53 protein-coding genes and 2 pseudogenes (1 of these 55 only partly in view) are annotated in these 57,246 nt (G+C 56.4%); 43 read left to right on the top strand and 12 right to left on the bottom strand.

Annotation, left to right across the window (positions count from 1 at the left end; genetic code table 11):
• The 8 genes from ACQCLF_RS14650 to pepN all read left to right on the top strand — a co-directional run.
• A partial coding sequence (locus ACQCLF_RS14650) for a hypothetical protein (protein WP_426988579.1) occupies positions 1–292 on the top strand: 292 nt, incomplete at its 5' end.
• Between the two features lie 161 nt (positions 293–453).
• Entirely contained in the window at positions 454–1,785 is a 1,332-nt protein-coding gene (locus ACQCLF_RS14645; RefSeq protein WP_426988577.1) for a hypothetical protein, read from the top strand.
• A 53-nt stretch (positions 1,786–1,838) separates the two neighbouring features.
• Positions 1,839–2,978 carry a cyclic nucleotide-binding domain-containing protein gene (locus tag ACQCLF_RS14640; protein WP_426988575.1) on the top strand — a complete coding sequence of 380 codons (1,140 nt, stop codon included), beginning with the start codon at positions 1,839–1,841 and terminating at the stop codon, positions 2,976–2,978.
• 23 nt (positions 2,979–3,001) lie between these two features.
• Positions 3,002–3,898 carry an NAD(+) kinase gene (locus tag ACQCLF_RS14635; protein ID WP_426988573.1) on the top strand — a complete coding sequence of 299 codons (897 nt, stop codon included), beginning with the start codon at positions 3,002–3,004 and terminating at the stop codon, positions 3,896–3,898.
• A 7-nt stretch (positions 3,899–3,905) separates the two neighbouring features.
• Positions 3,906–4,868 (top strand): metallophosphoesterase, encoded by a 963-nt coding sequence (locus ACQCLF_RS14630; RefSeq protein ID WP_426988571.1) that lies wholly within the window; start codon positions 3,906–3,908, stop codon positions 4,866–4,868.
• Between the two features lie 27 nt (positions 4,869–4,895).
• Complete coding sequence (locus ACQCLF_RS14625; protein ID WP_426988569.1) at positions 4,896–5,744, top strand: rhomboid family intramembrane serine protease; 849 nt, start codon at positions 4,896–4,898, stop codon at positions 5,742–5,744.
• Positions 5,745–5,805: 61 nt separating this feature from the next.
• Positions 5,806–6,066 carry a YeaC family protein gene (locus tag ACQCLF_RS14620; protein WP_426988567.1) on the top strand — a complete coding sequence of 87 codons (261 nt, stop codon included), beginning with the start codon at positions 5,806–5,808 and terminating at the stop codon, positions 6,064–6,066.
• A gap of 8 nt (positions 6,067–6,074) precedes the next feature.
• Positions 6,075–8,768, top strand: a complete 2,694-nt coding sequence (gene pepN, locus ACQCLF_RS14615; protein WP_426988565.1) for an aminopeptidase N — start codon at positions 6,075–6,077, stop codon at positions 8,766–8,768.
• A gap of 93 nt (positions 8,769–8,861) precedes the next feature.
• Here the strand turns inward: pepN and lpxH are convergent, their stop codons facing one another.
• The gene (gene lpxH, locus ACQCLF_RS14610) at positions 8,862–9,584 is read right to left on the bottom strand and encodes a UDP-2,3-diacylglucosamine diphosphatase (RefSeq protein ID WP_426988563.1); all 723 of its coding nucleotides are present in this window, start codon (positions 9,582–9,584) and stop codon (positions 8,862–8,864) included.
• Positions 9,585–9,592: 8 nt separating this feature from the next.
• Complete coding sequence (locus ACQCLF_RS14605; RefSeq protein WP_426988561.1) at positions 9,593–10,102, bottom strand: peptidylprolyl isomerase; 510 nt, start codon at positions 10,100–10,102, stop codon at positions 9,593–9,595.
• Between the two features lie 151 nt (positions 10,103–10,253).
• Between ACQCLF_RS14605 and tmk the strand changes: the two genes are divergently transcribed.
• Positions 10,254–10,871 (top strand): dTMP kinase, encoded by a 618-nt coding sequence (tmk, locus tag ACQCLF_RS14600; protein WP_426988559.1) that lies wholly within the window; start codon positions 10,254–10,256, stop codon positions 10,869–10,871.
• Between the two features lie 48 nt (positions 10,872–10,919).
• Here tmk and traF read toward each other — a convergent pair whose 3' ends face one another.
• Complete coding sequence (gene traF, locus ACQCLF_RS14595) at positions 10,920–12,158, bottom strand: conjugal transfer protein TraF (RefSeq protein ID WP_426988557.1); 1,239 nt, start codon at positions 12,156–12,158, stop codon at positions 10,920–10,922.
• 187 nt (positions 12,159–12,345) lie between these two features.
• Positions 12,346–12,969 (bottom strand): RluA family pseudouridine synthase, encoded by a 624-nt coding sequence (locus ACQCLF_RS14590; protein ID WP_426988555.1) that lies wholly within the window; start codon positions 12,967–12,969, stop codon positions 12,346–12,348.
• 93 nt (positions 12,970–13,062) lie between these two features.
• Between ACQCLF_RS14590 and ACQCLF_RS14585 the strand changes: the two genes are divergently transcribed.
• The 10 genes from ACQCLF_RS14585 to ACQCLF_RS14540 all read left to right on the top strand — a co-directional run bounded on the left by ACQCLF_RS14585 (position 13,063) and on the right by ACQCLF_RS14540 (position 20,218).
• Positions 13,063–14,076, top strand: coding sequence for a DNA polymerase III subunit delta' (locus tag ACQCLF_RS14585; RefSeq protein ID WP_426988553.1), 1,014 nt, complete (start codon positions 13,063–13,065; stop codon positions 14,074–14,076).
• A 101-nt stretch (positions 14,077–14,177) separates the two neighbouring features.
• The gene (locus ACQCLF_RS14580; protein WP_426988551.1) at positions 14,178–14,528 is read left to right on the top strand and encodes a PilZ domain-containing protein; all 351 of its coding nucleotides are present in this window, start codon (positions 14,178–14,180) and stop codon (positions 14,526–14,528) included.
• A gap of 30 nt (positions 14,529–14,558) precedes the next feature.
• Positions 14,559–15,350 (top strand): TatD family hydrolase, encoded by a 792-nt coding sequence (locus tag ACQCLF_RS14575; RefSeq protein ID WP_426988549.1) that lies wholly within the window; start codon positions 14,559–14,561, stop codon positions 15,348–15,350.
• Between the two features lie 21 nt (positions 15,351–15,371).
• Positions 15,372–15,995 (top strand): dUTP diphosphatase, encoded by a 624-nt coding sequence (locus ACQCLF_RS14570; RefSeq protein ID WP_426988547.1) that lies wholly within the window; start codon positions 15,372–15,374, stop codon positions 15,993–15,995.
• Positions 15,996–16,094: 99 nt separating this feature from the next.
• A complete protein-coding gene (locus tag ACQCLF_RS14565) occupies positions 16,095–17,420 on the top strand; it encodes a UDP-glucose dehydrogenase family protein (RefSeq protein WP_426988545.1) in 1,326 nt (441 codons plus the stop codon).
• 21 nt (positions 17,421–17,441) lie between these two features.
• The gene (gene rfaH / locus ACQCLF_RS14560; protein ID WP_426988543.1) at positions 17,442–17,939 is read left to right on the top strand and encodes a transcription/translation regulatory transformer protein RfaH; all 498 of its coding nucleotides are present in this window, start codon (positions 17,442–17,444) and stop codon (positions 17,937–17,939) included.
• Between the two features lie 81 nt (positions 17,940–18,020).
• The gene (locus ACQCLF_RS14555; protein WP_426988541.1) at positions 18,021–18,473 is read left to right on the top strand and encodes an NfeD family protein; all 453 of its coding nucleotides are present in this window, start codon (positions 18,021–18,023) and stop codon (positions 18,471–18,473) included.
• 108 nt (positions 18,474–18,581) lie between these two features.
• Positions 18,582–19,511 (top strand): SPFH domain-containing protein, encoded by a 930-nt coding sequence (locus tag ACQCLF_RS14550; protein ID WP_426988539.1) that lies wholly within the window; start codon positions 18,582–18,584, stop codon positions 19,509–19,511.
• 264 nt (positions 19,512–19,775) lie between these two features.
• Positions 19,776–19,961 (top strand): thrombospondin type 3 repeat-containing protein, encoded by a 186-nt coding sequence (locus ACQCLF_RS14545; RefSeq protein ID WP_426988537.1) that lies wholly within the window; start codon positions 19,776–19,778, stop codon positions 19,959–19,961.
• A 14-nt stretch (positions 19,962–19,975) separates the two neighbouring features.
• On the top strand, positions 19,976–20,218 hold the full coding sequence (locus ACQCLF_RS14540; RefSeq protein WP_426988535.1) for a hypothetical protein: 243 nt from the start codon (positions 19,976–19,978) through the stop codon (positions 20,216–20,218).
• Here the strand turns inward: ACQCLF_RS14540 and cysN are convergent.
• From cysN to ACQCLF_RS14525, 3 genes and pseudogenes are all read right to left on the bottom strand, one after another.
• Positions 20,206–22,110 (bottom strand): sulfate adenylyltransferase subunit CysN, encoded by a 1,905-nt coding sequence (gene cysN, locus ACQCLF_RS14535; protein WP_426988533.1) that lies wholly within the window; start codon positions 22,108–22,110, stop codon positions 20,206–20,208. The two genes, ACQCLF_RS14540 and cysN, sit on opposite strands and share 13 nt — an antisense overlap.
• A gap of 2 nt (positions 22,111–22,112) precedes the next feature.
• Positions 22,113–23,012 carry a sulfate adenylyltransferase subunit CysD gene (cysD, locus tag ACQCLF_RS14530; protein WP_426988589.1) on the bottom strand — a complete coding sequence of 300 codons (900 nt, stop codon included), beginning with the start codon at positions 23,010–23,012 and terminating at the stop codon, positions 22,113–22,115.
• A 684-nt stretch (positions 23,013–23,696) separates the two neighbouring features.
• Positions 23,697–23,873, bottom strand: a pseudogene (locus tag ACQCLF_RS14525) (helix-turn-helix domain-containing protein); the annotation flags it as partial.
• A 232-nt stretch (positions 23,874–24,105) separates the two neighbouring features.
• Here ACQCLF_RS14525 and ACQCLF_RS14520 point away from each other — a divergent pair.
• Positions 24,106–25,422 (top strand): nitrate- and nitrite sensing domain-containing protein, encoded by a 1,317-nt coding sequence (locus ACQCLF_RS14520; RefSeq protein WP_426988531.1) that lies wholly within the window; start codon positions 24,106–24,108, stop codon positions 25,420–25,422.
• On the opposite strand, the gene ACQCLF_RS14515 is transcribed toward ACQCLF_RS14520, so the two are convergent.
• Both ACQCLF_RS14515 and ACQCLF_RS14510 read right to left on the bottom strand, forming a co-directional pair.
• The gene (locus ACQCLF_RS14515; protein ID WP_426988529.1) at positions 25,419–27,071 is read right to left on the bottom strand and encodes a protein kinase domain-containing protein; all 1,653 of its coding nucleotides are present in this window, start codon (positions 27,069–27,071) and stop codon (positions 25,419–25,421) included. The two genes, ACQCLF_RS14520 and ACQCLF_RS14515, sit on opposite strands and share 4 nt — an antisense overlap.
• Positions 27,071–28,546 carry a NarK family nitrate/nitrite MFS transporter gene (locus ACQCLF_RS14510; protein ID WP_426988527.1) on the bottom strand — a complete coding sequence of 492 codons (1,476 nt, stop codon included), beginning with the start codon at positions 28,544–28,546 and terminating at the stop codon, positions 27,071–27,073. Before ACQCLF_RS14510 ends, ACQCLF_RS14515 begins: the two co-directional genes overlap by 1 nt.
• 625 nt (positions 28,547–29,171) lie before the next feature.
• On the opposite strand from ACQCLF_RS14510, the gene nirB reads away from it, so the two are divergent.
• The 6 genes from nirB to ACQCLF_RS14480 are packed head-to-tail and all read left to right on the top strand — an operon-like array spanning position 29,172 to position 38,328.
• Positions 29,172–31,703, top strand: a complete 2,532-nt coding sequence (nirB, locus tag ACQCLF_RS14505) for a nitrite reductase large subunit NirB (protein WP_426988525.1) — start codon at positions 29,172–29,174, stop codon at positions 31,701–31,703.
• Positions 31,700–32,053, top strand: coding sequence for a nitrite reductase small subunit NirD (nirD, locus tag ACQCLF_RS14500; RefSeq protein WP_426988524.1), 354 nt, complete (start codon positions 31,700–31,702; stop codon positions 32,051–32,053). The genes nirB and nirD overlap by 4 nt, the downstream gene beginning before the upstream one ends.
• 8 nt (positions 32,054–32,061) lie before the next feature.
• The gene (locus ACQCLF_RS14495; RefSeq protein WP_426988522.1) at positions 32,062–33,288 is read left to right on the top strand and encodes an NAD(P)/FAD-dependent oxidoreductase; all 1,227 of its coding nucleotides are present in this window, start codon (positions 32,062–32,064) and stop codon (positions 33,286–33,288) included.
• The gene (locus ACQCLF_RS14490; protein ID WP_426988520.1) at positions 33,285–36,008 is read left to right on the top strand and encodes a molybdopterin-dependent oxidoreductase; all 2,724 of its coding nucleotides are present in this window, start codon (positions 33,285–33,287) and stop codon (positions 36,006–36,008) included. The genes ACQCLF_RS14495 and ACQCLF_RS14490 overlap by 4 nt, the downstream gene beginning before the upstream one ends.
• Positions 36,005–36,877, top strand: a complete 873-nt coding sequence (gene cobA, locus ACQCLF_RS14485) for a uroporphyrinogen-III C-methyltransferase (RefSeq protein WP_426988518.1) — start codon at positions 36,005–36,007, stop codon at positions 36,875–36,877. The genes ACQCLF_RS14490 and cobA overlap by 4 nt, the downstream gene beginning before the upstream one ends.
• Before the next feature lie 26 nt (positions 36,878–36,903).
• Positions 36,904–38,328 (top strand): MBL fold metallo-hydrolase RNA specificity domain-containing protein, encoded by a 1,425-nt coding sequence (locus tag ACQCLF_RS14480; RefSeq protein ID WP_426988516.1) that lies wholly within the window; start codon positions 36,904–36,906, stop codon positions 38,326–38,328.
• A 3-nt stretch (positions 38,329–38,331) separates the two neighbouring features.
• On the opposite strand, the gene ACQCLF_RS14475 is transcribed toward ACQCLF_RS14480, so the two are convergent.
• Both ACQCLF_RS14475 and ACQCLF_RS14470 read right to left on the bottom strand, forming a co-directional pair.
• Positions 38,332–38,466, bottom strand: a complete 135-nt coding sequence (locus tag ACQCLF_RS14475; RefSeq protein WP_426988514.1) for a hypothetical protein — start codon at positions 38,464–38,466, stop codon at positions 38,332–38,334.
• A gap of 59 nt (positions 38,467–38,525) precedes the next feature.
• Positions 38,526–38,798, bottom strand: coding sequence for an Rpn family recombination-promoting nuclease/putative transposase (locus tag ACQCLF_RS14470; RefSeq protein WP_426988512.1), 273 nt, complete (start codon positions 38,796–38,798; stop codon positions 38,526–38,528).
• A gap of 185 nt (positions 38,799–38,983) precedes the next feature.
• On the opposite strand from ACQCLF_RS14470, the gene ACQCLF_RS14465 reads away from it, so the two are divergent.
• The 4 genes from ACQCLF_RS14465 (at position 38,984) to ACQCLF_RS14450 (ending at position 40,155) form a co-directional block, all read left to right on the top strand.
• Positions 38,984–39,268 (top strand): CopG family transcriptional regulator, encoded by a 285-nt coding sequence (locus ACQCLF_RS14465; protein ID WP_426988510.1) that lies wholly within the window; start codon positions 38,984–38,986, stop codon positions 39,266–39,268.
• Positions 39,255–39,524: a type II toxin-antitoxin system RelE family toxin gene (locus ACQCLF_RS14460; RefSeq protein ID WP_426988508.1), complete on the top strand. Its 270-nt coding sequence runs from the start codon at positions 39,255–39,257 to the stop codon at positions 39,522–39,524. Before ACQCLF_RS14465 ends, ACQCLF_RS14460 begins: the two co-directional genes overlap by 14 nt.
• A 104-nt stretch (positions 39,525–39,628) precedes the next feature.
• Entirely contained in the window at positions 39,629–39,880 is a 252-nt protein-coding gene (locus tag ACQCLF_RS14455) for a type II toxin-antitoxin system ParD family antitoxin (protein ID WP_426988506.1), read from the top strand.
• A complete protein-coding gene (locus ACQCLF_RS14450) occupies positions 39,877–40,155 on the top strand; it encodes a type II toxin-antitoxin system RelE/ParE family toxin (protein ID WP_426988504.1) in 279 nt (92 codons plus the stop codon). The genes ACQCLF_RS14455 and ACQCLF_RS14450 overlap by 4 nt, the downstream gene beginning before the upstream one ends.
• 173 nt (positions 40,156–40,328) lie before the next feature.
• Here the strand turns inward: ACQCLF_RS14450 and ACQCLF_RS14445 are convergent, their stop codons facing one another.
• Entirely contained in the window at positions 40,329–40,541 is a 213-nt protein-coding gene (locus tag ACQCLF_RS14445) for a DUF4351 domain-containing protein (protein ID WP_426988587.1), read from the bottom strand.
• A gap of 87 nt (positions 40,542–40,628) precedes the next feature.
• Here ACQCLF_RS14445 and ACQCLF_RS14440 point away from each other — a divergent pair, with 87 nt between their 5' ends.
• From ACQCLF_RS14440 to rfbA, 13 genes and pseudogenes are all read left to right on the top strand, one after another.
• Positions 40,629–43,973 carry a hypothetical protein gene (locus tag ACQCLF_RS14440; RefSeq protein WP_426988502.1) on the top strand — a complete coding sequence of 1,115 codons (3,345 nt, stop codon included), beginning with the start codon at positions 40,629–40,631 and terminating at the stop codon, positions 43,971–43,973.
• A 103-nt stretch (positions 43,974–44,076) separates the two neighbouring features.
• Positions 44,077–44,175, top strand: a pseudogene (locus ACQCLF_RS14435) (IS5/IS1182 family transposase); the annotation flags it as partial.
• A 402-nt stretch (positions 44,176–44,577) separates the two neighbouring features.
• Entirely contained in the window at positions 44,578–47,316 is a 2,739-nt protein-coding gene (locus ACQCLF_RS14430; RefSeq protein WP_426988500.1) for a glycosyltransferase, read from the top strand.
• A 49-nt stretch (positions 47,317–47,365) separates the two neighbouring features.
• Positions 47,366–48,112 (top strand): hypothetical protein, encoded by a 747-nt coding sequence (locus ACQCLF_RS14425; protein ID WP_426988498.1) that lies wholly within the window; start codon positions 47,366–47,368, stop codon positions 48,110–48,112.
• Between the two features lie 23 nt (positions 48,113–48,135).
• The gene (locus ACQCLF_RS14420) at positions 48,136–49,227 is read left to right on the top strand and encodes a hypothetical protein (protein ID WP_426988496.1); all 1,092 of its coding nucleotides are present in this window, start codon (positions 48,136–48,138) and stop codon (positions 49,225–49,227) included.
• A gap of 2 nt (positions 49,228–49,229) precedes the next feature.
• Positions 49,230–49,787, top strand: coding sequence for a hypothetical protein (locus ACQCLF_RS14415; protein ID WP_426988494.1), 558 nt, complete (start codon positions 49,230–49,232; stop codon positions 49,785–49,787).
• Between the two features lie 22 nt (positions 49,788–49,809).
• On the top strand, positions 49,810–50,763 hold the full coding sequence (locus tag ACQCLF_RS14410; RefSeq protein WP_426988492.1) for a sulfotransferase family 2 domain-containing protein: 954 nt from the start codon (positions 49,810–49,812) through the stop codon (positions 50,761–50,763).
• Between the two features lie 12 nt (positions 50,764–50,775).
• Positions 50,776–51,726 carry a glycosyltransferase family 2 protein gene (locus tag ACQCLF_RS14405; protein ID WP_426988490.1) on the top strand — a complete coding sequence of 317 codons (951 nt, stop codon included), beginning with the start codon at positions 50,776–50,778 and terminating at the stop codon, positions 51,724–51,726.
• Between the two features lie 25 nt (positions 51,727–51,751).
• A complete protein-coding gene (locus ACQCLF_RS14400; protein ID WP_426988488.1) occupies positions 51,752–52,942 on the top strand; it encodes a glycosyltransferase family 2 protein in 1,191 nt (396 codons plus the stop codon).
• A 17-nt stretch (positions 52,943–52,959) separates the two neighbouring features.
• On the top strand, positions 52,960–55,206 hold the full coding sequence (locus ACQCLF_RS14395; RefSeq protein WP_426988486.1) for a glycosyltransferase family 2 protein: 2,247 nt from the start codon (positions 52,960–52,962) through the stop codon (positions 55,204–55,206).
• Between the two features lie 75 nt (positions 55,207–55,281).
• Positions 55,282–56,016 (top strand): ABC transporter permease, encoded by a 735-nt coding sequence (locus ACQCLF_RS14390; protein WP_426988484.1) that lies wholly within the window; start codon positions 55,282–55,284, stop codon positions 56,014–56,016.
• Entirely contained in the window at positions 56,013–56,744 is a 732-nt protein-coding gene (locus ACQCLF_RS14385) for an ABC transporter ATP-binding protein (RefSeq protein WP_426988482.1), read from the top strand. Before ACQCLF_RS14390 ends, ACQCLF_RS14385 begins: the two co-directional genes overlap by 4 nt.
• A protein-coding gene (rfbA, locus tag ACQCLF_RS14380) for a glucose-1-phosphate thymidylyltransferase RfbA (RefSeq protein WP_426988480.1) crosses the window boundary here: on the top strand, positions 56,741–57,246 show its 5' portion. It continues 418 nt past the right edge of the window; only the first 506 of its 924 coding nucleotides appear in the window; the start codon lies at positions 56,741–56,743; the stop codon falls past the right edge of the window. Before ACQCLF_RS14385 ends, rfbA begins: the two co-directional genes overlap by 4 nt.

Below are 57,246 nucleotides of genomic sequence, written 5' to 3'. Positions count from 1 at the left end.
CCACACGAAAGTGTGGGCCGTTTTTGTTTGTATTGTGGTTTGGGTGGGCGAGAAGCCGCATCCGGGTTCGACCAAACGGCAGGACAGCCGTTTGGCACAGCGCGCCAGCGCCCAATCATCAAACTGTCACACGTCACCCTTAATATCCTCCCCGATGGATCGGCGCAAGGAAAGGACTCCTCCATTAAACCCATTTGGGAGACTGATTGTGGAAGACTATATGGAAGACCTGCTGGAGTATTATCTGGACGACAGCGATGACGACGCGGCGGACGATTACTCCGAGCTGTAACACTCCGAGCTGTAACATAGAACCGATTCCCCGGCCCGGCATTCTGCCGACCGGGTCACAGGCGGGATGCCAAGTAAGCGGCATAACTCGCGACTGCCCTTGAGTCCTTGCGACTTTTAGCGTTAACTGAGGGAAAAATCCCCAACTTCCCTGAGTTACCTATGGCCACCCCTAGCCAGGCTCCCACCGAAGCGGTGTTCTTCTTTGTCGAGGATCACATTGCCCGCGAAATGCTCTACCCGGAATTCGAGGCCATCCTTGACGGCTTTGTGCCCATGCCGGAATACGCTGGCAAAACAGCGCGCGCTGCCTATCTGGTTATCGACTCGCAATTGCAGATTACCGCTTTGGTCTTTTTCCTGATTGCCTTTGACGCGCGAGGGATCGCAGACAACCGTTGGAACCTGCCGTTACAGACGCTGGTGGCCCAGGCCGCTGGCGGGCCAGACCTGGGCGCCGGTCCGATCCGGCTGGTCTGCTTTAGTCAGTGTCCGGCCGTGTGGCAGCGCTCATCCCTGTGGGACCCGGACATGCAGCCGGGACGCAATAGCTTTGTTATGTTGCGCAAAGCGGTCACGAGCAATCGGCTGGGACTCATTCGTCGCCAGCTCGAGCCGCAGGCCGATACGGCACTGGCGCATCGCGAAGCCCAGGAAATTAAAAAAGCACTCCACCAACAGTATTCCCAGGCCATGCGTGACCGGCTGGCGCGCCTGCTCAAAGAGCAGCGCCTGCGAATCACCACGATCAATAACCGACACCAACGGCAACGCGAAGAGCTGAGCCGGAATCATCAGCATCGCCTCGAACTGTACCGAGACAAAGTCCACCAGTTGCAGGCGCACAATCGCGAGTTGACTGGGCGGCTGGAATCCTTAAAAGAGGATTTCAGTGCTAAACTGCAAAAAATCGACGGCATGCGTGAATACTTCAGTCGTAAACTGAAGACTGTGCGCCAGGACGACGATGCGCAGTGGCAAGCCATGCGTGAGCATTACGAACTGGAGTTCAGTACCCGTCTGCAAAACGAGACGATGGCACTGGAAGAGCGGTTGGAAATGCGCGAAATGGAACTGCTGTACCGCCATCAACAGGAAAGCGCGTTGAAGGAGGAAATTGCGCGGTTGCGGCAGGAAAACCAGTCGCTGTTGCTGCGTGGGGAAGGGCATCTGCTGGAACGTCTGGACCAGGCCGGACTGAAGCTGGTGGCTTTTCAACCCGGTGTGGGGCCTGTCACGGTTTCGCCGGATGAGGTGGGGGATTATCTCGATAACCCCGAAGCGTTTGCCGCACGTGAAGCTGGCGTGTCGCTCCCGGTTTACCGGGACTGGTTAGCGCATTGCCGTCAACCGGAATGTGCGGCCAGCACGACAGAGGGCGAGTCGTGTGGGGAGCCGCTGGTCACGGTCGGGCATCCAGCCGATTTCCACGCGGGAGAAAGTGACCGTTGCGCCACCCACCAAATCGTTCAGCGTCAACGTCTGGCGACATAGCCACCTGGCCGTATAAATAGCCACCTGGCCGTATAAACAGAAGGACATTTACAATGCCGTCAGCGCAAGCTCACCCTCTCGCCGGGGAACCGGATGTCGATACCCTGGTGGCGCGCACACTGGTGCCCTTGAAAGACCTCAGCGCAAGCCAGCTTCAGGATCTTTTGAGCGGTGTGCAGAGCGAAGTGGTCTTTGCCGGTCAACCGCTATTTCAGGCGGGAGAATACGACGGGCAGCACGTCTACCTGTTGCACGGTGAGGTGCGTCTGATCGACGCCGATGGCAGTGAATCGCGCATTAAAGGTCGGGCGACGCTCATGCCGCTGGCACACCGCCAGCCGCGAGCGGTGACGGCGGAAGCGGTGACCGATTGCAGTGTGTTACGGCTCAACAGTGAGCGTCTCGACGAGCGCCTGACCTGGAGCCAGGTAGCTGACTACCTGCGCCTGAACATAGCTCGGCGCCGCGATCTGGATGAGGACGGGGAGTGGATCAGCACACTGTTGCAGTCCAACCTGTTCTTCAAAGTCCCGCCCCTCAATGTGGAACAAATACTGTACCGGCTGACCCCTCGCGTGGTTTACGCTGGGGAAACCGTTATTCGTCAGGGTGAAATGGGCCGCTGCTGCTACTTTATCAAGGAGGGACAGGCCGAGGTCCATCGCCATGAAGAGCAGCGCTGGACTCATCTGGCGGTCATTGGGCCGGGTCGCTGTTTCGGGGAGGACGCCCTCGTCAATGATGCGCCCCGCAACGCCCGGGTGCGGATGCTCACCGATGGGGTCTTGATGGAGCTGGACAAGCAGGATTTCTACCGATTGCTGCGCGCCCCGGAAGTGCCGACGCTGACGTTAAGCACGTTACAGGCCGTGCGGGAGCGTGGTGCGGTGTTGGTGGATACCCGCAGTGAGGAGGAATACAACCACGGTCACCTACAGGGCGCGGTCAATATCCCGCTGGGCTTGCTGGCCATCAAATCGCGCCTGTTGTCCGATTCGCAGGAGTATTTGTGCTATTGCGATACCGGGCGCCGCAGCCGCGCCACGGCGCATTTACTGCGCCAGCAGGGCTATCGGGCCCATGCGCTGGACAACGACCCCCCGTTGTTTTCCAAGCCCGTTTGGGCCGATGAACTCGAAGACACGACCCCTTATGTGTTAAAAGAGGGCAGGGCCAGCCGTGAGCGGTCCTAATCGTTTTTTCGGAGACCGCCTGAATGCCCGAGTTTACTACCATTGGCCTGATCGTACGCCGCAACAGCGATAGTGCGGTGTACTCTCTCAAGCGCCTGATCCGCTTTCTTCAGGATCAGGGAAAGGCGTTTGTGCTGGAGCAGGAAACCGCTGACCATCTGCCGGATAAAAGTTTGCAGAAAGGGGCCAGCTGCACGGCCTCACTCGAAGATCTGGGCAGCTATTGCGATCTGGTCATTGTGGTCGGTGGCGATGGCAGCATGCTCAGTGGCGCGCGCGCCCTGGTCAATAGCGGTGTCCCCCTGTTGGGTGTTAACCGTGGCCGACTCGGCTTCCTGACGGACATTACCCCTGACGACATCGAGCAAAAAGTGGCCGAAGTGCTCGCCGGTCAATACGTAGCAGAGCAGCGGTTTTTACTCGACACAGAAGTTCGGCGCCGGGGCCAGTTAATCAGTGCCGGTGATGCCCTGAACGATGTGGTACTGCACCCCGGTGAGTTGATCCGTATGCTGGAATTTGAGCTGTACGTGGACGATCACTTTGTGACCAGCCAGCGCTCCGACGGCATGATCGTTTCCACCCCGACCGGCTCCACGGCGTACGCCCTCAGCGGCGGCGGACCTATCCTGCACCCCAGGCTCGATGCCATTGGCCTGGTGCCTATGAACCCTCACACGTTGAGCAGCCGCCCGATGGTCGTGCCTGGCGACAGCCACATCAAAATCCTCGTGGGTGAGTACAATAACGCCAGCCCCCAGGTGACCTGTGACGGGCAATTACATTTTCGCATCCACCCTGGCGATGAAGTCGTCATCCGCAAAAAGCCGAAACAGCTGACGCTCATTCACCCGCTCAATCACAATTTCTATGAGCGCTGCCGCTCGAAGCTGGGCTGGGGTGGACATCTGCTGGACTGAGGTAGGGATGAGCGAGGTAGCATCTTCGGAAGTAAAGGGCTACGACGTGATCGGCGACGTTCACGGCTGTGCGCTCACGCTCGAGCGGCTGTTGAAAACCATGGGCTATGAGTGGACCGGTCACACCTACCGTCACCCGCAACGGCAGGCGGTTTTTCTCGGTGACATTATTGATCGCGGTCCCCACATTCGTTCGGCGCTGAGATTGGTGCGCAACATGGTCGAAGCCGGGGCCGCTCATATGGTGCTCGGTAATCATGAATTCAATGCGCTCGCCTATGCCACACCCCGCCGGGACGGACCGGGATACGTTCGACCCCACAACCCCCGCACGACCCGGCAGCTGGCCGAAACCCTTGAGCAGTTCAGCGATTATCAGGACGAGTGGCAGGACCACCTGGCCTGGTTGCGCACCTTGCCCCTCTTTCTGGAGTGGCCGGACTTTCGGGCGGTGCACGCCTGCTGGGATGCCGCACTGATTGACCGCCACATGGCGCAATTCGGCAGCGGCCACTTCGATGACGAGTTCCTCCAGCAAACCGGCCAGCCGGGTTCGCGGGCTGCGCTGACCAAGCAGCGTTTGACTGGCGGCGTAGATCTGCCCCTGCCGGCCGGTATGAGCATGATCGCCGGCGACGGCATAGAGCGCACCTCCTTCCGCACCAAATTCTGGGCGCCGCATGCCCACACCTATGGCGAACTGTTGTTCCAGCCCGACCCGCTGCCCCCGGCCGTGGCTGAACAACCCATTCTTCCCGAGCACCGCCGGCAAATGGTGGTGTATCATCAGCACGAAAAACCGGTCTTTGTCGGACACTACTGGTTGAAGGGCCGCCCTGAGCCGGTCGCTGCGAATATTGCCTGCCTGGACTACAGCGCCGTCAAATTCGGTCGCCTGGTCGCCTATCGCTTTGATGGCGAAGCGCAACTCGACCGGGAAAAGTTTGTCTGGACCTATGTAGATCCTTAACCCCTATAATCGATCAAGAGCCCGCCTGTGACCTGGATACCTGTCAAAACGTTACCCCAGCAACGTGATCTCACCGAACTGAGCCGCTTTCTGCGCGGGCGTGGTCTGGTGCATCGCATCACCGAAGAAGGGGGGCATCAACAAATCTGGGTACAGGACCCGGCGTTGGTCGAACCGCTGGCCGAGCTGACAGACCGCTGGTTAAACGGTGATGTGGAGCTTCCCGACGGCGAGGCACCCCAGAGGGCGGCGATCCAAACACCGAGTCCGCGCCAGTTCCCGATTACCTTGGTTCTTTTGCTGCTCAGTGGGTTGGGAGCACTCATCGGAATGGATATCGCAGGCGGTCAATGGATTTCCTGGCTGACCTTCCAGCCCCTGGCGATGACCTACAACGGCATTCAGTTTGGTCCCTGGGGTGAAGCCATGGCTCGCGGCGAATTCTGGCGGTTGCTGACCCCGGCCTTTCTGCATTTCAGCTTCTTCCACATCCTGTTCAATGGCCTATGGATATGGGAGCTGGGGCGGCGCCTGGAAGCCGTACTCGGTCCGATCCACTACCTCCTGTTTGCGCTGGGTACGGCCATTGCCGCCAACGTCACCCAGTTTCTGGGCGGACCGTCGGTCTTCGGGGGCATGTCCGGGGTGGTGTATGCCCTGATTGGTTTCATTTGGATGCGTCAGAAATTCAGCCCACATCCTTATCTGGCGGTCCCCTCGGGAATCATCGGCTTCATGCTGCTGTGGCTGGTGATCTGCATGACCGGAATTGTCGACCGTTTCATTGGCGGGTCCGTGGCCAATGGCGCTCATGTGGGCGGACTGGTGGCGGGTATGGCCTGGGGCCTGTTGAGCAGCCGCTCGGCAAAAGCGTGAGCGGCGTGGCCAAAAACACTGTCTGATATAATTTCCTTTTGACTGACTTCCGGGTAAAAGCATGAACTACCGCGATGTACTGGATAGCCTGACCCCCGAGGTCTACCAGAGCCTCAAGCGCGCCGTGGAGCTGGGCAAATGGCCCGATGGTCGCACACTCACACAGGAACAGCGCCACCAATGCATGGAAGCGGTGATCGCCTACGAGCATAAACACCTGCCCGCCGAACAGCGCACCGGCTACATTCCCCCCAAACCGCATACCCATTGCGGTGGCGAGGGCGAAGTGGCCGACGCCGAACAGCCTTTGAAGTGGAAATAGGAGAACGTATGTCCGCACGCGATGCACAGCCCAAAGCCATCCAGCTCAAAGACTACCGTCCCCCCGAATATCGAATTGAGCGGACCGAGCTGCATTTTGACCTGCGCGGCGACAAGACTCGCGTTACCAGCAAGCTGACGTTGCACCGCAATCCCGACGCCGAAACGCACGCTCAGTCACTGACCCTGAACGGACAGGATATGACTCTGGTTTCCGTGGCCATTGACGGGCGCAAGCTGGACTCAGACGAGTATCGCCTGGACGACGAAAGCCTGACGCTGCTGAGCGTGCCCGACACCTTTGAGTTGACCACCGTTGGCGACATTGATCCCGAGCACAATACGTCGCTGGAAGGACTCTACAAATCCCGCACGATGTATTGCACCCAGTGCGAGGCGGAAGGGTTTCGAAAAATTACCTGGTATCTGGATCGGCCTGATGTGATGAGTGAGTTTTTCACCACCATCGAAGCGGACAAGGCTCAGTTCCCGGTCCTGCTCTCCAACGGTAATCTGATAGAAGAGGGCGACGTTGGGAATGATCGGCACTCAGATCGACATTTTGCCACCTGGCACGATCCGCATAAAAAACCCGCCTATCTGTTTGCGCTCGTGGCGGGTAATCTGGAGCATATTGAAGATCACTTTACGACCCAGTCCGGTCGCCAGGTGACGCTGCGCATTTTTGTCGAGGAAAAAGACCTGGATAAATGCGATCACGCCATGACCTCCCTCAAACACGCCATGCGTTGGGATGAGGAAACCTATGGCCGGGAGTACGACCTGGATATCTTTATGATCGTGGCCGTGGACGATTTCAACATGGGCGCCATGGAAAACAAAGGGCTGAACATTTTCAATACCGCGTGCGTTCTGGCCAAACCAGAAACGACCACAGACGCTGGCTTTCAACGTGTCGAGGGGGTGGTTGCCCACGAATATTTTCACAACTGGTCCGGTAACCGGGTGACCTGTCGCGACTGGTTTCAGCTCAGTTTAAAAGAAGGGTTTACCGTTTATCGCGACGCAACCTTCTCGGCGGACATGGGGTCGCCCACCGTCAAGCGCGTGGAAGATGTCTCTCTGTTGCGCACCTTGCAGTTTGCGGAAGACGCCGGGCCGATGGCGCACCCGGTGCGTCCCGACTCCTACATCGAAATTTCCAACTTCTATACCCTGACGGTCTATGAAAAGGGCAACGAAGTGGTGCGTATGTTGGCCAATCTACTGGGGCCGGAAGAGTTTCGCAAAGGCACAGACCTGTATTTCGAACGCCACGACGGCCAGGCGGTGACGACCGAGGATTTTGTCGCCGCCATGGAAGCGGTATCCGGGCGCGACCTGACGCAGTTCAAACGCTGGTATTCCCAGGCGGGCACCCCCGTGCTGACAGTGACGGATCACTGGGATGAAGACGCGGGCGAATACCACCTCACGATTGCACAAAGTTGTCCGCCGACGCCGGAAAGTCAGAGTAAGCAACCGTTTCATATTCCGGTGGCGATGGGTTTGCTCGGCAGTGCCGGTGCCTTGCCACTGCACCGAAAAGGGCAAGCCCCTGATCCGGAAACCGGGGACAACACTCACACCGTTCTGGAACTGACGGAGCCGGAGCAGACGTTTGTGTTTGAGCGGTTACCGGAGAAACCAGTGCCTTCTCTGCTGCGCAATTTCTCCGCACCGGTCAAACTGCGTTACGACTACTCGCGCGATGACCTCGTTCGCCTGATGAGCGGTGATGACGATGGGTTCTGCCGCTGGGATGCCAGCCAGCAATTGGCCATTCAAGTAATCCAGGACGTCATGCAAGCGTATGAACAAGGCGACGACATCGCCACGGCCTCCGTGGATGAGCGCCTGGTTGACGCCTATCGCAGCCTGTTGCAGGACACCTCGCTGGATAAAGCGATGGTCGCGCTGATGCTCACCCTTCCGTCTGAGGCCTATTTGGCCGAACAGAGCGACACGATTCAAGTGGAAGCCATTCATCACAGTCGAGCCGCCGTAAAACGGGTCGTGGCGCAGGCCTTGAAGGATGACTTACGGGCGATTTACGAAGCCTATGATCACCGCAAACCCTATCGACCCACGGCGGAGGACATTGCCGAACGGAGCCTGAAAAACGTGGCGCTGAGCTATCTCATGACGCTCAGCGAGCCCGAATTGCTGGAGGCCTGCGAGCAACAGTATCGCTACGCCAATAACATGACCGACACCATGGCGGCGTTGTCAGAACTGGTTAATAGCGAAGCGAAAGGTGCCGATTCTGTACGGGAAAAAGCGCTGTCCGAGTTTTACGATTACTGGAAAGCCGAACCGCTGGTCGTGGATCAATGGCTGAGGGTGCAGGCCACAAGTCACCACCCGAAAGCGCTGGAAACGGTGTTGGAGTTACAGAAACACCCAGCGTTTGAAGCCAACAACCCGAACAAGATTCGGGCACTGGTCGGCGCTTTCTCCAATGCAAACCCGGTGAATTTTCATCGTGCGGACGGGGAAGGGTATCGATTTCTGGCCGACCAGATATTGCGCCTGAACAAAGTCAATCCGCAAATAGCGGCACGACTGTTGACGCCGTTCACGCGCTGGCGTCGTTACCCGGAAAGCCTTCAGGCGTTAATGAAGCAGGCGCTGGAGCGAATCAAGGCTGAACCGGCACTGTCGAAAGATGTGTACGAGGTGGTGAGTAAGACACTGGTATAACATTACGTCGTCAACAAGACCGGGGCAGGGCACACAGCGGATTTACAGCGCACTCTGCCCCGGTGTTGTGTTGGTTTTTACCAAGAAGGGTTTTTATAAATCCCACGACTCCAGTCGCAACCCTTCAGGCTCCGCGACCAGACACCATCCCAGGCGGTGCCAGTCCCCCAGCACAATGCGTTCTGCATCCTGTCCGTCGAGGGTAAAAGGGTGTCTGGCCGGGCGATGAGTGTGGCCGTGAATCAACAACCCGACGTTCTCCTGAGTCATCGTCTTGACCACTTCCTCCGGGGTCACATCCATAATGTCTTCCGCCTTGTTGCTGTTCATGCTTTCGCTCTGTGAACGCAACTGCGCCGCCAGTTCGCGGCGTTTAGTCAGCGGGAGTGACAAGACTTCGGCCTGCCATTGCGGAGAGCGTACCTGCCGTCGAAACTCCATGTAGGCCTGATCCCGTGTGCACAAACTGTCGCCGTGCATCAGCAGGGTGGGGTGACCGTACAGATTGATCACGCTCGGGTCTGGCAACAGCTCGGCACCACACGCCCGGGCGTATTCATCACCCATCAGGAAGTCGCGGTTGCCGTGCATGAGGTACACACGCGTGCCGCTCTGCGCCACGTTACTCACCTCACGGGCGACTGCACGGGTCAATTCACTGTCGTCATCGTCGCCAATCCAGGCGTCAAAAAAATCACCGAGAATGTACAGCGCTTCCGTGCGCTGCGCCCGGTCCTTCAGGAACCGGAAAAATCCTTCAGTGATGTGCGGCAGCTGTTCGCTCAGATGCAGGTCGGAAACAAACAAACGCGTCATGGTAAAACTTATTCGCCGACGCTGGCTTTCTCAATAAGAACCGGATCGACCGGTACATCCTGGTGGCCGGCCTTGCTGCCGGTATCCACCGCCTTGATCTTGTTGACCACGTCCATGCCCTCGGTCACTTTACCGAACACACAGTAGCCCCAGCCTTGCAGGCTTTTATCGCGGTGGTTCAGGAAGCTGTTGTCCTGAACATTGATGAAAAACTGCGCCGAGGCACTGTGCGGGTCGCTGGTGCGTGCCATCGCAACGCTGCCAATGACATTGCCCAGGCCGTTGTCCGCCTCGTTTTCGATGGGCGCGCGGGTGGATTTCTGTTGCATATCCTCGGTCATGCCACCGCCCTGAATCATAAAATTACTGATCACACGGTGAAATACGGTGTTGTCGTAAAAGCCTTCTTCCGCGTACTGCGCGAAGTTCGCGGCGGTGTTGGGGGCTTTCTCGTGATTCAGTTCAATGGTGATCTCACCGAATGTGGTGTGCAGGGTCACCGTGGACGCTTTGCTCATAAAAACCTCGCGGGTAGCTGGATGCGGATAGTGAAAGGGCGCCATATTACCACAAAGGTGTGTTGTCGACGGAGGCCAGTCGATCACTGGCCCAAACCTGATACACTGAAGCCTTTCACTCCATGTCTTTGATTCAGCAGGTAAAGAACGCGTGACACAGGGCCGGTTTATCACCGTGGAAGGCACCGAGGGTGTCGGCAAGAGCACCAATCTGGCCTTTATTCGCCAGTGGCTGGAAACGCACGGCCATTCCGTGCTGGTCACCCGGGAGCCGGGCGGTACCCCGCTGGCCGAGGAAATCCGGGCGCTGTTGTTATCACCGCGTGACGAGACGGTCACGCCGGCGGCTGAGTTACTGCTGGTGTTCGCCGCCCGGGCGCAGCATCTGGAAACGGTCATCAAGCCGGCGCTGGCTGCAGGCACCTGGGTTCTGTGTGATCGTTTTACCGATTCCACCTACGCCTATCAGGGGGGCGGGCGAGGGTTTGATACCGACGTTATCGTCGATCTGGAACAGCGCGTGCAGGGCGATTTGCACCCCGATCTCACGGTGATTCTGGATATCGCGGTCGATAAAGGGCTGGCGCGGGCCAGCCAGCGCAGCGAGCCCGACCGGTTTGAACAGGAAGCGCTGTCATTTTTTGAGCGGGTGCGGGACGCGTATCAGCAGCGTGCCGCCGAAGCGCCGGAGCGCTATGCCGTGGTGGATGCGAGTCAGCCCCTGGTCGATGTGCAGCGGGATATCGCCCGGGCGTTAGAGCAGTTGTAAGCGGGCGCGTCATGAAAGACGCGCCGTTATATACGCTATGTAAAACCGTTAGAAGCGCAGCCCCAGTTGAACGGAGGCGCCGCCTGTGGTGGCATCTTCGTATTCGCCGAGAGAACCAAAATCCTCGCCAAACACGGCGATATCCAGATTGACCACACCGAAGGGAGAAAAGCCCAGGCCGACAGAAACCTGATCGGGTTCATTGTCTTCCAGGTCCTGGCGCATGCCCGCCCGCAGCTGCACCCAGTTGGCCAGGTCCAGTTCCAAACCGGCGCGAACGAAGCGTGTATCTTGGCCGGTGGTGAAATTCTTGCTGGTCGTCAGGTCAGAGGCCACCTCGGCGGTCAGCCAGTCATTCCGGTAGCCCAGCGCAGCCGTCGCGCGCGGCTCGATCTCGATGGTCTCACCGGGAACGATAGTGTCGTATTCGTTGCTGATGAGGTTCGAGACCGTCAGCGCGTAACGCATGTTCCCGCTCAGGTAAGTGGCACCCAGGTCCAGGTTGAAATCGTCACTTTCCACGGTGTAATCGTCACCGTCGAAATCGTCTTCATCAAACTCCTCGACTGTGGCGGTATAAACAAAGGTCATTACGTGCATCCACTTGGGCGTGGCTCCCACCAGCAGTTGGGAATCTTCGCCCGTGGCCAGGCTTTTGGACAGTGCCAGACCCACCTCGGATACCGCCGCACCGCGACCAATGGCACGGGATTGCAGGCCGGATGCATCGAAGTTTTCTTCACCGACCGCACCGCGAATGTACGCAAAGTCGCCGTCATCCACGAGGGTGGTTACCGCCGCGTCAATGCGGGTCTTGCCCACCAGCGATACGGACATCCAGTCATTGGGTATAGCGACCACAAAGCTTGCACCCGCGTTGATATTGGCGTTGCGATTGTCAATATTCCGCAAGCGGGCCTCTACCTCATCGGCTTCTTCCGCAAGCAGTTCCCGTGCAGAGCCCTCCGGGTTATTGGGATCAATCATGCCACCCCACTGAGAGGCGGTGCGGTTTTCCAGCAGGTCCAGGTAGTCTGCCAGGTCTTCCAGGCCGTCGAGCAGCTTGTCTTCATCCTGCCCCAGCGCGCCGACGTTGATGACCAGCGCAAAATCGTCTTTTTCGCCGTGGGCGGAACCCAGGCTGGGGTTCAAGAGCACGCCATCGGCGTAGTTACCCGTGGCGTAGCCAGCACCGCCCATGCCTCCGAGTCGACCATTATCAAAACCGTTGGCCATTGCGGTGCCGGTGGTGGCCATCAGGGCCAGACTGAGAAGTGTTTTTTTCATGAACGTTTTTTCCATGAGAGGGCTGAGCCTTAACGACGAATGTAAAAGAGTGTAATTCAGGGGGAAGTGTGGCGGATTGTCAAAGCTGGCGCAATACTCTTCATAACCTAAAGTGGATATTTTTATTAAAAAATTCTTTTTTTATAACAAAAATGAATGTCTATCCTTGATCTGCTCAAAAGCGAATCTAAAAAGACGGCGGAAGGTCCAGGGTGATGGCCTGCTCGGTGCGCGGATGGGTGAAGCTCAGTCGCGTGGCGTGTAACAGCAGTCGGTCTGTGCAGTCACGCAACGCTGGCGGCGCGTACAACGTATCGCCTAGGATCGGGTGACCCAGGGAAAGCATATGCACTCGCAGTTGATGGGAGCGTCCGGTTACCGGCTCAAGCTCCAGCCGAGTATGCTGCTCCAGACGCGCCAGCACCCGATAACGGGTCAGCGCGGATTTGCCGTGCTCGTGATCCACCTTCTGGCGGGGTCGGTTTGGCCAGTCGCATATCAACGGCAGGTCGACTTCGCCCTGCGTCTCCCGAACGTCGCCGCCCACAACCGCAACGTACCGTTTGTGAATCAGGCGCTGTTCAAACTGGCGCGCCAGATGCTTTTGCGGTTCGTAGCCCAGCGGAATAATCACCAGGCCGGAAGTGGCCTGGTCCAGACGGTGAACGATGCGGGCATTGGGGTAGTGCGGCAACAGACGATTGATCAGGCAATCCTGTTTGTCCGGCCCGCGTCCGGGAACCGTCAGTAGCCCGGCGGGTTTGTCGACCACCAGCAGGTCGTCGTCGCAATACACAATTGATGGCAGCAAGGCAGGCCCCGGAGAAAAAGCGCAGTGTACCACCGCCCCTCAAAAGCCTTACAATCGCGATTTCATTTTGTGCGAATCAATGGCTGTTATCCTATGTCCGAACACTTTCCGGCACTGCCGTATCCCTGGCAACACACCGAGTGGCAGCGGCTGAATCGGCAGTATGCGGAAAACCAGCTGCCTCACGCCCTGATGTTCGCCGGACCGCCGGGCATTGGAAAGGTACACCTGGCGACTGCGCTGGCCCAGCGGTTGCTCTGTCAGTCGCCGGTCCAGGGCAGTCCCTGCGGCCAATGTCACGCCTGCGACCTGCTGCGCGCCGGCACTCATCCCGACTGGATCAGAATTCAACCGGAGGAGCCGGGCAAGGCCATTCGTATCGATGTTGTGCGCGAGCTGACCCAGAGCCTGAGTACAACCGCGCAACAGGGCGGCTACAAAGTGGTGCTGCTCGAGCCGGCGGAATCCATGAACGCCAACTCGGCCAACGCGCTGCTGAAAACCCTCGAGGAGCCTTCCGACAGGACGTTGTTGATTCTGGTCAGCCATACCCCGAGTGCTGTCCTGCCGACTATTCGCAGCCGCTGCCAGATCGTCGGCTTTTCGCTGCCACCGGGCTCTCAGGTACTGCCCTGGCTGGAGGCGCTGGTGGCCGGTGGCGGCGTGGAGGCCCGTCGCTTGTTGGCGCTGACCCGGGGCGCGCCGCTTTCGGCGCTGGCGCTGCTGGAAGGCGATGCGTTGGAGCAGCGCCAGCAGCGCGAGCAACGTTTTATCCAGTTGTGCGAGGGACAGTTAACCGCCGTGCAGCTGGCGGACCAATGGCAAAAAGCGGATGTGGGAGCGGTGCTGGAGTGGTTGCTGGTGTGGCTGTACGATTTGGCGCGCTGGCAGGCCGGAGCGGAGGTGGAAGGGCTGGATGCGCTACCGGACAATGTCCGGGCTTTACTCAATAAAATTCCACCCGCATTGCTGCACCGTTACCTGGAAAAGCTCATGGCGGTAAAAAGCCAGTGGCTGAGTGGCGCCAACCCCAACAAGCAGCTGCTGCTTGAAGAGCTGTTGCTGGACTGGGGCGTCGTGATACGGCAGGCGAAAAGGGCGGCTTGAGATCGGCTGCCCTCCATCTTAGACCACAACCTCAGACCTCAGCTGTAGACAGACCGGAGTGAATCCTTTACTGTTCTGGCAAAGCAACCAAGGAGCTGATCATGCACGCACTCGGCGGCGCCCGCAATGGCATTCTCTCCCTCACGATTAAAGACAAAGCCGTACTGTACGCCGCTTATATGCCCTTCGTGCAAAACGGCGGACTGTTCATTCCCACCACCAAAAGCTACAAGCTCGGTGATGAGGTGTTCATGCTGCTGAACCTGATGGACGAGGCGGAAAAAATCCCAGTGGCCGGAAAGGTGGTATGGGTGACCCCCAAGGGCGCGCAGGGCAACCGGGCGGCGGGTATCGGCGTACAGTTCAGCGACCAGGACAACACCGCCGTGACCAAGATAGAAACCTATCTGGCCGGCTCACTGGAATCCGAACGCCCCACCCACACGATGTAAACCCGCCTCTATTCATTCGTAAGACTCGCTATGTTAACTGACTCCCACTGCCACCTCGACAGGCTGGACCTGGCCCCCTATAACGGTGAACTGGAAGGCGCCCTGGCGGCCGCCCGTGCACGGGGTGTGAGCCGCTTCTTGTGTATCGGCGTCAGCCTGGAAAACCGCGAAGCGGTCACCCGGATTGCCCGTGCCCACCCGGATGTTTACGCGTCTGTGGGCGTCCATCCCTGCGATGTGGAATCTGGCACTGCGACCGTCGAACAGCTGATCAACTGGGGGGAAGCGCCCGAGGTGATCGGGTTGGGTGAAACCGGGCTGGATTATCACTACGCCGAACAAACCAGTGAATTGCAGCAGGAAAGTTTTGCTCTGCACCTGGAGGCCGGAGCGAAAGCGGGTTTGCCGATCATTGTCCACACCCGGGAAGCCCGTGACGACACGCTGGCACTCATTCGCGCCCACGGAAGCCCCGACTCGGCGGGCGTGCTGCACTGCTTTACCGAAAGCTGGGAAATGGCGCAGGCAGCCCTTGACCTTGGCTATTACATTTCCCTGTCGGGCATCGTGACGTTTCGTAACGCCGAAGCGCTGCGGGATGTCGCCAGGAAGGTGCCAGCTGATCGGTTGCTGGTGGAGACCGACTCACCGTACCTGGCACCCGTGCCGTATCGAGGCAAACCCAACGAGCCACAATACGTGCGAGAAGTCGCCGAATTCGTGGCTGAACTGCGGGGGCTGTCCCTCGAGGCGCTGGCTGAGCAAACCACCGAGAACTTCCACCGCCTGTTTCCCAAATCGCTCGCCCGGCGGCCCCAGTAATTATTTGATTGGAGAATCTGAATGTCCCGCACCCAGCAGCTGTTGACCATGCTCGAACTCCAGGAGGGGATGAACACGAAAGTCCATCCGGAGTGGCGCTCTCAGGATTTCGAGTTCTACCGTGCGATCTGGATTGAATGCGCCGAGCTGCTGGAACACTACGGCTGGAAGTGGTGGAAGAAACAGAGCCCCGACACTGAGCAGGTGATGCTGGAGCTGATTGATATCTGGCATTTTGGACTCAGCATTCGCCTGCAAAACAGCGACGATCACGAAGCGCTGGCGCACGCCATTGATCGGGAGTTGCAGGTAAAAACCGACGAGTCCGACTTTCGTCTGGATCTGGAAGCCTTCGCGGGTGCCACGCTCGCCGACCAGCGTTTCCACGTGGATCGTTTTGGCCGCATGATGGCCGGTATTGGTTTGAGTTTTGAGGATCTGTACCGGGGCTACGTCGGCAAGAACGTACTGAACTTCTTCCGGCAGGATAACGGCTACAAGGACGGGAGCTACCGCAAGCACTGGCACGATGGCCGCGAGGACAATGAGCACCTGGTGGAAGTGGTCAGTGAGCTGGACGCCACCAGCCCGGCGTTTAAAGATGAATTGTACAACGCCCTCAGCGCCCGTTATCAGCAGCGGTAAAGGCTTGTTCATTCGTTGAACAACCGATAGAAATCGCGGTCTATCCCCGTTATCATAGCGGCCAGCTATTCATCTCAGAGGCTTGAGGGAAACGAACGCATGAAAGTGACTGTATTCGGCACAGGTTACGTAGGCCTGGTGCAGGGCGCCATTTTGGCGGAAGTAGGGCATGAGGTTATCTGTGTTGATGTAGACGCCACTAAAGTGGAGCGTCTCAAGCAGGGTCAGATCCCCATCTACGAGCCGGGCCTCGAACCGCTGGTCACTGAAAACTACGCGGCAGGGCGCCTGAAGTTCACAACCGAGGCGGAAGAGGCGATCAAACACGGCGATTTGCAGTTTATTGCCGTCGGTACGCCTCCCGATGAAGATGGCTCCGCTGATCTGAAATACGTGCTGGCCGTGGCCGAAACCATCGCCACGCATATGGACAAGCGGCAAGTCATTATCGACAAATCCACCGTGCCGGTCGGCACGGCGGACAAAGTAAATGCCAAAATCGCCGAGACTCTGGAAAAGCGTGGTCGCACGGATCTGCTTTTCGATGTCGTCTCCAACCCCGAGTTTCTCAAAGAGGGCTCAGCGGTCGCCGACTGCATGAAACCCGATCGCATTATCATTGGCACCAATAGTGATTACGCAGAAGAACTGATGCGCGAGCTGTACGCGCCGTTTAACCGCAATCACGACAAAGTCATGATTATGGATGTCCGCAGTGCCGAGCTGACCAAGTACGCCGCGAACTGCATGCTCGCTACCAAAATCAGTTTTATTAACGAGATTGCCAACCTCTCGGAGCTGCTCGGCGCCGACATTGAAGCCGTGCGAAAAGGCATTGGCAGTGACCCGCGCATCGGTTACCAGTTTATCTACCCCGGTGTCGGTTACGGCGGCTCCTGTTTCCCGAAAGATGTGCAGGCGTTAATTCGCACGGCGGATCAGATTAACTTCGACGCCAAAGTACTGAAATCGGTGGAGGCCCGGAACAACGAGCAAAAAACCACCCTGTTCCGCAAGGTTCACCATCACTACAAGGGCAACCTTCAAGGGAAAACCTTCGCCGTGTGGGGGCTTTCCTTCAAGCCCAATACCGATGATATGCGCGAGGCGCCCGCCCGGGTCTTGATGGAAGCGCTGTGGGAAGCGGGTGCCAATGTGCAGGCGTTTGATCCGGAAGCCATGGAAGAGACCCAGAGAATTTATGGCAACCGCGATGACCTCAACCTGTGCGGAACCAAGGAGAGCGCACTCAAGGGCGCGGATGCCCTGATTATCGTGACCGAGTGGCAGGCGTTCCGTGCGCCTGATTTTGACTTGCTCAAAGCACAGCTGGCCGAGCCGCTGATTTTCGACGGGCGCAACCTGTACGAGCCTAAACGAATGATGAAAAAAGGGTTTACCTATTACTCGGTGGGGCGACAGTAACCGGCAACCGATACGGCGCTTATGACTCAAACTCAATGGTACCTGGTCAAATGCAAACCCCGGCACTGTTTTCGTGCCCGGGAGCACCTCTTGAATCAGGCGTTTGAGTGCTTTCTTCCCACCCATAAGGTAAACCGCAAACACCGGCACACCCTGCGCGAAGTGGTGGAACCGCTGTTTCCGCACTACCTGTTTATCCGCCTGGGCAGCGATAGCAACTGGAACGTCATTCGCTCGACGCGCGGCGTGGCCGAAGTGGTCACGTTTAACGGCCAGCCCAAACCTGTGCCGGATGACATCGTGGCCGGGCTGGCTGAGCGCTGCCACTTGCTCAATGACGCCGCACCGGAGCCGCTGTTCCGCCCCGGACAGCAGGTTGTGATCAGCGAGGGCGTATTTCGTGAACTGGAGGCCATCGTCCACGCGATCAAAGGCGAAGATCGCGTCGTGTTGCTGCTGAACCTGCTCAATCAACCCCAGCATCTGGAACTACCGGCACACAGCCTGCGGTTGTCCTGACATGTCCGCCATAAGATGACGTAGTACAGAGTGTGCTATGATTCGGGTCGTTTTTGACCAACCAATAGACGGGCGGCTGCTATGATCCTGATCACCACTTACGCATTCTGGTTGCTGTTCGGTGTGGCGTTACTGCTCAGTGAGCTGTTTATTCCCGGATTGATCGCCGGATTCTTTGGTATTGGTGCGCTGGTCGTAGGCACGCTGACGCTGATCGGTGTCGTTGAGTCGCTGCCCGTACAGCTGCTGGTGTTTGTTGTTGTCAGTCTGGCCTCTTTATTTATTCTGCGCAAACAATGCCATCGCTGGCTGCGGGGCGCAGAAGTGGACCGCTCTGCAGCGGATCTGGAGAATGCCGGGTTTATCGGTGCTCGCGTGGAGGTGCTGACAGACTTCGTTCAGGGCGTTGGTAAAGTGGAACTCAATGGCGCCCAATGGGAAGCGGAGTGCGACGCGCCACTTAAAGTCGGTGACATCGCCTGGGTCGTTGAGCACAAGAGCATTACCCTTATTCTTAGCCCGACAAAACCATAAAGTCCGAACACAGCGGACGTATGGCTTCATCACTTGGCGCACCGAACGCGCCTTGCCCCCCAACCGTGTCGATAAGACGCCTTTTTAAACCCATCCGGAGAACCTGCCATGGATCTTGATATCCCGACGATTATTTTGTTGGCTGTTGTGGTGTTTGTCATTGTCACCCTGATTAAAACCGTGCGCGTAGTGCCACAGCGATCCGCTTTCATTGTGGAGCGGCTGGGGAAATATGCCAAAACCCTGGAGGCCGGCTTTCACATCCTGATTCCATTTATCGATAAAGTCTCCTACCAGCACACACTGAAAGAAGAAGCCATTGATGTGCCGAGCCAGGCCTGCGTGACCAAAGACAATATTCAAGTCGTCGTGAATGGCGTCATTTACCTGCAAGTCATTGATCCGAAACTGGCGAGCTACGGGATCAGTGATTATCGCTACGCTGGCATCCAGTTGGCGCAAACCACCTTGCGTTCCGTCGTGGGTAAAATCGATCTGGACAAAACCTTTGAAGAGCGCGACGCGATTAATGTGCAAGTGGTTGAAGCGTTGGATGAGGCGGCGCAACCTTGGGGCGTGAAAGTCATGCGTTATGAGATCGCCGATATTGAACTGCCCGGCACAATTTTGGATGCGCTGGAAAAACAAATGCGCGCCGAGCGGGAGCGCCGTGCGGTCGTGGCAGAATCCGAAGGGGAGCGTCAGGCGAAAATCAACGTTTCAGAAGGCCAGAAACAGGAAACCATCAACCTGTCTGAAGCAGAAAAAATGCGTCAGATTAATGAGGCCGAAGGTAAGGCGCGGGAAATTGAGCTGATCGCTGGCGCCACTGCAGAAGGTATTCGTCGAGTGGCTGAAGCCATCAATCATGAAGGTGGAAAAGACGCGGTTAACCTGCGGGTGGCCGAGCAGTACGTGCGTGAGTTCGGTAAGTTGGCCAAGGAAAATAACACCATGATTCTGCCCGCCGAGTTTGCCGATATCGGTGGTGCGGTGGCGGCTATTACCCGAACCCTGGATGCTTCCAAAAAGTCGTAGTAGTAAACAAGGCGGGTGAGCTGATGGCAGCTACCCGCCTAAACCTCCCTCTCGAAAATGAAAAAATTACGCCATTTCCTGTATCCCTTGACGGTCAACAGCATTTTTTAGATAGCTAAAAAATTTTAGCCAAGCTGTTTTTTATAAATAAATAATATTATCAATCCCCAAGCCTTGGACTACTTTCACTATTAAGACACAACAAAAGCGGAATAAAAAATTCCTGCTTTAAAATGGTAGGAGAACTGTTAACGACGGATCTCAGTGCACGTTATAACTTTCCTAACCTATAGGGACACCGATCAACTGGATACCGACGGAGACGACGTGGGAGATGTCTGTGACGACGACCTCGACGGTGATGGTGTACAGAACGATCTCGATAATTGCCCGATGCAGCCCAATGCCAGTCAGGTCGATCTGGAAGGCGAGCGGTACACGCCAGGGTAACGCAGGATGCCACTGTGACCTATACAGGTAACAATCGTGTTGGGATTACTGTGTATGAGCCGGGTGACCTGTTGACGTTGAGCCTATTGAGCAATATCCAGGTAACGACCTACAACAATGGTGTTCAGCAAGAGTCCACAAATTCGGGTTCACTGCTGGGGTTAACCCTGCTGGATGTATTTGATGAGAGTGATTGGAGCATGATAATTGTAGAAAGCACCCTGCATTTTTTGCGCGAATACGGCTACGATAAATAACCTTTTTCCGTCATAAACGCCACAATACGATCCGCTGCTTCCTCGGCGGTTATGTCCACGGTGTTCAGTGTACATTCAGGCTGCAAAGGCGCTTCATAAGGTGAATCAATTCCGGTAAAGTTCTTCAGTTCGCCACGCCGCGCTTTGCGATACAGTCCTTTTACATCGCGCTGTTCCGCCACCTCCAGTGGAGTATTGACGAACACTTCCATGAATTCGCCCGGTTGCAGCAGTCCACGCGCCATATCCCGCTCCGAACGGAATGGCGAAATAAACGCCGTGATCACAATCAACCCCGCGTCCACCATCAGCTTGGCCACTTCTGCAATTCGACGAATGTTCTCCACCCGGTCCGCATCCGTAAAACCCAGATCCTTGTTCAAACCGTGGCGTACATTGTCCCCATCCAGCAGGTAGGTATGGTGCCCCTGGGCGAAAAGTTTTTTCTCTACCAGATTGGCAATGGTGGACTTACCGGCACCGGACAGTCCTGTCAGCCATAGGACGCACGGCTTCTGCTTCTTGATGGATTGGCGCGCCTGCTTATTGACGTCCACATGCTGCACAGTAATGTTCTGGCTGCGGCGCAAGGAGAAATGAATCATCCCGCAGCCCATGGTGTTATAGCTCAGCCGATCCACCAGAATAAAGCCACCGGTATCGTGGTTATCCTGATACGGGTCAAAGGCCACGTCTTGATCGAGGTTGATCGTACACACCCCAATCGCATTGAGCTCCAGCTTTTTGGCGGCCATGTGCTCCAGGGAATTAACGTTCACCTGATACTTGATATCGGTAATGGTCGCGGAAACCGTCTTGGTGCCCATCTTCATTAAATACGTGCGACCGGTCAGCATCGGGTCATCGTTCATCCAGACGATGGTGACCTCGAACTGATTCGCCACTGACGCGGGACTTTCAGCGGCGCACATCAGATCGCCTCGTGACGTATCGATTTCATCGTCGAGGGTCAAGGTGACCGACTGGCCTGCCACCGCCTGGGGCAAGTCACCATTGTGCGTGTAGATCCGCGCAACCGTGCTTTCACGTCCGGAGGGCAGGGTGCGAATGCGGTCACCGGGACGAATCACGCCGCTGGCGATCTGGCCGGAAAAACCGCGAAAATCCAGGTTGGGGCGGTTGACCCACTGCACCGCCATGCGAAAGGGCGACGCCTGCATCAGTTCATCGTCCACTTCCACGGTTTCCAGATAACCCATTAACGTCGCGCCCCGATACCAGGGCATACGCTCACTGGGTGTAAGAATGTTGTCGCCTTTAAGCGCCGAGAGCGGAATGAACGTAATGTTATCCAGGCCGATCTGGCGGGCGAACGTCTTGTATTCCTCGACGATGCGCTGAAATGTTTTCTCCGAGTAATCCACCAGATCCATTTTGTTGATCGCCACCACCACATGACGAATGCCGATCAATGACGCCAGGTAACTGTGCCGTCGGGTCTGAGTGAGAATGCCCCGGCGTGCATCCACCATCAAAATGGCGGCATCGGCGGTCGAGGCTCCGGTGACCATGTTTCGGGTGTACTGCTCGTGCCCCGGTGTGTCGGCCACAATGAATTTGCGCCGGTCTGTGGAGAAAAACCGGTAGGCGACATCAATGGTAATACCTTGTTCACGCTCGGCGGCCAGTCCGTCCACCAGCAACGCAAAATCCATCTCGTCGCCCTGCGTGCCCCAGCGCTGGGAGTCGGCTTCCACGGCGGCCAACTGGTCTTCAAACAGCATTTTGGATTCATACAGCAGGCGACCGATCAGCGTACTTTTCCCGTCGTCCACACTGCCGCAAGTAATAAAACGCAACAGACTCTTGTGTTCGTGCTGCTTCAGGTACGCGTTGATATCGTCTGCAATCAGTTCGGATTGATGGCTCATAATTAAAAGTACCCTTCCTGTTTTTTCTTTTCCATGGATGCCGACGAATCGTGATCGATCATGCGGCCCTGGCGCTCGGAGGTGCGCGTTAACAACATCTCCTGAATAATCTCCGGCAACGTCTCAGCCTGGGATTCCACAGCACCGGTCAATGGATAACACCCCAGCGTGCGGAAACGGACTTTGCGCATCATCGGCACTTCGCCCGGGTTCAATGGCATGCGCTCGTCATCCACCATAATTAACGTACCGTCGCGCTCGACCACCGGTCGCTCGGCGGCGTAGTACAGCGGCACAATGGGGATGTTTTCCAGGTGGATGTATTGCCAGATGTCCAGCTCGGTCCAGTTGGAAAGCGGGAATACCCGAATGGATTCCCGGGGGTGTTTCCGTGCGTTATACAGCTTCCAGATTTCCGGGCGCTGATTCTTTGGGTCCCAGCGGTGGTTCGCGGTGCGAAACGAAAAAATACGCTCCTTCGCCCGCGACTTTTCTTCATCGCGGCGCGCACCGCCAAAGGCGGCATCAAAGCCGTACTTGTCCAGTGCCTGTTTCAGAGCCTCGGTTTTCATAATGTCCGTGTGAATGGCCGAACCGTGGGTGAACGGGTTAATGCCCTGGGCGCGGCCTTCCTCATTCACGTGTACCAGGAGCTTCATGCCGGTTTCTTCGGCCATGCGGGTGCGGAACTTGTACATCTCCTGAAACTTCCAGGTCGTGTCGACGTGGAGCAGGGGGAAGGGTGGTACCGAGGGCGAGAACGCTTTCATTGCCAGGTGGAGCATCACGGCGCTGTCTTTGCCGATGGAGTACAGCATCACCGGGTTTTCCGTTTCCGCGACGACTTCGCGCATGATTTGAATACTTTCGGCTTCCAGTCGCTGAAGGTGTGTCAGTGCCATGGGGTTCCTCGACGTAGGGTTCCTGGAAAGAGTAGGGGTGACATTCGGGGTGGTAGTGAAATCGTCAACAGTGCGGCCCGACGATGAGGGGCTCGGTGCCGTTGCCCAGCAAGGCACAGTGAGCACCTGAATGGGTCGCTCCCCCGAGAGCCAAGGGGCGAGTTCAGCGTGTGCCCGCAAATCCACGGACTGCAGAACCAGCAGCGCCTCCGCAGCTACAGCCTGAGCAACCTGCGCCAGGAACGCTGTGATATCCGCCGCGACGGGCGGGGCAGCGTGTAGCGACCACATAAGCTGGCCCCGTCCGTCCCGGACGTACAGTTGATACAGGGGCGAGTCGGGGTTGTCCCCGACTCGCACGGGCCGAATACCTCCGGACAATACCTTACGGGCACCGGGATCGACGCCACGGGTGGCCAGCAGCTGGTCAAGAGCGGGGCGCGTCGGGGCGGATTGCGGGGGTGGCGTGAGATCGAGGCGAGCCAGATACCGGGCCACACTGCGTCCGCTCACATCGGCACCGTGCGTCTGCAGCCAGCGTTCAGCCCGCTCCAACGACCATAGGTCTTCGCCCTCGGCCGCAGGGCGGACCAATGCCGAGAGCGCCGCCGTCGCCGACTTTTGAGTGGCTAACGGATTTTCATTCGCTGTTGCCGGATGCTTTCGGGGGGCGCCGCGAGGCCGGTTTTCCACGGCCGCCCAGCCTCCGGCAAGAAACTTCTTGTAGGCACCCGATATGGTGGGACGGGTGAGCCCTGTTAAGTCACTGATTTCCTTGAGCGTTTTTTTCTCCAGGCGCAGGCGCACCGCCTCCTTGCGAAGCTCGTTGATCCGCTCTGCCGTCAGCCGCTTATTGCTCATTCGTGTCCGGTATTGGTCAAGAAAAGAACAGGTTACCGAGCTATTGCATCAATGTAAAACATTTATTGTCATGATTTTATGCCGATCAGATTGCGCCATTGTGGTGCGCCGTTGCAGACCGCTGCCCGTTTCAATGCGTTCAAAAGGTTCATTCTCTGGGCAGGGTGCGGATAGAGGCTGGCTTGAACCTTGCAGTACGAGGGTATCAGCCAACACAGTGTGGAGTCTTCCCTTGAGCAGTCTGCCCTTGGCTGGCACTCGTCCCGCCGGTGCCAGTGATTTCCTGATTGCGTCGAAACAGAGCGAAATCCTGAGCCTGGAAGCCTTTCTGGGCATGAGTTGCCTGGTGGTCGCGGTCAGCAATCTGGTCCACGCGCTTCAGCGGGAGCGGGGAGCGTCCAATCTGTTTCTCGGCGCCGCCGAACGCCACCACGCTACGGATCGTCATGAGCAGCGCCTGGCGCATTTAAGTGCCGATACCGACCAGCAACACGCCCAATTTGAGGGTGCCTTGGAATCATTGCCGCACTCGGAAGGCATGATCGGAGCCAGCCGCTTGTTCAGTCGTCTTGCCTACAGCGTTCACACGCTGCGGGAACTGCCGGACTTGCGCGTTCGGGTGCAGGCGCAGCAGCTTTCCTCGGAAGAAGCCGTTCGCTGCTACAGCGAACTGGTGCAGGGATTATTGACAGTGGTTTTTGAAGCGGCCGAGAACGCCGCGGATCCGGTGATTTCGCGCACGCTGGTTGCGCTGTTTAACTTTATGCAGGGAAAGGAACTGGCGGGGCAGGAACGCGCTGCCGGGTGCGCGGGTTTCGCTCGGGGTCAACTGGACAGCGAGCTGGCTGAGCGGCTACTGCATTTACTCGATGCCCAGGAGCGCTGCTTTCAGGTGTTCGACAGCTTTGCGGATGAAGAAGCGCTCGCGCTGTGGAACCGTCTACAAGATCAGCCCTTTGTGGCGGAGCTGGAGCGCTTGCGGCGGCTGGGATGCACGGCGGCGTTACGGGATCAGGCCGTCGTGGACGAAGGGCTGGGAGATCGCTGGTTTGAACGGGCCAGCGAACGAATCGACGCCATGAAAGAGATTGAGAGCCACCTGCAAATCCGTTTGCGCGAGCAGTGTAGTGAACGTTTGCAGGAAGCGCGGGACGGCCTGGTCCGGCACCAGTCAGAAATTGAATCGCTGCTGGCCCAGGAAGCACAACCAGAGGATTCCTACATTGTGTTCTGCGGCACGCAAGGCGCACAGGTGCAGCCCGATCGCTATCACACTCAGGGCGTCAGCCCGCGTCTCGGACGCTCTATTATCGAACTGGTGCAATCCCAGTCGCAGCGCCTGCAATCCATGCAGGATGAACTGAACGCGGCACGGGACGCGCTGGAAGAACGAAAACTGCTGGAACGCGCCAAGGTGCTCTTGATGAATCACCGTAAACTGACGGAAGAGCAGGCCTATCGGCTGTTGCGCAAAATGGCCATGAATCAGGGACGCCGGTTGGTCGAGGTGGCGCGCGCCGTGGTCAGCATGCAGGACATGTGGGATTAAAATCGATCCAGGTGCAGCGCCACGCTGGCCATCAATAACATCAGCAACACAGCCGTGCAGGTTTGCCACACTCGCACCCAATGGTGTTGCGTTGTCGGCGGGGCAGCGGTGGGCATTGCCGGGTGACGTAACGCTTCCCGGAACTCAGCCGCATCGCCATAAGGTTTATCCATGGGCAGTAGTGCCCGCTGCAATACGCTGTTTAGCCACAGCGGAATGAACGCATTGTGCTGTTGCAGTTGCAGTGTTGTTTGGCCCGGCGTCGGCCGTGTGCCGGTCAGCATTTCGTGAATAATCACCGCCACAGAATACAGGTCGCTTTGTTCGTTTGGCGCGGCACCGGCACTCACTTCTGGCGACGTATAGTGGTGCGTGCCCAACGGGAATACCGGCAATGCCTGATCCAGGCCGCGGCAATGGCAACTGCCAAAATCAATCAGCTTCACCACGCCATGGCGGTCCACCATAATGTTGTCGGGTTTTAAATCCCCGTGAATCACATCCGCTCGATGTAAGGCGCGTACCCCGTTAAGCAACTGATCCGCCAGGTAGAGTTTTTCTTCCACCGCCGCGTCGGGGTGATCGCGCAACCACTGGTGCAGCGTGACCCCGTCAATGTATTCGAGCCGTTGATAAAGACAGCGTGGGTCCGTCAGCGGTGGTAGTACCTGCATTAAATGCGGGCTGCGCAGTCGGGCCGCGATCCAGCCTTCCAATGCAAAACGACGCAGTGCTTCAACGTCATCTTCAAGATTGACCGACGGCACCTTTAATACACTGACATTCCCCTCGGCATCGCGCACCCGGTACAAATGACTGCGGGCGCTCGCGTGTAATTCCTTGTCGACGGTAAGACCATCGAGCCGCACGCCTGGCGTCATCGGCGGCGGCAATGGCCGTTCATGCAGACAACCCAGCACATCATCGACGCCCGCGTCCGGCAGCGCCTCCACATCCACCAACTGGCAACTGACATTGTCATCGCTGCCGCGCTCAAGTGCGAGGTGGACCAGCCGTTCAGTGATGACCTGCGCGGAATCCGGCGCGAGCAACGCCTGCGTTAATACCTTAACCGGCAGCACCGTGTGGACACCGTCGCTGGTCAGCAGAAACCGGTCTCCCGGTTTTATCTCGCAGCGGTAATAGTCCACATCCAGCCGGGTTTCGCCGCCCATGGCACGGGTTAATAAGCGCTGCCCGCCCGCCTGGCGGCTATGATCCTCGGTAAGACATTCCAGGTTCCCGTCGCGCCACCGCCAGATGCGCGAATCGCCCACCTGGAACACATGCGCCAGGCGCGAACGTAAAATCAACACCGATAACGTGCAAAGATGATCTTCGCCAATTTGTGTGCGTCGACACAACCAGCGGTTGAGCGATTCCAGCACCCGTTGCGCCGCTCGCGCCACACTCCACAAGGCTGGCGTCGTGTAATAATCGTTGATAAAACCGAGCACGCACGCTTCGGCGGCTTCGCGCCCCGCACCGGCGGAACTCAGCCCGTCGGCCAGCGCGGCCACCACGCCCTTGGTGCGCAACGCGCTGCCTTTCGGCAGGCGTAACGCCACCGCGTCCTGATTGTCCGGTTTTGTTCCCGCGTCGCTGCATTGTCCGACCGACACGCGCAACGTACCGGGCAAGCGATTCATCAGTTCACCTCGATCAATTGCACGTCACCGTTTTCATCCACCTCCGCAATGTGCCCTTGAGGTTCGTTGAGCCATTGCACGGCGGCCAGCGTGACGGCGGCGCTGCCCGCAATAACCAGAAAGAACACCGAAGGATCGACAAAAGTGAGCACTGTCAGAAAACACACCGCGCCTGCATTGCCGTAAGCACCGACCATGCCCGCAATTTGCCCGGTCAGACGACGCTTGATCAACGGCACCGTGGCAAACACCGCACCTTCACCCGCCTGCACGAAAAACGAACACAGCATGGTGGACATCACCGCCAATGCGAGAGGCCAGGCGCCGTTAATCTGACCCATCAGGGAATAGCCGATCATTAAACCGCAGAGCAAAATCGCCAGGGAACGTTTGCGGCCAAACCGATCCGACAGCCAGCCGCCGCCGGGCCGCGCCACCAGATTCATAAACGCAAAACCGGAAGCAAGCACTCCCGCCGTCACCGCGTTCAAACTAAAGGTATCGATAAAAAACAGCGGCAACATCGAGACCACCGCCAGCTCTGAACCAAAGGTCACCATGTAGGCGAGATTCAGAATCGCGACTTGCCGAAAATGATAGCGGTCATGCTCAGGGACTCCCTGGCGCAACCGGGCATAATTGACTCGCCAGATTTGCCTAAGCTGCACAATCGCCAGACTGACAATAATGGCGATTAACGCCAGCTGCGCATTCAAACCATAGAGCCCAAGCTGGCACGGCCCAAGGCGCCACACAATCACTAACAACGCGGCGTACAGTGGTACGCACATGATCATGTAAAAGCACAGGTCGCGGTAACTGCTGACTTCCAGTGCCGAGGATTTTTTCGGTCGAAAGTAAGAAGCACCGGCGGGCGTATTGCGCGCGCGCCACAGAAAAAACAGGCCGTAGGCGGCCGACAGCACACCAGTACAGGCCACCGCCCAGCGCCAGCCATTCTCACCACCAAACAACAGCGCCAGCGTGGGCAAACTCATGGCTGCCGCCGCCGAACCGAAGTTACCCCAGCCGCCGTACACGCCTTCGGCCAGCCCCACTTCCCGTGCAGGGAACCATTCGCTGATCAGTCGAATGCCCACCACAAAACCGGAACCGACAAAGCCGAGCAACAAGCGCGTGACCGCCAGTTGCTGATAGGTGGCTGACAGCGCAAAGGCCCAGCAGGGCAGGGCGGCCAGAATCAACAGCCCGCCGAACACCCGGCGCGGCCCGAAGCGGTCGACCAGAGAGCCGATTACCACCCGGGCCGGAATGGTCAGGGCCACATTGAGAATCAGCAACGCCTTGATCTGATCCGAAGTCAGATCGAACGCTTCGCGAATATCGCCCATCAACGGGGCATGGGAGAACCAGAGAACGAAACTGATAAAGAACGCCAGCCAGCTTAAATGCAACAACCGGATACGGGGTTCGGACAGTTTCAATACATTAAGACGCGCGTGCTGTGACTCCATAAGGTCTCCGTGCTCGAGCATTTCGGGGACCGGCACCACCCATCCGGGACGCGCTACAGAAAGGAACGGCGACCACAGACCTTCCCGGCCATAAGCCGAGTGGGTGGACGCCGTTGCCCAGATGAAAGAAGAAGCGGGACTGCATTGCCCCGCCTTGTCAGTAAAGCGTTTATGCACGATGCATACCACACACCGTGGCTTGAAGATTTCTCGCTAATACACACAAATAAGCAGCCGTTGGAGCATGTCATTGCGCGCGCTTCTGGTGCGCCGTGCCCAAAAGTGAGGCAAAGGTTTGGCCGTTTGGCGTGTGTATCGTGAGCCAGAACGTGTCTGTGTGACACCGCCCAAACGGCGAATATGCAGAGCGCACAACGGTATGCGCAGAGCCTGCGTGTTCCGTTATCGATGAGTGGCATAAGTCTTGCTCAAGCCAAGAACAGAGACGTTGTGTGTCGTGTCAGGTTCAACGGCGAGCCTCCAGGCACACACGAAATTGAGTATTGAATGAACGAGCAAAGGCGCTCACGGCCCGGTGAATAACCGGGCGGTGTGCGTCTTTTTTGTGCCTGTCGATTGAGCGGTCTGTAGGTCGAGACCGACATAAGTAAGGAGTGTTGCACTCATGAACAAACGTGAACTGGTGGTCATCGGCAACGGCATGGTCGGGCATAGTCTGCTTGAAGCACTGGTGGCCTGCGACCATGATTATCACATCACTGTATTTTGCGAAGAGCCACGGCCCGCGTACGACCGGGTTCAGCTCAGCAGTTGGTTCAGTGGTGCCACGACCGAGGATCTGGCGCTGACCGATCTGGAATTTTTCGCCCGGCACGGCGTGACCTTGCGACTGGGCGAACGCGCTGAACGAATAGACCGGGATCGCAAAACTGTCATCAGTACCAACGGTGACACAGTGCCTTACGACCGCCTGGTGCTGGCCACCGGTTCCTATCCGTTTGTTCCGCCGATTCCCGGAAATGACCAGCCTCACTGTCTGGTATACCGCACCATTGAGGATCTCGAAGCTATTCGCGCCAGTGCCGCCGAATCCACCGCCGGCGTGGTAATCGGCGGCGGATTGCTCGGGCTGGAAGCGGCGCGTGCGCTCACTGGATTGGGGCTGGAAACGCACGTGGTGGAATTTGCACCTCAGTTAATGGCGGTGCAACTCGACGCAAACGGTGGCCGCTTGCTGCGCGACAAAATTGAAGCGCTCGGCGTTCGTGTACACACCGGCAAAGCCACCTCCGCCATTGTGCCCGGTGAGCACCGTCGTTACCGTCTGGAGTTTGCCGATGGTGAATCACTGGAAACGGATCTCGTGTTGTTCTCTGCCGGGATTCGCCCAGCGGATGCATTGGCACGGGAGGCGGGACTCACGCTGGGTGAACGCGGGGGTGTGGTCATTAACGATGCCTGCCAAACCTCGGACCCGGATATTTTCGCCATCGGTGAAGTCGCGCTGTGGCAGAGCCGCATCTTCGGGCTGGTCGCTCCCGGTTACGACATGGCGCGAGTTTGTGCGGCGCGGTTAATCGGTGACGAGACGCGGCAATTCGCCGGGGCAGACATGAGTACCAAGCTGAAACTGCTGGGCGTCGAAGTGGGTTCCATCGGCGATGCCCATGGGCGCACACCGGGCAGTGTCAGCTGTGTGTTCGAAGACGGCGTCGCGGGCGTCTACAAAAAACTGGTGATGGATGCCGAAGGCAAACGCCTGCTCGGTGCGGTTCTGGTGGGCGATACCTCGGACTACGGCATGCTGTTGCAGTTCTGCCTCAACGACATGCCGCTGCCGTCACAACCCGCCTCGCTGATTCTGCCGGACAGCGGCGATAAACCTGCGCTGGGCGTGGGCGCATTGCCGGACACCGCACAGATTTGTTCCTGCAATAACGTCACCAAGGGCGACCTGTGCACGGCGATCAACGCGGGCTGTACCACCGTGGGCGCCTTGAAAGCCGACACCAAGGCCTCCGCCACCTGCGGGGGGTGTGCGGCGCTGGTTAAACAAGTACTCGATGCCGAACTCCTCAGCAAGGGCATCGAAGTCAATAATCATATTTGCGAACACTTCGCCTACAGTCGCCAGGAACTGTATCACCTGGTGCGCGTACACGATGTGCGCCGTTTCGACGCGCTGTTGTCGCGTTTTGGGCAGGGCAGGGGGTGTGACATTTGCAAACCCGCCGTCGGGTCCATCCTCGCTTCCTGCTGGAACGATTATGTACTCAAGCCTGAGCATACCGGTTTGCAGGACACCAACGACGCCTTTCTCGCGAACCTGCAAAAAGACGGCACCTACTCCGTTGTGCCCCGTATTCCCGGCGGCGAAATTACCCCCGACAAATTGCTGGTGATTGGTCAGGTGGCGAAAAAGTACGAGCTTTACACCAAGATTACCGGTGGCCAACGCATTGACCTGTTTGGCGCGCGCGTTGAACAGCTGCCGCTCATTTGGGATGAACTGGTGTCCGCCGGGTTTGAATCCGGCCACGCCTACGGCAAATCCTTGCGCACCGTAAAATCCTGCGTCGGCAGCAGCTGGTGTCGCTACGGCGTGCAGGATTCGGTGAGCATGGCCATTTATATTGAAGAACGCTATCGCGGTTTGCGCTCGCCGCATAAACTAAAAATGGCTGTGTCCGGTTGCACACGGGAGTGCGCCGAGGCGCAGAGCAAAGACGTTGGCGTGATTGCTACGGAAAAAGGCTGGAACCTCTACGTGTGTGGCAATGGTGGTATGCGGCCCCGTCATGCTGAGTTGTTCGCCAGTGATCTCGATGACGCCACCTTGGTACGCTACATCGATCGCTTCCTGATGTTTTATATCCGCACCGCCGACCGCCTGCAGCGCACCTCGGTATGGCGTGACAACCTGGAAGGTGGTCTTGAGTATTTGCAGGACGTCGTGATCCACGATGCGCTAGGTATCGGTGAGGAGCTCGAAACGCAAATGCAATCGGTGATCGATACTTATGCCTGCGAGTGGAAGCGTACGCTGGAAGACGAGCAGGCACTCAAGCGTTTCAAACCGTTTATTAACGACGACGCGCAGGACGAACAGATCGTACACATACTGGAGCGCGGCCAGAAGCGACCCGCCACGGCGTCAGAACGACAACAACTCGTTATTCAGGGAGAACCGGCATGAACTCGAAAGTAGCCTCCGTAAGCTGGCAAGAGGTGTGCTCGGTGAATGACGTCGTGCCGGGCACCGGTGTAGCCGCCCGCATCCACGATCAACAGGTCGCGCTGTTTCACACCGACGACGGATTTTTCGCCATCGGCAACCACGATCCGTTCAGTCAGGCGAATGTACTGGCACGCGGCATTGTCGGCGATCTTCAAGGCACACTGGTCGTGGCGTCGCCCGTGTACAAACAACATTTTTGTTTGCGCACTGGTGCCTGCCTGGAAGACACCACCGTCACGTTGCCGACCTGGCCGGTGCGGGTGCGCGATGATCGCGTGTTGATCGCGCATTCAGTCAAGGAAGTGTGAGGCAGCGCATGCAACCATCGCGTGAACACGAAAAACCCCACCTGGTTGTTGTCGGCAATGGCATGGCGGGCACGCGCCTACTGGAAGAACTGTTGACGCTGGAACCGTCGCGTTATCGCATCACAGTGTTCAGCGCGGAACAGGCGCCGGGGTATAACCGCGTGTTGTTGTCGCCAGTACTCGGTGGTGAACGGGACGAACCGAGCATCATTACCCACGACGCCGAGTGGTACGCCGCTCGTGGCATTCAACTGGTGCTCGGTGATCCGGTGGTGTCCATTGAACGGCGCCAAAAATATGTGGTGAGTCGCAGTGGTAAACGAGTGCCGTACCATCGTTTGGTGTTGGCCACTGGCGCACAGCCGCGTCGGTTGAGTTGCGCCGGTGCGGACGCGTCGGGTATCGCCACGTTTCGGGATTTGCGCGATACCCGCGATCTGATTCGTGCCAGCGAATGCAGTCGGAACGCGGTGGTCATCGGTGGCGGTTTTCTGGGTATTGAAGCCGCCGAAGGACTGCATCGGCGAGGTGTGAATGTGACCTTGATCCACAGCGGAAAATGGTTATTGAACCGTCAGCTGAATGCCGAAGCCGGTGCCTTACTGCGTGACGATCTTCTGCGTCGCGGTCTGCACGTGCGCCTGTCGGCACGCACCGCGTCGTTCGACTCGGATCATCGCGGGCGGGTGCGCGCGGTGCGCCTGAAGGACGGCACTCGCCTTCCTGCGGATCTGGTCGTACAAGCCATTGGTATTGAGCCGGACACCACACTGGCCCGCGCGGCGGGCCTGCACTGTGAACAGGGAATTCTCACTGACGATACCCTGCAAACCTTCGACCCCGCCATTTATGCCGTGGGCGAATGCGTGCAGCACCGGCGTCGAACCTTCGGGCTGGTCGCGCCGTTGTACGAACAGGCCAAGGTATGTGCGGCGCATCTGGCCGAGCAGGGGCATAGGCGTTATCACTATCAGGACAGTGCTACGCGCTTGAAAGTCAGTGGCGTCGCCATGTTCTCCGCCGGCAATATTCAAGGCGCAAGCGATTTGTACTGGCACGATCCGCAGGCCGGTTTTTACCGGCGGTTGTGGCTCGACGGTACGCGTTTGAGTGGCGTGGTGCTGTATGGCGATACCTCGGGGGCGAGCTGGTACGAGCAACAACTCGGACGGGATATCAGCGCCTGGCGTGATACTCTGTTATTCGCAGACCGACTGCCGGAGCAGGCCGCATGACCGCCATTCCCGCCATCAATCTGGAGTGCAACACCACCTGTCCTTATTGCGGTGTCGGGTGCGGCGTAACGATGAAGCTCGACGATACCAATCGCGAATGGCGTGCTAAAGGGCTGGCCGATCACCCGGCCAACTTCGGACGGCTGTGTGTCAAAGGCAGTGCCCTGGGTGAAACCCTCACCGACCGTGAACGCCTGCTGTACCCGGAAATTGACGGCGTTCGAACAGACTGGGCACACGCGCTGGAAACCGTGGCGAGCCGCTTGAACGAAACGATTGCGCGCTATGGTTCGGACTCGGTAGCGTTCTACGTATCGGGACAACTGCTCACCGAAGACTACTACGTCGCCAATAAACTGATGAAAGGCTTTATCGGCTCGGCCAACATCGATACCAACTCCCGCCTGTGCATGTCCAGTGCCGTGGCCGCGCACAAAAAAGTGCTGGGTGCCGATGCCGTGCCCGGCTGTTACCGCGATCTGGAACAGGCGGACCTGGTGATTCTCACCGGCTCCAATATGGCCTGGACGCACCCGGTGGTGTACCAGCGGCTCGTGGCGGCGAAACAGGCAAGACCGGACATGAAAGTGGTGGTGATCGATCCGCGTGTCACCGCCACCTGCGATCTCGCGGATCTGCATTTGCCCATCGCCGCTGGCTCGGATGGTTTTCTGTTTACCGGGCTGCTCGCCTGGTGCGCCCGGCAGGGCGTGCTGGACGAAACGTTCATCAAGGCGCATACCCACGGCTTCGCCGATTGCCTTGCCGCGGCCGAAGCCACCTGTCCGGATGTGACGAGCACCGCACGTCACTGCGAGGTCCCGGAGGCGACCTTACAGCGTTTCTTCGAATTGTTTGCTGCAACGCCGCGAACGGTGACGGTGTTCTCCCAGGGCATTAACCAATCGGATACCGGCGTGGACAAAGCCAGTGCCATTCTGCACTGCCATCTTGCCACCGGTCGCATCGGCAAACCCGGCGCGACCCCGTTTTCCATCACCGGCCAGCCCAACGCCATGGGCGGACGTGAAGTGGGCGGTTTGGCGAACCAACTGGCGGCGCACATGGGCTTTGACGACGCCGAGACCGTGGCCAGGTTCTGGAGCGCCCCGCAGACGGCGACCGCGCCCGGATTAAAAGCCGTCGATCTGTTTCGTGCCGTGGAAAGCGGGCGCATCAAAGCGATCTGGATCATGGCGACCAACCCGGTGGTGTCGATGCCCGAAGCGGATCGGGTACGCCAGGCGCTGGCGCAATGTCCCACCGTCATCGTGTCCGATTGCGTGGCGGACACCGACACCTTGCGACTGGCACACGTTCGACTACCGGCAGCGGGGTGGGGTGAAAAAGACGGCACGGTCACCAACTCCGAGCGCCGTATTTCCCGACAGCGGGCGTTTTTACCTTTGCCCGGTGACGCCAAACCGGACTGGTGGATCATCAGTGCCGTGGCCCGAAAAATGGGTTTTGAGCGCGCGTTTTCGTATACACAACCCTCGCAGATTTTTCGCGAACACGCGGCGCTGTCCGGTTATCGAAACGAAGGGCGGCGCGCCTTCGATATCAGTGCGCTGGCCTGTCTGACGGAGCAACAGTACGACGAACTGCAACCGGTGCAATGGCCGCTGCGAGACGACAATCGCGGAAATGGTGAAACCTCAGTCGCGCCCGACGCCTCCGGCACCGAACGACTGTTCACAGATGGCCAGTTTTATTTCGCCGACCGTCGCGCCCGTTTCGTGCCGATCACGCCTCGTCGGCCTCAGGCCACCATCAGCGACGCCTGGCCGTGGCTGCTCAACACCGGGCGCATCCGCGACCAATGGCACACCATGACGCGCACGGGGCGGGCCGCCCGATTGTTAACGCACATCAGCGAGCCCTTCGTGGCCGTGCATCCAGAGGATATGACCCAGTCCGGTCTGGAAGACGGCGAACTGGTGTGTGTACAAAGCGCATTGGGCGAGTGCGTGGTAACGGCGAGGGCGACCGACGCCCAAACGCCTGGACAGGTGTTTATGCCCATTCACTGGAATGACTGCTTCGCCAGCGCGGCGCGGGTCGATTCATTAGTAGACGGCGTTGTCGATCACGAATCCGGGCAACCCGCGTTCAAACAAACGCCGGTACGGCTGAGCCGCTTCGGGGCGCAGTGGCAGGCTCTGGTAATTACGGCCGAACCGGTGAACGCACCGGACTCGAAATACCATTACTGGTGCCGCATTCCGGACCAAAATCTGGTGCGTTGGCGGTTAGCCGGCGTACAGCCCGTCAGCGCCGACTGGCTCAAAGACCGCTGCCCGAACGTCACGTATTGGGCGGAAATGATCGACGCCGGGCGCGGTCATTTTCGGTTGCTTGGTTATAAAGAGGGTCGAGTGGTCTGCTTCGCAGCGCTGGCTCCAGAGCTCACGGCTCTGGATGAAGAATGGCTCGCGGAGCAATTGCGCCGCCCCGAGGCCGACACCGAGACCCAGGCCGACAGCCAGCAATTGATCGCCGGTTGTCCGGGCGGTCAGCGTGATACCAGCCCGGTGCTGTGCAGTTGCCACCAAGTGCGTGAAGCCGCGCTGGAAACCGCTGTACAAAACGGCTGTACGGAACTGAATGCACTATGCCAGCACACCCGCGCTGGCACCGGCTGTGGTTCCTGTCTGCCGGAACTGAAAAGTCTGATCGCCCACGTCAGGGCGCTGCAACCCGAGGAAGCTCACTCATGATCAGCTTGTTCGCACCCTGGTTTCGCGGGGCTTTATCCGATACCCCGGTGAGCTGGAACCGCTGGCGCACCCGAACCAAAGCACGTGCTGGCAGTGGCCGCGTCTGGTTGGTAGGCGCGGGGCCGGGCGACCCGGAACTGATTACCGTGCGGGCGCTGCGGCTGTTACAGTCAGCGGATGTCGTGGTTTACGACCGGTTGGTGGCCCCCGTGCTGCTGAATCATTGCCGCCGTGGTGCCCGTCGCGTGTATGTGGGTAAACGAAGCGGTGCCCACAGCATGCCTCAGGCCGACATTAATGCATTGCTGGTGCGCGAGGCTCAGGCGGGAAAGCGAGTGGTGCGCCTTAAAGGTGGCGATCCATTTGTGTTCGGACGCGGGGGCGAGGAAATGCTGGCACTGCGGGCGGCTGATGTGCCGGTCACCGTTGTGCCGGGTATCAGCGCCGCCCACGGCTGCGCGGCAGCCATCGGCATTCCATTGACCCATCGCGACATCGCCGATGGCGTCACCTTTATTACCGCGCACCGCCGCGACGGAGCTGAAGAAACCGATTGGGCCGCACTGGCGCAGTCGGGCCGCACGCTGGCCTGCTACATGGGCTTGCGCGAACTGGACCGAATCCGCGCGCGGTTGCTTGACCACGGCGTGCCCGCGACAACCCCGGCGGCACTCATTAGCCATGGCACCACCGTCGCACAACACGCGGTGCGCTGCTCACTGGATACACTGGCCGACACGGCGCAGCAAGCCCGCATGGCCTCGCCCTGTCTGGTCATCATCGGTGAAGTCGTCACGCTGGGCGATCCGGCGCTGCTAGCGCAAACTGGAGAGACATGTGCAACCCAGGCCCTTAACGGGATAGAATAGGGCAAACCCATGAAACGGACTTCGTTATGACTGACTATCCCACGATTATTCATCACGGTGGCGCGAATGGCGTCACCGGTAGCTGCCACCGCTATATCGCCGCGCCCGGCCAGTCCTTCCTGGTCGACTGCGGACTCTTTCAGGGGCAGGACGCCGAACATCTGGACAGCCTCGAACAACACCGGATCAACTTTGGCCTTGATGACGTTCTGGCGTTAATCGTCACCCACGTCCACATCGACCATATCGGTCGTCTGCCATATTTGATCGCCGCCGGGTTCAAAGGCCCCATCTACTGCTCCGAACCCTCCGCCAAACTCCTGCCGCTGGTGATTGAAGACGCGTTGAAAATTGGCTTCACCCGGGACCAACGTCTGATCGAGCAATTCCTCGACACCGTCCATCAGCAGCTCAAGCCATTGCCTTATAAACAATGGCACACCCTGCTCGACGATCCGGACCGCACCGTGCGCATCAGGCTCCAGCGTGCCGGACACATCCTCGGCTCCGCCTACATTGAAGTGGATCAAATCGACAAAGCGAGCGGGCCAGCTCGCTCTGAACAGCGCCACCGCACCGTATTCTCGGGTGACCTGGGCGCACCCTATGCGCCGCTGCTGCCTGCACCCAAAGCACCGCACAAAGCCGACACCCTGGTGATCGAAAGCACCTACGGTAACCGCACCCACGAAAGCCGCAAGAATCGGCGCCTCAAACTCAAAGCCGCCATCGAACACGCGCTGGAAAATGACGGCACCGTCATTATTCCCGCCTTCAGCATAGGCCGAACCCAGGAATTGTTGTACGAACTGGAAGACCTTATCCATCGCGGAGGTGAGCGGTGGCAGGCGCTGGAAATCATTGTCGATTCACCCTTGGCCGCCAAATTCACCCAGGTCTATCGCGACCTGAAACCTTTCTGGGATGCCGAAGCCCAGAAACGCCTCAAATCCGGACGCCACCCGCTCAGCTTTGACAACCTCTACACCGTCAACAGCCACGAAGAGCACTTGCAAACCGTCGAGTATCTGGCCAAAAGCGGTCGCCCGGCCATCGTGCTGGCCGCCAGCGGCATGGCCGCCGGGGGCAGGGTAGTGAATTACCTGAAAGCCATGGTGGAAGATCAGCGGCACCAAGTGCTGTTCGTGGGGTATCAAGCCAGCGGTACACCGGGCCGCGCGATCCAGCAATACGGCCCGAACCACGGCTGGGTCGAACTCGACGGAGCGCGCTACACCATTCGCGCCGGTGTCACCAGCATTGGCGGCTATTCCGCCCACGCGGATCAGACAGACTTACTGAATTTTGTCAGGCGAATGAAACAGTGGCCGACCACCATTCGTCTGGTGCATGGGGACCGGGAGGCGAGGGAGACCCTCAAGGACAAATACGAGGCACTGGGGCGTACACGAGGCCACCGCTTTAGCCTCATTCTCCCCGGTAATACTTAAGGTTTAAATACCTCGGCGAGGGTACTGGCATCCAACACTCGGTCGCTCCAGACCTAGTTTCAAGCCCTCTTTACGGCCTGCTTCCACACCTTCTTTTTTCCACTGCTCTGTCCAGTCATCCAGCTTTTCAGACAACATAGCATCCACCTCATTCAAGTTTTGAAGCTCCGGTAAGGCTTCGTCTCTAAATCTTACTCTCAACAAACGGTATTGGACGACTGGAATTCGATAAGCAGATACAAATACAACCAGTCCGGCCCCATTTTTACCCGCCAGATACTGTCGTCATGCCGCTCGCGTAAATCGTCGGTGGTAAAGCTGGCTTTAAAAGGCTCCAGTGTTTGAAAATCAATATCATCGATCCACTCCGGCCTCACAAAGCCTTCAAGCAGATCCTGTACGATCCGGGGGTTGCTGAACAGCAACTTGTAGCCGACATCGTAGGGCGTTGAATCCTTAGGGATGGACATGGTGCCTCCTGCATAGCTGTATAAATAAACAGTATTTCAGGGGCGACAGTTTGTCAAGTAACTACAGCCGGGAAACTTTGGCTCAGTCCTCAGCACCTGTTGAGTGCGTTCCATTGAACTGATATTCCTGCGTTGACAGAGGCAGGACGAATATTTAGGTATTTTGATTCGTGAGGATTGACGTTGTGACGTTACAGCGCTATGATGCCGATTCATCACAAGACTGGGAAAATACCATGAGTGAGACATCGAAACGTTCCACGGTATATTTTGACCCTCAGCTACACGCGGCATTGCGGCTGAAGGCCGCGCATACCCACCGCTCGCTGTCGGATATCGTCAATGATGCGGTTCGTGCGGCATTGGCCGAGGATCAGGAAGACCTGGCGGCATTCGAGGAGCGGGTTTCCGAGCCAACGATGAGCTATGAGGCCCTACTGAACGACCTTAAAGCTCATGGCAAACTATAGGCTTACTTTTAGAAAGTCGGTTGCCAAAGACCTTCGGCCCATTCCAAACATTGATGTGGCCCGTATCCTTCAGCGGATAGAGGAACTGCGGGACAATCCGCGCCCCGCTGGCAGTGAAAAGCTGTCAGGACAAGAGCGTTACCGGATTCGACAGGGTGTGTACCGGATCATCTATGAAGTGGAAGATGAGTTACTCGTCATAACGGTAGTGAAGGTGGGTCATCGAAAGCACGTCTACAAGCGTCTCAACGTTTAATACCCGGTCACTCCAGCCCTCTCTCAAGGCCTTTGTTGTCTCAGGATGAGTTGTGTTGACAAAGTTTGCCATAAGGCGGATTATGGACGTAGGAGGTATCCACTATGGCGACAATGAACATTTCCCTGCCCGACCCCATGAAATTGTGGGCGGAACAGCAAGCCAAGACAGGCAAATACAGTAACACTAGTGATTACGTTCGAGACCTGATTCGAAAAGATCAGGAAAAGGCTGAAAAAATCGCCCATTTACAAGGGTTGGTAGATCAGGGCTTTAATAGCGGTTCCGGTTCGGCCGATATGAAAACACTCAAAGACATCGCTAGAAAAGCATTGTTGGGAGGTCATGGCGAGTGAGCTACCAATTAAGCAGGGAGGCGGAACAAGACATTCTGAACATCTTTCTGCACACAGCTGAAGAATTTGGAATGGATCAAGCTGAGCGCTACCATGACAAATTAGCCGTGTGCTTTGAATTTTTGGCGGAGAATCCATCTGCAGCACCGCTCCGCCCTGAAATCAGTCCGCCCGTTCGAATTCATCCCATCGGTGCTCACATCGTTGTTTATACCTTAGATGACGTAGGCTGCCTCTTTATCATCCGCGTTCGCCATCAACATGAAGACTGGTAGCAACTGCATATTGTACCAGCTCCATATAGGGGACATAGAGTTCTCGCCAGTGCGAGTCAGGGCTGATCCTCTAAAGGCACTAACTTCGCCCGCCGCTCCCCACGGTATGAAATAATGACTTCCTCGCAAGTTTCGAATAAACCGCCGTGGCATTTCGTCACGACATGCGTACTCTACGGTTCAAATACCTCCACGAGCGTCTCAGCATCCAACACCTGGTCACTCCAGGCCTCGATTTGCTCCACAGACGCACTACTCACCCGTTCATGGGTTCCTTCGTCAAGTGGTCCGAAACGTTTGGTGAGAAATCGGGTCAACATATTAATGGCTTCCTGGCGGCGGCCTTCTTCCCGCCCGTCGCCAAGAGGTGATTCCTGAGCGAAAATCGCGTACTATCCAACCCAAGATAATAAAGCAGCCGCCCCAGGAGCTTCAGGACGGCAGGAATCAGATAGCGCAACAGGAGTTCCACCATGGACGCCGTCAGAACGATACTCATCTTCACAGTCCTGACCATTGCCCTGACAGCCTGTGGTGGAGGTGGAGGCAGTGGCGGAAGCGGCGGCGGTGAAGGACCAGAGAACCCAGAGAACCCCGGGAACCCTGAGCCAATCAAAACAGGCAACCTCTCTGATGCGCTTTACGATATACCGGAAATCCAGTCCTACCAACCGGTCTACCTTCACCCTAGCTATGACGGCAGCATCGAACAGGCCTCACTGACACGGCAGAACAGCTTCTATTTTGTTGAAGCGGTTTACGTGCTTCTGGACCCTATATTTGAAGCGGGTACCACACAATTTTATGTCGCTAAACCAGAGATACTGGATTACCCCTATAGCGGCCCCTCGGATCTCAACTGCATCAACGGCAGCCTGGAGCATGCCCAGCACGAACTCGCCGACCGGGTTGTCCAGGTGGTTACGCTCGACCACTGCCAGAGCCGAGGCCAGGGAGAGGCCCACGGTCAGATTATCTCGGAAGTGTTCATCGGCGCTGATGGTCGTCCGACCCATAGCATCTCCACCTATCGGGATCTCACGCTGGAGGTGGATGGAAAGCGCCTAAATTACTACGGCCAAATAACCACCACGGACAAGCGCCACATGATTGTGGATTACCTGACGATCCGCAATTCCTCGCTGGATGCCATCTACCACACACAGGGCCTTGAGAGCACACTGGGCGTGCTGTCCGGCCCCATCTACCACAGCCGCTGGGGTTATGTGGAATTAAAGGCAAATCAACGCCGATCCTTGAGCACACAACTGGAAGGCGCCGAGGGTGGTGGACTCGATATGACACTTTATCGGGATAACACAGAGCGAGCCCTTGAGCTATCACTTTCATCACCCGAAATAGAGTCGCAATTCGCAGCACCAGCGATTACAACCGTTGTGCCACTCACCGAACTATTTCTTTGGCCTTATCGTGAAAATCAGGCGCCCCAAGGGCAAGTGGATGCGCCGGAAGTGATCGCACCAGGCCAAACCATGACCCTGGACGCCACCGATTTTTTTGACCCCGACTACGACTTCGTCACCCACACGTGGCGCTACCTCAGCAAGCCAGACGGCTGTTCAGGGACGTTGCCAAAAAATGATCCAGTGGTTGAGCTTCCCGACGCTTGCAGAGGCACATACGAGCTGGAGCTTCTGGTCAGTGATGGGTTCAACGATGTCTCCCTGCCTGTCGAAGTTGTCGTCGGTGGTCCGCTGCCTCAGGTGGAGGAGAAGGTAACGCTGGAGCTAGAAAGCGCCTCTGAGGCACTGTCACTGCAAGTTGAAGTGAGCAACGCCGCCGAGACCGGCCCGCTCAACTATGCCATCGCCTATGCGCCGCCGGGTATTGAAGTCAGCCCATCCGGCCTTGTGACCGGAATCCCTGAACGCCTATTTCAGACCAAAGGAGGCAGTGTCCACATTGGTGTTGAAGTGAGCAACGAGCGATCCGTGGTGCAGGAGTTCACCGTTAACTACACCAACCGGGAGCTGGAGATTGCCGCTACCAACCGCGGCGGTGCCCCGGATGACCTCTCACGCGGGTGGCAAGACATCAACAAGGATGGCGATCCAGAACAACTTGTGGATTACAGCAGCACCTTCGCCATCATAGAAGTACACGACGGGGCCACACGATATCGCCATCTGGAAACCCGAGCGTTTTCGACCGACAGCCTGCGCGATAAAACCGTCACGGATTACGACGCTGACGGCCAGCTGGACATAGTGCTATTGTACCCAGACACCTACATCGTACTGTCCGGCCTCGATTTCAGCGTGATAGACGAAGTGCCCCGCAGCTCCAGTATTGCGCAGCAGCGGGTTGCTGAGTTATTCCCCGGAGGCCCTGTCCCCATGGGCGATATCGATGGCGATAGCGTGGATGATATACTCCAGCTCACATCAAACATCGCCGTCGATGAATTCACCATCGAACACTACAGCAACGATTCAGAAACGTTGCTCGAGACCTACACCGTAAACGTCCCGGAGCTGGATGGCGAGTACTGGTTCAACGCCCGGTTTGTCAACCTGGACGATGAGCCGGGGGACGAGCTGGTACTGGCCGTATACCAGTCCGACCAACTGTACCTTCTAAAGCGCACCGACACGGTGTTCGAACTGAGCCAGAAAGTCACCTACCCGGAGCGGGGCGACCACACCGCCTTGAGCCGGCTCGACAGCCTCAGCCAGTTCACTGACCACTCGGCGGCCATGCAAGGCGGTGCCGACGATGGACAGCTCTTTCGCTTCAGCTTGATCGAAGCCCCGGTTCACTACGCCTCCGGATTTCAGCACTACTCTCTGGAACCTGACAGCGTGAATGGCCTGCACAGAGTCCGCACCGGCCCGAGCAGCATTGATGTTCTGGGTGTTCGACAGTGGCTGAACGAGCAGGGAGAACGGCAAACCGAGTTGACCGCGAGCACGCTCAACGCTGATCTGGCTTGGACCGAGCATCAACGGTTTCCTGGTCTGCCCACCCCTTACTACCTAAATGAAGTGGCCAATATCAGTTCAGCGAACGGTCCGCATAACGTCTGGCTTTATGCCCATTGGCCGCCCGGGTACAGCGTGATAGACCCGACGCTGGGGACATCGATTTTCAGCGCGGAAGTTGTCGCGATCAAAAAGGCGGTGGGCGACCTGGACGGCGATGGTCGAGTGGAAGCTTATGCAATCAACAACACCGAGTTGTACCGGCTGAACAGTGACACCTATGAGTTTGAACTGATAGACAATGCTCTGGCCGAGCGCCCTGCGGGTCGAGAGAACCCCTTCGTAGCAAAATTCGATGGTAACCAACCCGCCCTATTTATACCCTGGGAGTTCTGGAATGGCGGAATCACCCCCCGCCTGGATGTCTATCAGTACCACGACAGCGCCATACAGCGAACAGGCACCATTACATTCGATACTGATCCACAGTTTATGGGGCATGCAGAGCAGGATGTCACGGGCGATGGAGTGCCTGAACTCATCGTTTGGAATACTGACGAACAGACCGAGTTCTGGATCATCGACAGCAGTTTGAGTGTAGTGGCCCAGTTCACCACGGAAACAATAGTGGATGGCGTGTTTGAGCTCCCCGACCTGCAATCCGATAGCCTCGTAGCCTACCAGCAAGGGCAAGGCAGGGGTAACTGGAGGGATACCCATATTATCCAGATCGACCCGAACTCGGGCAACATTTTTACCCGATCACCCATCTTACCGGGCTGGCCGGATAAGAACGGCCTGACCTGTTTGGGAGACAGCCTGGCCGATTGCACCAAACTGGTCGTCACGAGCCTTGGGGTGTTTTCGTTGAAGTAACCAGACCCCCTTGCTTACTGGACGTTCATTATCAGTCAGGTTGGTATAAATGTCGACAAAGTCCACGCACGTAGCGCTGTCGGGCAGCCTCTGGGCCTGATAAAAGGGGCTCGACACGAAAATACAGGTTGACGTGGATGCGCATGGCATGCCGATCCGACTCCTTACTACAACAGCTACCCGAGCGGATTGCTCAGAGGCTTTAAACCCTAGGTGCTACTGACTTGAATCAGCTCCTTCATTCGATACTGTCCCGAATTCCCACTAATGAGGCACGCCACGACCTCTTCTGCAGGCTGAGGAGGCATTGGGCCGGCTGGCGTGGCGCCCAAATAAACGTTCGATTAAGCATTGAAGTACGTCACGAGTTTAATTACCATGATTTCCTTTTTTTTCAGATACTGGACACTTGGCTGTTGGGGCTAGTTAGGCTGTTCACTTTTTCAGGAGGCGTTTTGGCTGATTAAGCTGAAACTTCGCCGAGAGTCCCTGGGGAAAGAGACAAAAGTACGGAAAGCGCGATAAATTGTTGAGTTTAGGCGCTGTTCGTCATAGTTGTGGTGGACAATATAAATATGATTTTCTTGGATATAGTGGAGGAACAATGAGGCAATCAGGAACACGGCCACTGCAGGGGGCAGTCGACAAATACGACGCCGGTTTTGTATCCGGTTGGGTGTGGAACCCCAATGATCGCGGAACTAAACTGGAAGTGGATGTGCTGATTGACGACCAAGTTGTAGGTTCAGGTGTTGCTGATCTTTATCGGAACGATCTGGCAAAGGCCAACATCGGCAATGGACGCTTTGCATTTCGCGTGAAAATCACTCCTCCAAGAGGGGTTGAAACGGTCAACATCGTCGTTGTCGAAAAAGAAGCTCGGCAGCCTATCAGCGATACGCCTCTGAGTGTCGAACTGGCCACCAGCACGCAAATCGTCATTAACCAAATGCAATGGGGCTTGCTCAGCGGCCAGGTTAAGGGTCCAGGGCTCACCGAGGAGCAGCTTACCCTGACCATATGCTCAGACGAATGTGAAAACCCTCAAGTTGGCACCGCTGCAAAAGTTGCCGAGTGCGTCTATAGCTTTAGAATCCCCATCCCGACCCGCTGTTGCGACGGCAACATACATTTGCTCACTGTTGCTTTAGAAGGTTATCCCGGCGTCGAAACCAACTATGTTGACGTCATTCCGTCATCAATCACGCCTTGGGACCATCTCTCCGCAAGTGCCAAAGAGCTGAGCTTCCCCCCACTGGCTAGGACCGCTGGCTACCGGTATGACTCCCTGCAGCGCCAGCTTCACGAGCAACCGAAAGGGGTGTTGGACAACATCCTCCAGGCCCACGATGTCGTTGTGGATGGCTGGGAAAATCGCAAAAAATTTCCAGAACTGAGGCTGCCGTACACCGAAACCCCCGACGTTTCCATCATCATCCCGGTACATAACAAGTTTGCCCTGACTTACCACTGCCTTGCCTCCTTGATTCTGGCATGGAACCGGGCCAGCTATGAAGTCATCCTGGTGGATGACTGTTCCACCGACGAGACCGTGGACCTGCTGAATTACGTCGATAACGTCAACCTTATCGTTAACGAAGACAACCTCGGCTTTCTGCGCAACTGCAACAAGGCTGCCAAAGAGGCGAAGGGCCGCTACCTGGTCATGCTCAACAACGACACCGAAGTCACCTCTGGCTGGCTGGATGAAATGCTGGCCACGTTTGAGCGCTTCGAAGGTGTGGGAATGGCGGGCTCCAAGCTCATTTACCCCGACGGCAAACTGCAAGAGGCCGGCGGCATCGTCTGGGGCAACGGCCAGCCCTGGAACCTGGGTAACGGCGGCAACCCCGAAGCCCCTGAGTGGAACTACGCCCGCCAGGCGGACTACCTCTCCGGCGCCTCGTTCATGGTGCCCAAAACCCTGTGGGATGAGCTTGAAGGATTTAGCGACGAATTCGCCCCCGCCTACTATGAAGACACCGACTTCGCCTTCAAAGTGCGAAGTGCGGGCTACAAGACCCTATTCGTGCCGCACTCGGTGGTTGTCCACTTCGAGGGTATGAGTAACGGTCGGGACGTGACCAAAGGCATCAAGAAAAACCAGGCTCTCAATGCCCCCAAATTCCGCGCCAAGTGGATCGACAGCTACATGTACAACGGCATTGCCTCTCTGGATAAAGTTCGGTTCAACAAAGACCGCAACGTCGCCTACCGGGTGCTGATGCTCGACTACGCCGTACCGCGCCCCGACCATGACGCTGGCTCCTACGCGGCTGTGCAGGAAATGCGCATGCTCCAGGCCAACGGCTGCAAAGTCAGCTTTTTGGCCGAAAATCTTTCCTACATGGGCAAATATACAAAGAACCTGAACCGCATGGGCGTGGAAACCTTCTACGCCCCGTTCCAAACCTCCGTTGAGCAGGTTCTACAAGAGCGTGGGGATGAGTTCGACGTGGTTTACATCACCCGCTACGACGTCGCCGAACGCCACCTCGAAAACGTCCGTCGGCTGACCAACGCTAAAATCGTATTCAACAACGCCGACCTCCACTTCCTGCGCGAGCTGCGCGCCGCCCTGGCCGCCAACAAGCAGGACCTTTCCGGCCCGCTCGCCACGCGGGATCGTGAATTAGCACTCATGCGCAACGTGGATGCTATCCTGTCCTATAACCCCACCGAGCACGCGGTTATCGCCAGCCACAACCTGCGTGAAGACAACCTCTTTCTTTGCCCGTGGGTACTGGACGGGCGTGGCCACAACACCGGCTATGCCGAGCGCAGCGGCATCGGTTTCCTGGGGGGCTTCAAACACACGCCCAATGTCGAAGCGGTGGAGTTCTTCGCGGAACAGGTCATGCCTCTGCTGCGCAAGCGGCTGCCTGGCGTTAAATTCCACATATACGGCAGTAGTATGCCCGACAGCTTTAAAAAATACGAAGCGGACGACGTGGTATTGGAAGGTTTTGTTGAAAACCTGGATGAGGTATTCGAAAACCGCCGCCTCATCGTAGCCCCGCTGCTCTCCGGCGCGGGCATCAAAGGCAAGGTGCTGGAAGCCATGTCCGCCGGGGTGCCCCAGGTGCTGACCCCCGTGGCCGCCGAAGCCACGGGCTTGACCCACGGTGTGAGCGCCATGATCGTTGAGGAACCGGGCGCCTGGGCCGAGGTCCTAACGGATGTCTACGAAAATGAGGCCCAGTGGGCCCGTTTGTCGGAGAACTCCCTGGCCCTCGCGCAAAGCAACTTCAGCTTTGAAAATGGGGTCAAGGGCATGAAACGGGTGCTGGAAGGCGTGGGGGTCTACCCGCCCAACCGCATTCGCTCCCTGAGCTCTGTCTAGAGCACTGTGATTAACGCCCGACTCCTGGGCCTTATCGGAATGAAGTTCTATGCGTAAAGTCATACTCCATTACCATCTGTTCAAAAATGCGGGTACCTCGCTGGACGCGGCGTTTAAAGAAAACTTCAAGGACGATGAGTGGGTGACTAAAGAATTCCCGGCCAACCCCGCCAAAAACCGTGAGGAGGTGGCCCAGTGGATTTTGGATAACCCGCAGGCGACAGTGTTTTCCTCCCACACAGCGCAACTGCCACCGCCGGAATTTGATGACATTAAAGTACTGCCGGTCATCTTTTTTCGCCACCCCATCGACCGCATTGCCTCCGCTTATGCATTTGAAACCAAGCAGGGCGGCGATAGCTTCGGTGCGGTATTGGCGAGAAACACTGACCTGTCTGGTTACATTGAAACCCGATTGGCTCTCCCGAACGACCGCCAGTGTCGGAACTTTCACATACAGCGGTTTGCCATGATGTACCCCGAGTCGGAGGGGAGCGAATTCGAGCGTGCCAAGAGGGCGATTGAAGAGTTGCCGTTCGTGGGGATTGTTGAGCGCTTTTCGGACTCTATGGCGGAGTTGGAAGAGTGGCTGCGCAGTGAGGGCTTTGAAGATCTCCATATGAAGCCAAGCGAAAAAAATGTTAGCAGAGGGCCAGGGCTTTCAATGGATGAAAAGTTGCGAGAATTAGAGGCTCGAATGTCTGAAAGGGCTTTTCAAAAGCTGGGAGATGAAAATAATGATGACCTCATAATATATAAAAGTGTCCGCAGAAAGTCCATTTTAAGTGATAGCTAGTAACACGGGAGCGATATAGCGTAATGAAAATAGGAGTGGTGGGGCGTCATCCAGATCTAGAGAAAGGTTTTAACGGTGTGATGTCGATGCTGTGGGCCAAGGGTTTTTCTGAGGCTGGCTATTCGATAACGTTATATTTGCCGATTTCAGAAGCTCATGATCCATATGTTTTGTTGCAGAAGGCAGGGCTGTCGTCGTTTGACGAGCTTGAATCGTGGGGTGTGGAAATCAAGGTCTTGGATAGTCTTGATAGCATTGAGCCGGGAACGGACGTAATTATTTGGCAATCATATCGGCCTCAAGAGGAGCACATAAGAGAAAGTCTCAAACGAAAAGGGTACTTTTTGGTTAAAAACCCCCCAAGACTGTTTAGTGGTGTCAAAGCGAAGGATGAAAGAAAGGCGCTTGGTCTTTCGAAGCAATACGATCTCATAGCAGCTGCCCTGTGCAGCGATGTCGGGGAGGGGCATGAATTTCCGGCTTTGTCCGATAAGATTGCATATGTTCCTCGCGGATTTGACTTAGATAAGTTGGTTCCAGATAAGGGAAGCGTTCCGACGATTGGAATGGATAAAGCAGTGAAAGGGCATGAGTTTGGCGGTCGCTCGGTAGAGCACATTGTCTCTGTTGGTATGAGGCTTAAAGCGAATGCAGAAAATGTTGAGTTCCTAAGTTTGCGAGATAACATCGAATGTCTAGGGAGTAAGAGAGTTCCTCTTTTAGGGTATCCTGACTTCTATCGTGAGTTTATTAACAAACTTTGGATATATATGCCTGTCGACTTTGATTACAGTGTTCACTCCAAAGGAAAAAGCGTGCTGTTCGACGGATCTCATAGATATGTTGGGTTATATGAAAATCAAGTTGTAGAAACTCAGCTTGCAGGTGGGTTGGTGATCAGTAGAAGGGGTGATATACCGGAAGAACTAATAATGCTTCCGGAAGAGTCTTTCGTAGAGGATTACACAGATATTTCTGCAGTGGAGCACAAGATCGTCGAGCATATAAGGAACTTTGATCAAAGGTCTATGGAGACTAGAAAGCTGGCCGGGAGTGTGCATAATTACCAGAGAGCTGTGGAGATGTTGGCGTTAGAGATTGAGGCTAGATTATAAGAATGTTTGAGATGCAAGCCAAAGAAATTTTCCCGACGCTCTTGAAAGATGACTTTCTTCTGCAGGACTTGTTTAGGTGGAGGGCGCGTCTTCGTCTCGAAGGATTTTCTGATGAAGATGCGTTTGTTCGGTGCTTTTCAAGTCGTCAAGAGTTTCGGAGTATGATCAAGTATCGAGTGGCCAGGTATGGTGATAAAGCCTTAACCCAATCATTCTCCCGACAGTTTGATGCCCATAAAAACGCTTTTATTACTAATTTCTACTTATCTTGCAAAGACGTGGGGCCTGGGCTCTACGTTGAGCACGGTTTCTCGACAATACTCTATGCACAAAGTGTCGGACAAAACTTGCATTTGAATCAATGTGTTACGGTTGGCTCAGGTCGAGGGGGTATCCCGGTTTTGGGGGACAACGTTTGCCTGTACGCTGGAAGCATTGTTTGTGGTGGTGTAACAATCGGTGACAATGTGGATGTGGCGGCAGGAGCAGTTGTCGTTGACTCTGTACCGAGTGGGAGCGTGGTGGCTAGCCCAAAGGCAGTAGTAATTAAACAAAAGTAGTTCTTTCTATGAGTTGGTGTTAATGAGCGTTCTGTACTTTGTTCATATACCTAAGACAGCTGGTACAAGCTTTCGAACGTCAGCGAGCAGATGTCTAGGCAGTGCTCACGTTTTTTACGATTATGGTGTTGACTCTTCTGAAACATCGGGTGAGGTCAAGAGGTCAGTATACGAAAGAGACGATATCTGGCTGTTGCACCACCTTGCGAACAGTAAGAAAATCCGGTTTTTCTCCGGGCATAAGCCGGTAGTCAAGTATGTCCCTCTTTTTGGTGTGGATGGAACTGCGACGTTTGTGCGCGATCCAGTCCAGCGGCTTGTGTCAGATCATGCTCATTTTGTTCGCCATCATGGTTACTCTGGAACCTTTGAGGCGTTTTATAACCGCTCCACCATGACCAATCGACAGCACAAGCTGCTTAATGGCGTGCCTTTGGAAGCGTACGGTTTTATCGGCATTACCGAGCGCTATCGCGAATCGATTGAACTGTTCAATCATTTGTACGGGGTGAAGTTCGAGTACCTAGAGGCGAACACGGCCGGTAAAAAGCCCTTGGCCACTCGCGAGTTGGACCCCAAGGATGTGGCCGAGATTGAGCGGCTCAATGCCAAGGATATGGCCCTGTATGACAAGGCGTGCTGGCTGTTCGAGCAGCGCCTGTCCGCTTGGCGTGAGGGTTGGCGTTATGCCCATACAGAACTCACGGATGTCAAACAGGATAAAGTCAGCGGCTGGGCCTGGTATGAGGGCGGCAGTGATGAACCGGTCACGGTAAGCGTGCGGATTAATGGTACAATCGTCGCCCAATGCCAGGCGGTGAATTTTCGCCTGGCCTCTTGCCGCTACAAAGCGCCCCGTGGTGGCTTTGTCGGCTTCTCGGCGCCGGTCACGCTCTCGGAGGGGGACCGGGTGGATTGTGAAGTGCAGGGCACGGGGCAGGTGTTCCCCAGGGAGCCCCTGCCGTTTGGCCTGTGAAATGGACCCTATATGAAGTTTGCAATTGCCGTTATTGTCAAGAACGAGTCGCCCTCGTTACTTGAGTGGGTGGCCTATCACCGGGCCGTTGGTGTCACTGATTTCATTATTATCGACAACTACAGTACCGATAATACCTGGCAGCTTGTGAAAGCGCTTCGCCGGAAAGGGTTGGTCAATGGTTTTCGCTTTAAGACTTTGGCGGGAAAGGCCCCGCAGGTGGATGCATACCAGTGTGCTCTGAAGAAGTTTGGGGCTCGTTATGACGCGATTGCTTTTATTGATGCGGACGAGTACTTGTTCCCGGCAGAATCCCAGGAGCCGGTACCTGTGACCGTTGAACGTCTTTTCCAAGCCTCTGAAACAGGCGGAGCAGAGGTGGGGGCAATTTGTCTGAACTGGGCTTGCTTCGGTTCCAATGGCCAGGTTTTTAAAGCATCGGGAATGGTGTTGGAACGCTTTGTGACCCGTGCGCCAGCACTCTCCCTCCTAAGCTTGCACTACAAAAGTATCGTCCGCCCGGAAAAAGTGGTCCGGTTTAACAACCCTCATCACGCTGTTCTGGCTGAAGGCGAGCACCGGTGTGCTTCCGGTGCGCCACTGGAGGTCAACAAAGAGAACTCTTTTGGGTTGAGCGAAACCACTTGTTGGGACAATCTGCGCGTCAACCACTACGTGGTGAAGTCACTTGAGGAGTTTCTGGTTCGCAAGAGTCAGTTAGGTAGCGCCGCAAGATATGGCAAACAGAAACGCGAAAAATTCTTTCGTGGGCACGACCGTAATGATGAGGAAGATCGCTCGATACTGCCATTGGTGCCCAAAGTGCAGGCGGAGCTGGAACGGTTGGAATCGGTTGTGGCGGAGTACCAGCAACCTGGTCCCTTGGAGCGCATGGGAAGTGCACTTAAAAGTCAGTACGAGCGGGCGTGTTACTTACTGAGAAAGTATCGGCTATATCACTAATAGATACGGAGTGCGGGGCGTAGCAATGGATATTGGAATTGGCGCAATTTTCCGGAATGAAAGAGAGTATATTCTGGAGTGGATCGAGTGGCACAGAATGGCAGGGTTTCGCCATTTTTACCTGGCGGACAACCGTTCGAACGATGGCACCCGACAGCTTCTGGAAGCCCTATCGGACTTGGGCGTGGTGGATTTGACCTACCAACCTATACTGGCAACGCCCTCCCAGGTGACCGCGTACCACCGGTTGGCTCAGAAGGCTCTGGGGGTTGTTGAGGCGTTGCTCTATATTGATGCGGACGAGTTTGTTTTTCACGATGAGTACGGACGGGGCAAGGAGCACGAGGCCATTGCCCGCTTGATGAAAGACGAATCCGTTGGGGTGGCCGCTATTAATTGGCGAACTTTCGGCTCCTCCGGCCTGGTTAAGTATGAGCCGAAGCCGGTGATTCAGCGATTTACCCACTGTGCCCGGGACTCCGGGAAGCTGTGCGCCAACCAGCATGTGAAATCGGTGGTCCGGGTGCGCAATATCGTTAGCACTGGGCCGCATATTTGTCGGGTCACCGACAACCTGCGCTATGTTGATACGCAGGGCAAGGAGATCGATGATTTTATCGTGGCGGAAAACGGTCAGGAGGTGAAATCCAGTCAGTGTGAAGGGCGCACGGCTCGGGTTCGACCGGGTCCGCTACGGGTTCATCATTACGTGATTAAGTCCAAGGATGAGTACCTTAGCAAGAAGCGCTCACGTGGTTCGGCGATGAAAGGGGCGGATTTTGATCGAGGGTTGCAGTTCTTTGATAACCACGACTTCCAGGACGAGACGTTTGAGGTAAACAAGGCGGTTCTCGCTCGGCTGCGGGAGGGGATGGACGGGCTAGAGCGTGCGTTGAAAGAGCGGACACCGCTGTATCGTGAACTGCGAGGCTATCTGGATCGGTGTACCCCTGACTTTGTCGAAGGGTGGCTGACCGACAATAAAGGGTTGTCGGATGGCCTGAGTATTAATGTTTTTGTGAACGACACTTATGTGGGGTCCTGCGCGGTTGGAAGTTTTCGCTCGGACTTGAAGCGCAAGAGAATTGCTCGGAATGGCCATGGGGGTTTCCGGTTTTATTTCCCCAGGCCACTGTCTGTTGATGACTGCGTATCGGTGTCTGTTCATGCCAGCAGTTTCTCTTTTAAAGATGACGGCATCAGGTACATTCAATAATAGAGCGTTTCATAGATATGCTGACATTCTTCAGTAATCGGGCCTTGCGTCCGGCGTCCGGCATTGAGCGCTTGCGCACGCCCAGTGCCTACAGGGCTACCAGTGAGGACCCATTCTTTTTACTTGACTCCATGCCTTGGTTCTCCGGTTGGTATTTACTGGAGCTGGAGCTCGAGTATGACTCCGCGGTGCCTCAGGCCGCCAAACTTTACATTGATTACGGGGTAGGTTTTGATGAGGACTCGGTGGTCATATTGCCAATTAGCAGTAGCATACCCGCGCGGCGCCTATGCTACTTTGAGCGAAGGCCGAGAGCGATACGGTTTGACCCGCTTGAATCACAGGGGTTGTTTTTAATGCGCCGGTTCAGACTACGCTGGGTACCGCAGCTATTGGCTAAGCGTTCGGTTAATCGGTGGCTGGTTCATCATCATTCGGACTTTGTCGGCAAGAGCCCTAAAGAGGTGACGATTGCGCTTGCAAAGAAAGCGGCAGGAATGGGGTTGAAACCAGCTCAACTGGCACGACAGTATTATGGAAGGGCGTATCGCGTCATGCGCCGTTCTTTTGATTATGCAGAGTGGATGGCGGTGCATACGCCTTCGGCTGAGGTGCTGGCGGGCGAATGGGAGAGCATGGCCGAGAATCAAGAGGCTGTCACTCCTGTCATCAGTCTGATTGTCCCTGTGTACAACACTCCTCCCGAATACTTGACGGAGTGCATCGAATCCGTTTTGGCACAGGTTTACCCTCATTGGCAGCTCTGCCTAGTAGATGATGCATCGACTCGCCCCGAAACCGGCAATGTATTGCGTGAGTATGAGCAGCGTGACCGGCGTATTAATGTTGTATACCGCGCTGACAATGGTCATATTGTCGCGGCCAGTAACTCCGGCCTTGAGGTGGCGAAAGGTGAGTACATTGGCCTTCTGGATCACGACGACGCCTTGGCCCCGCATGCGTTGTTGCGGGTGATTCAGGCACTCAATGCCAACCCGAGTCTCAAACTGGTTTACTCGGATGAAGACAAGTTAAGTGCCAGCGGCCAAAGGTCCAGTCCACATTTTAAGCCAGACTGGAACCCGGACTTGCTCCTGTCCCAAAACTATATTTGTCATTTCACGGTGTTGATGGCGGATCTGGTAAGGCAGGTGGGCGGCTTCCGGCTGGGAACCGAGGGTAGTCAGGACCACGATCTGCTTCTGCGCTGCTTGCCACACCTAGCGAGCGAGACCGTGGAGCACATTCCCGATGTGCTGTATCATTGGCGCATGATTCCCGGTTCAACGGCGGCGAATGCCAGCGGTAAGGATTATACCTCTGATGCGGGTCTCAATGCGGTGAACCACTGCCTGCAGTCTTTGTGCCCCGAAGCAAAAGCCGAACTGGGGCAACTGCCAAATACTTACCGTGTGCGTTGGCCTGTACCCGATCCCGAGCCCAAGGTGTCGCTGTTGGTGCCCACAAGGGATGGTGTTGAAATTTTGAAGCCATGTGTTCAGGCCGTGCTCGATAAGACAGAGTATTCGAATTATGAGATTTTAATTCTCGATAATCAGAGCTCCTGTCCTCAAACGCTGAATTATCTGGAGAGCATTGAAAAAGATCCTCGCGTTTCTGTTCATCGTTGGAATCATCCGTTCAACTTTTCAGCCATCAACAATTTCGGTGCTTCGGTGGCCAGAGGGGAGTTGATCGGCTTGTTGAACAATGATGTGGAGCCTATCAATGGGGAGTGGCTGACGGAGATGGTTCGGCACGCCAGCCGTCCGGATATTGGCTGTGTGGGGGCAAAGCTTTATTACCCCGATAACCGTATCCAGCATGCCGGGGTTATATTGGGCATTGGTGGTGTGGCCGGGCATTCACACAAGTATTTCCCTCGCGAAAGCCACGGCTATCACACTCGGCTTAGGCTGATTCAAAACCTGTCCGCTGTGACGGCGGCGTGTTTGTTGGTGCGCCGCAGTGTGTACGAACAGGTGGGAGGCCTGGAAGAGCAGGGGCTCGCGGTCGCCTTTAACGATATTGATTTTTGTTTGAAGGTTCGCGAAGCCGGTTATCGCAACCTCTGGACGCCCTATGCCGAGGCCTATCACCACGAATCGGTATCCAGGGGGGCCGAGGACACGCCTGAAAAGCAGCGCCGCTTCGCTAAAGAAGTGGCATTTATGAAGAATAAGTGGGGAGAGGCACTGAATTATGACCCAGCCTATAATCCCCATTTGAGCAGATCACATGAGGACTTTTCAATCAATGTGTAATTCAACGTCGGTAAGAGGGCATACGAACACATGACCCTGACGCAGTTTTTCAGTCTGGTGGATATCCAGGCCCGAATGAGTTTGAAATCCGAGGCGGCAAAGCTTTATTTAAGTTATTTGTGGTGGATTATTGAGCCGGTGCTTTATGTGCTCACCTTTTATTTTGTGTTTGAGGTGCTTCTTCAGTTTAACCGAGGTGAGAACTTCATTTTCTTTTTGATGTGCGGCAAGGTTCCCTTTTTGTGGTTCTCAAAATCGGTCACCGGTGGCAGCGGCAGTATTGTTTCTGGTAAAGGGCTGATTAACCAGCGTGATGTTCCTAAAGCGTTGTTCCCCTATGTAACCGTGCAGGAAGTGCTATATCGTCAGTGGGTGGTTTTTCTGGTGTTGTTTGGTATCGCATTCTACTTTGGAGCTTTCCCCACCTGGAATTGGTTGTACTTGGTGCCGTTGATGTTGGTTCAGTATGTATTGATTTTGGTTTGCACCATGGTGGCAGCGTATTTGGTGAGCTTTGTACGCGATGTCAGAGTACTGGTGGGGCTGGGGATGATGTGCTTGATGTTTACATCCGGCATTTTTTGGGATGTGTCCCGTATTCAGGACCCACACATGCAAAGCATGCTGTTGACTTGGAACCCGTTGGCGTTCTTGATTGATGGTTATCGCGGTATCATCATGCGGAATGAGGTATATGATGTGGTGCATTTGGCGGCGCTAGGCGGCGTTGTGGCCATTTTGTTGGCACTGGTTCACGGGCTCTATATTGCCCACAGCCGCTTGCTAGCGACTAAGGTGCTTTCATCATGAGTAAAGATCATAGCTGGGTTATTCGGGCTGAAGATGCTGGTTTGACCTATAAAAGTCGAGTGTGGGGGTTCAAGAACTTCCAATACAACGCACTCAGAAATATGAATTTTGAGGTAAGAAAGGGTGAAACGCTCGGTATCATGGGGCGGAACGGTTGTGGCAAAAGTTCGCTGCTTCGTATGTTGGCTGGTGTTATCGACCCGACAGAGGGTGTGATGCGGTATAAAAAGCAAACCAGCAGAATGCTCCTCACCTTGGGATTGGGTTTTGACGGCAACTTGTCTGGCCGGGATAACGCCATCCTCAGTGCGATGTTGCAGGGGTTTACCAAGGCACAGGCGCGCGGCGCGGTTGAAGAAATCAAGACGTTTTCCGAGCTCGGGTCGTTTTTTGACCAGCCGGTGAAGGTGTATTCATCCGGTATGAAAGGGCGCCTGGGGTTTTCCACGGCACTGAAAACCGATGTGGATGTGCTTCTGATTGATGAGGTGTTAAGTGTGGGGGACGCGCACTTTAAGCACAAGGCTGAGAAAGCCATGATGGAAAAGATTGACAGCGGCCAGACCGTGGTGTTTGTCAGTCACAGCGGCGGTCAAGTTGATAAGGTGTGTGATCGGGCCATTTGGCTTGAGAAGGGTGAAATAAAATTGAGCGGCGACACCAAGTCTGTCGCCAAAGAGTACAAAGCGTTTATGAATGAGTTGAACAGGAAGGGGGACGCCGCATGAATCAACAGAAACGGAAAGGCATTATTCTGGCGGGCGGTTCGGGCACCCGCCTATACCCGCTGACCAAAGGCGTCAGTAAGCAGTTGATGCCCATTTACGATAAACCGATGATTTACTACCCGCTGACCACGTTGATGTTTGCGGGCATTCGAGATGTGCTGATTATTACCACCCCTCAAGATCAAGAGGGTTTCGTACGGTTGTTGGGTGATGGCAGCCAATGGGGCATGAATATTCAGTATGTAGAGCAGCCCAGTCCTGATGGACTGGCCCAGGCGTTTATTCTTGGCGAGAAGTTCCTCGATGGCGCACCTTCGACGTTAGTGCTGGGGGATAATATTTTTTACGGGCACGGTTTTTTGAAGCTATTGCATACGGCTGATGACCGCGAGGTCGGAGCGACTGTTTTCGGCTACCACGTCGATAACCCCGAGGCATATGGCGTTGCGGAGTTTGATGATAGTAACAAGGTGGTCAGTTTGGAGGAGAAGCCTTCACAGCC

The organism is Marinimicrobium sp. ARAG 43.8, from assembly GCF_050113635.1.
Classification (GTDB): Bacteria; Pseudomonadota; Gammaproteobacteria; order Pseudomonadales; family Cellvibrionaceae; genus Marinimicrobium.
This window is presented reverse-complemented; position numbering and strand designations above follow the sequence as displayed.

Coding starts and splice junctions, on each gene's coding strand:
- ACQCLF_RS14390 (WP_426988484.1), top strand. CDS start 55,282: ATGAGTTTGAAATCCGAGGCGGCAAAGCTTTATTTAAGTTATTTGTGG.
- cobA (WP_426988518.1), top strand. CDS start 36,005: ATGATCAGCTTGTTCGCACCCTGGTTTCGCGGGGCTTTATCCGATACC.
- ACQCLF_RS14430 (WP_426988500.1), top strand. CDS start 44,578: ATGAGGCAATCAGGAACACGGCCACTGCAGGGGGCAGTCGACAAATAC.
- rfaH (WP_426988543.1), top strand. CDS start 17,442: ATGACTCAAACTCAATGGTACCTGGTCAAATGCAAACCCCGGCACTGT.
- ACQCLF_RS14630 (WP_426988571.1), top strand. CDS start 3,906: ATGAGCGAGGTAGCATCTTCGGAAGTAAAGGGCTACGACGTGATCGGC.
- ACQCLF_RS14510 (WP_426988527.1), bottom strand. CDS start 28,546: ATGGAGTCACAGCACGCGCGTCTTAATGTATTGAAACTGTCCGAACCC.
- ACQCLF_RS14480 (WP_426988516.1), top strand. CDS start 36,904: ATGACTGACTATCCCACGATTATTCATCACGGTGGCGCGAATGGCGTC.
- ACQCLF_RS14455 (WP_426988506.1), top strand. CDS start 39,629: ATGGCGACAATGAACATTTCCCTGCCCGACCCCATGAAATTGTGGGCG.
- ACQCLF_RS14490 (WP_426988520.1), top strand. CDS start 33,285: ATGACCGCCATTCCCGCCATCAATCTGGAGTGCAACACCACCTGTCCT.
- pepN (WP_426988565.1), top strand. CDS start 6,075: ATGTCCGCACGCGATGCACAGCCCAAAGCCATCCAGCTCAAAGACTAC.
- ACQCLF_RS14580 (WP_426988551.1), top strand. CDS start 14,178: ATGCACGCACTCGGCGGCGCCCGCAATGGCATTCTCTCCCTCACGATT.
- ACQCLF_RS14415 (WP_426988494.1), top strand. CDS start 49,230: ATGTTTGAGATGCAAGCCAAAGAAATTTTCCCGACGCTCTTGAAAGAT.
- ACQCLF_RS14470 (WP_426988512.1), bottom strand. CDS start 38,798: ATGTCCATCCCTAAGGATTCAACGCCCTACGATGTCGGCTACAAGTTG.
- ACQCLF_RS14555 (WP_426988541.1), top strand. CDS start 18,021: ATGATCCTGATCACCACTTACGCATTCTGGTTGCTGTTCGGTGTGGCG.
- ACQCLF_RS14565 (WP_426988545.1), top strand. CDS start 16,095: ATGAAAGTGACTGTATTCGGCACAGGTTACGTAGGCCTGGTGCAGGGC.
- ACQCLF_RS14605 (WP_426988561.1), bottom strand. CDS start 10,102: ATGAGCAAAGCGTCCACGGTGACCCTGCACACCACATTCGGTGAGATC.
- ACQCLF_RS14400 (WP_426988488.1), top strand. CDS start 51,752: ATGGATATTGGAATTGGCGCAATTTTCCGGAATGAAAGAGAGTATATT.
- traF (WP_426988557.1), bottom strand. CDS start 12,158: ATGAAAAAAACACTTCTCAGTCTGGCCCTGATGGCCACCACCGGCACC.
- ACQCLF_RS14645 (WP_426988577.1), top strand. CDS start 454: ATGGCCACCCCTAGCCAGGCTCCCACCGAAGCGGTGTTCTTCTTTGTC.
- ACQCLF_RS14385 (WP_426988482.1), top strand. CDS start 56,013: ATGAGTAAAGATCATAGCTGGGTTATTCGGGCTGAAGATGCTGGTTTG.
- ACQCLF_RS14495 (WP_426988522.1), top strand. CDS start 32,062: ATGCAACCATCGCGTGAACACGAAAAACCCCACCTGGTTGTTGTCGGC.
- lpxH (WP_426988563.1), bottom strand. CDS start 9,584: ATGACGCGTTTGTTTGTTTCCGACCTGCATCTGAGCGAACAGCTGCCG.
- ACQCLF_RS14515 (WP_426988529.1), bottom strand. CDS start 27,071: ATGAATCGCTTGCCCGGTACGTTGCGCGTGTCGGTCGGACAATGCAGC.
- cysN (WP_426988533.1), bottom strand. CDS start 22,110: ATGAGCCATCAATCCGAACTGATTGCAGACGATATCAACGCGTACCTG.
- ACQCLF_RS14635 (WP_426988573.1), top strand. CDS start 3,002: ATGCCCGAGTTTACTACCATTGGCCTGATCGTACGCCGCAACAGCGAT.
- ACQCLF_RS14395 (WP_426988486.1), top strand. CDS start 52,960: ATGCTGACATTCTTCAGTAATCGGGCCTTGCGTCCGGCGTCCGGCATT.
- ACQCLF_RS14475 (WP_426988514.1), bottom strand. CDS start 38,466: ATGTTGTCTGAAAAGCTGGATGACTGGACAGAGCAGTGGAAAAAAGAA.
- ACQCLF_RS14640 (WP_426988575.1), top strand. CDS start 1,839: ATGCCGTCAGCGCAAGCTCACCCTCTCGCCGGGGAACCGGATGTCGAT.
- ACQCLF_RS14570 (WP_426988547.1), top strand. CDS start 15,372: ATGTCCCGCACCCAGCAGCTGTTGACCATGCTCGAACTCCAGGAGGGG.
- ACQCLF_RS14405 (WP_426988490.1), top strand. CDS start 50,776: ATGAAGTTTGCAATTGCCGTTATTGTCAAGAACGAGTCGCCCTCGTTA.
- ACQCLF_RS14410 (WP_426988492.1), top strand. CDS start 49,810: ATGAGCGTTCTGTACTTTGTTCATATACCTAAGACAGCTGGTACAAGC.
- nirB (WP_426988525.1), top strand. CDS start 29,172: ATGAACAAACGTGAACTGGTGGTCATCGGCAACGGCATGGTCGGGCAT.
- ACQCLF_RS14440 (WP_426988502.1), top strand. CDS start 40,629: ATGGACGCCGTCAGAACGATACTCATCTTCACAGTCCTGACCATTGCC.
- ACQCLF_RS14575 (WP_426988549.1), top strand. CDS start 14,559: ATGTTAACTGACTCCCACTGCCACCTCGACAGGCTGGACCTGGCCCCC.
- nirD (WP_426988524.1), top strand. CDS start 31,700: ATGAACTCGAAAGTAGCCTCCGTAAGCTGGCAAGAGGTGTGCTCGGTG.
- cysD (WP_426988589.1), bottom strand. CDS start 23,012: ATGGCACTGACACACCTTCAGCGACTGGAAGCCGAAAGTATTCAAATC.
- ACQCLF_RS14460 (WP_426988508.1), top strand. CDS start 39,255: ATGGCAAACTATAGGCTTACTTTTAGAAAGTCGGTTGCCAAAGACCTT.
- ACQCLF_RS14585 (WP_426988553.1), top strand. CDS start 13,063: ATGTCCGAACACTTTCCGGCACTGCCGTATCCCTGGCAACACACCGAG.
- ACQCLF_RS14425 (WP_426988498.1), top strand. CDS start 47,366: ATGCGTAAAGTCATACTCCATTACCATCTGTTCAAAAATGCGGGTACC.
- ACQCLF_RS14550 (WP_426988539.1), top strand. CDS start 18,582: ATGGATCTTGATATCCCGACGATTATTTTGTTGGCTGTTGTGGTGTTT.
- ACQCLF_RS14420 (WP_426988496.1), top strand. CDS start 48,136: ATGAAAATAGGAGTGGTGGGGCGTCATCCAGATCTAGAGAAAGGTTTT.
- ACQCLF_RS14620 (WP_426988567.1), top strand. CDS start 5,806: ATGAACTACCGCGATGTACTGGATAGCCTGACCCCCGAGGTCTACCAG.